We start from the raw sequence: 57,671 nt of genomic DNA, 5'->3' as shown, positions 1-57,671 counted from the left end.
CACTCGTCATGCAACTCTCCGGCTACCCCAGGGCCCGCAGCACACGCGTTCTCATCGTGGGGGACGCGGAGCGTCTTCCTCTAGCCGCCCGGTACCTGCCCGGCAGCACTCTCACCGCTTCCTCTCATGGCGCACGCAGAATTTTGGCGGAGGGCTTTGGTCCCGCCCATCAGCATGGTGTCCTCATCATGCTCGGAACTTCGAGTGCTCAGGACGACGACGCGGCATCCGCCATGGCGGCAGGGCTTGGCTGGCAGGTCCTTCAGTTCCTCCCTGCTGCCGGGGGAGGTGACCGAACTTGGGAGGTGGAAATTTCTGAGCGGACATCCATCCTTCGGGGCCCGGCAGGTGAGGTTGCCTTCGTCCCGGATCTCGCCCCGGAGTCAGTGTTCACCGATTTCTGCCGGAACCTCGCTGGGCAACCGGCCCCGCCGGACAAAGGACCCAAGACTGTCCCGGGCTCCTGCGCGCTCAGTGACCTCCTGCCGCTTTCCCCAGCCGGGGTCGCGGCCCAGTGGAATCAGAGCGCGCAGGCCGATGGATTGCCTGTGGCCATGGGAATCAGCGCCGCTGGAACGCATGGCTTGGACCTCGTCTCAGACGGCCCGCATCTGCTGGTCGCGGGAACCACGGGCTCGGGCAAGTCAGAACTGCTCCGCACGTTCGCCCTGGCATTGGCCCTCAGCCATCCGCCAGACCGCGTGAATTTCCTCTTTGTTGATTTCAAGGGCGGGTCCGGGCTTGGCCCTTTAACGGAACTCGTCCACTGCGTCGGGATGCTGACCGACCTGTCCACCTACGAGCTCGAACGGACCATGGCCTCGCTCAGGGCTGAGATCAGGTTGCGGGAGGAAGCTCTGGCTGCCGCCCAGGTGCCGGATCTCGCCTCGTACCGTTCCACCGGGGCTTCCCCCAGCTTTCCACTCCCCCACCTGGTGATTGTGATCGATGAATTCAGGATGCTGGTTGATGATGCGCCGGAGGTGCTGCGGGAATTGATGCGGATCGCAGCGATCGGGCGGTCGCTGGGGATCCACCTGGTAATGGCTACCCAGCGGCCGCAGGGAGCCGTCACAGCGGACATCCGGGCCAATGTCACCTCCAGCATCGCCCTTCGAGTGCAATCCGATATGGAGTCTTGCGACATCATCAACACCAAGGATGCAGCACGTATCAGCGTGGGTACGCCGGGACGGGCTTTTATGGCGCGGGGTACTGAAGCGCCGCAGGAATTCCAGACAGCGACAATCGGGACAGCCCGTGCCGGGCCTGGCTGGGCAGACGCTATCAAGGTGCAACACGCCGTGGACTGTTTCACACGGGATGGAACCAGTGATGCAGACGGAGAAAGCAGCGGGGACCAGCCGCCCGGGCAACAGACACCCGCCCAAGCTGCCCAACCGTTGGTGGCGATGGTGCAGGACCTGTGGCACGGCCGGAACGGACCGGCACCCCGGCTTCCGGTGGCCGCTCCCCTGCCTTCGAATCTGCCGGTTCCTGGCAGCAGACAGTCTGCAGGCCACCCCGGCAGCGGGAAAAACGCAGGATGGGCAATCGAACTCGGACTGATGGATCTGCCGGAAGACCAGAAGGTGGTTCCCCTCGTGTGGAAGCCCCCGGAGCACAGTCATCTGGCGCTGGTCGGCGGCCCGTCTTCAGGTGCGCTGGAGGCCCTTGAATTCGCCGTCTCCCAGATTGTCCTCCATCCGGTGGAAGCACACTGCTACCTGCTGGGCGCAGGCGGCGCTTTCCGTGGCCTTGCCGGCTCCGGTCGAATTGGAGCGCACGTAGGCCCGCACGAGCTCCGGCGGGCGGTCCGTGTGCTGGAGCGCCTGAAACAGGAGATGGCCCGGCGGTTAAGCGACGGTGGGATGAAGAGCGAGGTGCCATTGGTACTGGCTATTTCCGGATGGGGATCATGGATATCGGCCCTGCGGGCAGGACCCTTGGCCTGGGCCGAAGACCTCGTACAGGATCTGGCCCGGGACGGCAGCCGGGCGGACATTGTGGTGATGCTTGAGGGCGACAGGGAACTTGTCAGTTCCCGGACGTTCGCTTTGCTCGCGAACCGGCTATATTTCCCCACCGGATCCAATGCGGACAGCCGGATAGCGTGGCCACGCATGCCCGCTACAGCCGAGAATAAAGGACGGGCCGTGGCGTTCGGCGCCATCGCCGGCGGCGGCCCTGCAGTGAGCCAGCTGTACAACCCGGACCTGGAAACCTTGAGCAAGTGGGCCATGGCCCCAGGAAAGGCGCCCACAAAACGTCCCTTCCGCATCGAACCACTTCCTGCGCTGGTGCAGGCCACCAAGATCAGTTCCAGCGCAACGAGCAATCTGAGCAGCACCCCGGAGTCTCCAAAGCCGGCCAATAGTGCGACAGGCAACAACAACGGGGCAGGCAGCAAGGGCCAACCCTTGGTGATTGGTATCGGCGGGGATGAGCTCGAGCCAGCATCCATCAGCCTGCCGTACGGAGGCGTGCTCACAGTCCTAGGCGGACCCGGATCGGGGAAAACGAACCTCCTGCGCGCGCTGCCTCTGATGAATCCGGCACGCGGGCCATGGCTTTGCTGCGAGGCAGGTAGCGACGCCGCTGAGTACTGGCAGCAGTCGCTGGCGACGGCAGCAGCGGGCCGTGCACAACCAGGGACCTTGGCGCTGGTGGACGATGCCGATCTCTTATCCACCGAAACCCTGCAGTACCTGTCGGAACTGAACGCATTGGGCTGCGCGGTGGTGCTGACGGCCAACTACAGCCCCCTGCTCCTGCAGCGTGTGCCGCTGGTCATGAAGTCCCGCGCGTCCGGAACCGGCGTGCTATTGGCACCCCGTTCACTACTGGATGGTGACCTCTTTGGAACCAGGTTTGAAATGGAGGCCCACCCAGTACCCGGCAGAGGAGTGCTGATCTCCCGCGACGGGGCACGGAACGTCCAAGTCGGCTGGTCCGGCTGGAACCAGACCCATGTGTAGTGCCGAACGCCAGCGCACGAACGCGGCATTCAGCCCACATAAGGAGTCGAGCCAGTCAGAGGGCCGGCGTGGAACCGCCCGTGCGGGAAGCGAAGGTGATGAGCTTGTTCTGGAACAACAGCACAACGGCAGTGACGGCCGGAATCAGCATCGCCAGTCCAGCCACGGGAAGGCCGGCGCTCATTGTTGGGAAGCCGATGGTGAGGACAAACAACTGGGCCACCAGGGCAGCAGCCCTGGTCCACCGGTATCCGCGGTAGAGAAAAAGTGCCACCGCGTACAGCCAGGCCGAGAACGCCAGCAACAGCCCCAGCGTAAAGACGGCACCCCAGAACGACAGCACGGGACTGCCCGCTGCAAGCTGGTAGCCGTACCAGGCGGCCGCAGCCAACAGGGCGGTTGCTTCGGCAGCGACAATCACGGCCACCACGAGCACCGCAGGCGGACGGGCCCGGCCACTTGGCTGTTCTGGCCCGGACCCCCCTGTGGGCGCCTGCGGGTCTACGGGGTTTTCCGGAGGTCTTGACACATTGGCACCCTACCGGACATAGTCGGACAGTGGTGAGGCCCAGTACCGCCACTGTGATGTATCGCTCAGCGTTCCGGGGATTTCAAGCCTTATTACCCCTTGTTTACACAGCGTTAACATGACAGGCTTGATTCAGATGACCAACGGGGCCCTGCCGGGCCCCTTTCCTTTGTAGCTACTAGTGAATAATTTCACAAAGGGCACTTCCCAGAAATGGAGCAACTGATCAGCATGGATTGGCGTAACCGCGCAGCGTGCCTCGAAAAGGACCCGGAACTGTTTTTCCCCGTTGGAAACACAGGCCCGGCACTCCTGCAGATCGAGGAAGCCAAGAGCGTCTGCCGCCGGTGTCCCGTAGTGGACACATGCCTGCAGTGGGCTCTCGAGTCGGGCCAGGATGCCGGTGTATGGGGCGGCATGAGCGAAGACGAGCGCCGGGCCCTGAAGCGCCGTGCAGCACGCGCCCGCCGCGCCTCCTGATCCCTCCAGGCACAACGGCTGGCTGAAAAAGCTTAACGAGAAGGCCCTGGCCGCAACCCGCAAAGGTTGCCGCCAGGGCCTTCTGCTGTCTCCTGCTACTTGGCCGGAAGGATCAGCCGGATCTGCACGGCGGTGCCGCCGCCTTCACGGGGAAGCCACTGGATGCTCCCGCCCAGCTCGCTGGTGACCAGCGTCCGCACGATCTGCAAACCGAGGCCCTCAACATGAGGAGTATCAGGAAGTCCCACCCCGTCGTCGGCAATGGTCACGGTGAGTTCCTCGCCGTCGTCGCCTTCGGAACGGTCGGCCAGCAGCCAGACAGTCCCGGTCCGCCCCTCCAGGCCATGCTCCACAGCATTGGTGACGAGTTCATTGATCACCAGCGCCAGCGGCGTGGCAAAATCACTCGGCAGTTCACCGAACATGCCCGAACGCTCGGTCCGGACCTGCTGGGACGGCGACGCCACTTCCGCGGAAAGCCTGAACTGCCGCCCGATCAGCTCGTCAAAGTCGACACTCTGCGTCAGGCCCTGGGACAGGGTTTCGTGAACCAGGGCGATAGTTGCTACCCGGCGCATCGCCTGTTCGAGCCCCTGCTTCGCCTCATCGCTCACCATCCGGCGGGACTGCATGCGCAACAGCGCGGCCACCGTCTGCAGGTTGTTCTTGACCCGGTGGTGGATTTCGCGGATGGTGGCGTCCTTTGTCACCAGCTCCATCTCGCGCCGCCGAAGCTCGGAAACGTCGCGGCAGAGGACCAGCGCGCCGAAGCGCTGCTGCTCATCACGCAGCGGGATGGCCCGCAGTGACAGGCTTACGCCGCGGGACTCGATCTCGCTGCGCCACGGCATCCGTCCGGTTACTACCAGGGGCAAGGTTTCGTCCACCATGCGGCGGTCCTTCAGCAGGCTGGCGGTGACCTCGGCCAGGGAGCGCCCCTCCAGGGACTCCCCGTCACCGAGACGCCGGAAAGCGGACACGCCGTTCGGGCTGGCGTACTGCACCATGCCCTCGGCGTCCAGCCTGATGAGCCCGTCTCCAACCCGTGGTGCGCCGCGGCGGGAACCCGTGGGCGAGGCGAAGTCCGGCCACAGCCCCAAGGTCCCCATCCGCAGCAGGTCGTAGGCGCACTGCCTGTAGGTCAGTTCAAGCCTGGAGGGCATGCGCGAACTGGAAAGGTCCATGTGCGTGGTGACAACGGCCAGGGTCCGCCCGTTCCGGACCATGGGGACGGCTTCCACCCGGAGCGCCATTTCGCTGCTCCAGTTGGTTTCGCTGGAGCGCTCGATGGAGCGGCTGTTCCATGCCTTGTCCACCAGCGGCTGGAGGTCCGAGCGGATGGGTTCGCCCACGAAGTCGCCATGGAACACCGTATGTGTGGTGGAAGGCCGGACGTGAGCCAGCGCCACATACCCGTGGTCAGGGTGGGGGAACCAGAGCGCCAGGTCGGCGAACGCCAGGTCCGCGACCATCTGCCAGTCCCCCACCAGGAGGTGCAGCCATTCGGCATCGCCCGGCCCGAAATCAGCATGTTCCCTGATAGGGTCCGTAAAGATTGCCACTGCACCTCCATTTGCGACGCAGCACCGGCTAGCGTCGGACGATTGACCTCAAGAGCCTCAATGCTACCGACAGTGAGGCCATATCGTCGGCCTCGAGGGCATTGACCTCATCGAACATGCTCTTCGCGCGGCCCAACTGCTCGGCGTTCTGCGCCTCCCAGTCCTTGAGCCGCGCCTCCGGTGAATCGGCCGCAGCGGTGGCGTCCAGCACCGCCGTCGTAATGTCCGAGACTGTGGAATACAAATCATCGCGCAAGGCAGCCCTGGCCAGCGCCTGCCACCGGTCCTGCCGCGGCAGGCTGCTGATCCGCTCCAGGAGCGAGTCAGCGTGGAACCGGTTGAAAACGGTGTAGTAGACCGCCGCGATCTCCTCCACAGGATTCCTGCGAACCCTCGCGATCTTCGCGATGTCCAGCAGCACAAAGCTCTCGAACAGCTCCGCCCAGCGCAGTGCCAGCCCCTCGGGAAGCTCCCACTCGCGGGCCGTGGAAAGCCAGCCGGCCACCCTGTCCCGGTCGTCCCCGCGCAGGTAATCCAGCAGGCGGGCCCGCATCGGGTCGACAAGGGGCTTGAATTCCTCCACAACGTCGGCGATAGGCCTGGACACGCTGCCCTGTCCCAGCAACCACCGCACTGCCCGGTCCAGCAGCCGCCGGATGTCCAGGTGGACTGCGCTCCAGTGCTCGGTGGGGAACGACGCCGGCAGGCTGTTCAGCTCCTCCACCATCGCATCGAGCTCGTAGACCTCACGCAGGGCAACGAAGGCCTTGGCTACCGCAACTTCAGAGGCCGATGTTTCTTCCATGGTCCGGAACGCGAACGTGATGCCGCCAAGGTTGATCATGTCGTTGGCCACTATCGTGGCGATGATCTCGCGGCGCAGCGGATGGGTATCCAGCTCCGCATCGAAGCGGTCCCGCAGCTGCTCCGGGAAGTAGGCCCGCAGCGTCTTCCGGAACCACGGGTCGTCGGCCAGGTCGCTGTCCCGCAGCGCTGAGGCCAGCTCGATTTTGGCGTACGCGGCCAGCACCGACAGTTCCGGAGAGGTCAGGCCCTGGCCCTGCTGCAGCCGTTCATGCAGCTCCGCTGTGGTGGGCAGCGCCTCCAGTTCCCGGTTCAGGTCGGCCTTCTTCTCCAGCCAGTCCATCAGGCGCTCGTAGCTCGGGCTCCACTCGGCCACCCGGGTACGGTCGTTCAGCAGCAGGATGTTCTGGTCGATGTTGTCCTCAAGGACGAGGCGGCCCACCTCATCGGTCATCGATGCAAGGAAACCGGCGCGCTCTTCGGCGGACAGCTTCCCTGCAGCGACCATGCGGTCCACGAAGATCTTGATGTTGACCTCGTGGTCCGAGCAGTCAACGCCGGCGGAGTTGTCGATGGCATCGGTGTTGAGGATAACTCCCTGCAGTGCGGCCTCAATTCGGCCGCGCTGCGTCATGCCGAGGTTTCCGCCTTCACCCACCACCTTGACGCGCAGGTCCTTGCCGTCCACCCGGATGGCGTCGTTGGCTTTGTCCCCCACCGCGGCGTTGGATTCGGTGCTCGCCTTGACGTAGGTTCCGATTCCGCCGTTGTACAGCAGGTCGGCAGGTGCCAGCAGGATGGCGCGGAGGAGTTCGGGCGGGCTGAGTTCAGTGGTGTCCGCGGGAAGTCCCAGGGCAGCCCGCACCTGCGCCGACACCGGAATCGACTTCGCCTGGCGCGGGAACACCCCGCCGCCTTCGCTGATGAGGGACTTGTTGTAGTCATCCCACGAAGACCTGGGCAGCTCGAACAACCGCTGCCGCTCCACGAACGAGGTCTCCTCATCCGGATTGGGGTCGAGGAAGACGTGGCGGTGGTCAAATGCCGCGATGAGCCTGATGTGCCTTGAGAGGAGCATGCCGTTACCGAACACGTCACCGGACATATCTCCTACACCCACCACGCTGAACGGCTGGGTCTGCGTGTCCAGGTCCAGCTCGCTGAAGTGGCGCTTCACTGATTCCCAGGCCCCGCGGGCGGTAATGCCCATAGCCTTGTGGTCGTAGCCCACCGAGCCGCCGGAGGCAAAAGCGTCTCCGAGCCAGAAGCCGTATTCGGCGGCCAGCCCGTTCGCGATGTCCGAGAAGGTCGCGGTTCCCTTGTCCGCCGCCACCACGAGGTAGGAATCGTCGCCGTCGTGCCGTACAAGGTCCGACGGCGGCACGAGCCGCTCGTCGCCGCCCTCCGTCAGGAGGTTGTCAGTGAGGTCGAGCAGGCCGCGGATGAACGTCTTGTAGCTTTCGATGCCTTCGGCCATCCACGCGGAGCGGTCCACCGTGGGATCCGGGAGCTGTTTGGCGAAGAAGCCGCCCTTGGCCCCGGTAGGCACGATGACGGCGTTCTTGACCGTCTGCGCTTTCACCAGGCCAAGGACTTCGGTGCGGAAGTCCTCGCGCCGGTCGGACCAGCGCAGGCCGCCGCGGGCCACCTTGCCGAATCGAAGGTGGACGCCCTCGACGCGGGGGGCGTAGACCCAGATTTCGAACATGGGGCGCGGGAAGGGCAGCCCCTTGATCTGTGAGGGATCAAGCTTGAAGCTCAGGTGCGGCTTGTACTGGTAGAAGTTGGTCCGGAGCGTCGATTCGATCAGGTTGAGGAAGGTCCGCAGGACGCGGTCCGCATCCAGCGTGGCCACCTTTTCGATGGCCTCCGCCAGTTCTGTACGCACGGATGCCTGGGCCTCAACCCGCTGCTCTTCGCTTAGCGATGGATCGAAGCGGGCGGCGAAGAGCGCGCTGAGGCCCCTGGTGACGTCCGGGTTGGCGAGCAGCGTGTCAGCCATGAATCCGAAGGAATTGCTGTTGCCCATCTGGCGCATGTACCGGGCGTAAGCGCGCAGCACAGTGATCTGGCGCCACTGCAGTCCCTCCCGGAGGACCAGCCTGTCAAACGCGTCAGACTCGGCAGCGCCGGTCACCGCGGCACCGAAGGAATCGGCAAGAAGCTCATTGGTGGCCACCGGATCCACACCCGCCGGGTATTTCAGGCCGAGGTCGTACAGGAAGAAGTCCCGCCGGTCCGCGGTTTCGATCTCGAACGGGCGCTCGTCGAGCACCTCCAGGCCAAGGTTGTGGAAGAAGGGCAGGATCTGGCTCAAACTCTTTGGCTCCAGCATGTAGAGCTTGACCCGGGCGTCCTCCTCAAGCGTTGCCCCTGCCCCTTCGGGAAGGTAGACATGGACGCCGGGGCGTTCCTGCTTGGCGCCTGCCGTACGTTCCGCGGCCGCACCGTATTTTTCGAAACGGGCGATGTCCTCGAGGGCGTCCTCAACTTCATAGTCCACCCGGTAGCTCGCAGGAAAGGCTTCCGACCAGATGGCCGCCAGCTCCTTGGCCTCACCGACGTCCCGGCCTTCGCGCAGGACTTCAGCGATGCCTTCGCTCCAGGAGCGGGCGGCCAGCACGAGCCGCTTTTCCAGTTCCTCCGTGTTGACATGGCTGACGTCGGCACCCTTGGGCAGGCGGATGCGGAAGAAGAGCCGGGCGAGGGCGGACTCCGTCATGCGCGCCTCGTAGTCGATGGAGACGGCCTGGAAGGTTTCGCGCAGTTCCTGCTCGATCCGGAGCCGGACGTTGGTGGTGTACCTGTCCCGGGGAAGGTAGACGACCGCGGACATAAAGCGGCCATAGATGTCGGGACGCAGGAAGAGCCGGGTGCGCCGGCGTTCCTGCAGTTTCTGGATGCCCAGGGCCGTGGCAGCGAGGTCCGGAACTTCGATCTGGAAGAGTTCGTCCCTCGGGTATGTTTCCAGGATGCCCAGGAGGTCTTTGCCGGAGTGCGAGTCCGGCGGGAAGCCGGCACTGCTTAGGACGTCGTCGACCTTTTCCCGGACGATGGGAATGTTGCGGACGGACCCCGTGTAGGCACTGGTAGCGAAGAGGCCGATGAAGCGCTGCTCCCCATTAACATTGCCTGCGGCATCAAAACTCTTTATTCCGATGTAGTCAAGGTATGCCGACCGGTGGACGGTGGAACGCGAATTGGCCTTTGTGATGACAAGGGCACGCTTTTCACGTGCCTTTTTCCTGCCGGTGTCGGTCAGGTGCTGGATGTGCGGTGAGTCAGCGGATGCGCGCAACAGCCCCAGGCCGCTGTCTTCGCGCAGTTCCAGCACATCTTCCCCGTCCACGTTGACGAGGTCGTATTCCCGGTAGCCGAGGAAAGTAAAGTTGCCGTCATCGAGCCAGTGCAGGAGGTCCTGAGCCTGGCGCAGCTCGGCGATCTGGGCCGGGTTGGCCACCTTGTCCAGGTTCTCTGCGATCTCCAGCGCCTTCTGGCGCATCTTGGGCCAGTCTTCAACCGCGGCCCGGACGTCGTTCAGTACACGCTGCAAGCCTTCCAGGAGTGAGGCTTTGACTTCATCGGAGACACGGTTGATCTCGACGGCGATCCACGACTCCATATAAGAGGCGCTCTCACCCTGTGCAATGAGATGGGACAGGCTGGGCATGGCGGCGGTGTCACCGCTGGAAATGCCGATATGGGAGGGGACTTTGTTGACCTTCACCAGCGCGCCGGTTTCCCTGTTGCGGGCCGCAACGAACAGCGGGTGTACCACCAGCCTGATGGCCGCGTGCTGGCGGACGAGTTCCGCGTTGACGGAATCGACGAGGAACGGCATGTCATCGGTGACTACGAAGACCACGCTGCTGTCTTCCTCATCATGGATGGCGATGTTCGCCTGGCCCGGCTTCCTGATGGAAGCCACGTTGCGGTGCCCCTCCGCCCTGGCGGTCAGCAGATCCACGGTGTAGCTCCGGGCGTCCTCGTCAGCCAGGTGCTCATAGTAGTCCCCGAGAAAGCCTTCATGGCCTTCAATGGAAAGGGGCTGATCCTCCACGCTGGATCCAGACGACATCGACAAACGCCTCCATCACAAGTCTTCGCTGCATCGTCGCAGCTCTTACGGCGAGCCTAGTCCTTTAGTTTCCGCCGTGCTGTGGAAGAAAATACAGAGGTTCTCGTTTTTTGCTGGACAGGTGCACAAACGAGTTCGGCGATGGCGCGACGAAGCGGAGAATCCGGCGCCACCTCCAGCAACAGCGAACCACCAAGCAGCGCGGAATCGGCCGCCGCGGCGTCGTGGGGCAGGAAGGCCTTGAGTTCCGACGCCGGGCCGTAGCGTGCCCAGGCGTCCCGCAGTTGGCGCTCAGGGCCCCGACCCACCGAGGAGGATCGGACTTTATTCATCACGACGACGGGCGCGGCCTGCGGCACCGCCTCCTCAAGCTCGGCAAGGCCGCGCACAAGCCGTGGCACACCCACAGGATCCGCTGCACCGACCGCATAGACGGTGTCCGCGAGCTCAAGCGAACGCAGGGTGGCTGCGTTCCGCCGGGGAGCCATGGTGTCGAAACTCAATTCCTCATCGGCTTCCAGGCAGAAGCCAGTGTCCACCACAACAACCTCTGCGATCTGCCTGGCACGCTCCAGCACCAAGGCAAGGGCCGGTGCCCGGAGCTCCGTCCATCGGTCCGCGCGGGTAATGCCGGTCAGTACGCGAAAAGAGCCCAGTTTCGTGGCAACGGGAGTGGCCACCTTCTTCAAGGCCTGGCTGTCCAGCAAGCCTTGGTCGGCCAGCCGGCAGGCCTGGGCCAGGCCGGCCGATTCGTCCATCAGGCCCAGCACCGCAGCAACGCTCGCCCCATAACTGTCAGCGTCCACGAGGAGGACCGATTTTCCCTCAGCGGCCAGTTCACCGGCAATGTTGGCGGCAAGGGTTGTCCGGCCCGGCGATCCTGCCGGGCCCCAGACCGCGATGATCTCGCCGGGCCCCGGCTCATCGGGACTCCTTTGCGTGTCCAGCTCAACGGGGGCGAGGGCAGCACCAGGATCGGCAGCGGCGCTGCGGTAGGCTCCAACGCGCCCGCCCCCGGTCAGCAGCGCCACCGCCTCGGCGATCCTTTCCGACAGCACCGCCGATTCCACCCCGGTCAGGGCTGAGGCCACTCCTATCCCCCGCAGCCTGGCGGCTTCCTCGGCCGAGTCGGTCAGGGCGATGACGGCTACGCCCACAGCGCCCAGCCGGTCCACGAGAGAGGCGGTGAGATCCTCCGAGCCGTCCGCTACTACCGCAGCGCGCGCCAGTCCGCTCTGGCACGCTGCCAGCAGTTCGGTGAGTTCAGTACACCTGCGCACTACCGTCACGGGTCCATGCAGGCGTTCCAGCCCGCCGACCAGGTCCTCGCGGCTCTGGCCAACAGTGACGACGGGAATGCTCATCGAGTGCCGCCCCCTGGATTCCAGACAACGGAAATTTTCGCTTCGTTGGCTTGCGCACCGAGCAGGGCGGGCATCTGGGTGTCTTCGACGAGAACCATCAACACCATGGTCCGGGAGGATCCCAGGGTTGTAGTGCCCTCCGTGACCTCAGCAATCTCAGCGCCAGGCAACAAAAGCTTCGGCTCACTGAACCCATTCCGCGCATCAGGCTGGGCCACCCAGACATCCACCCTGGCGCCCGGGACCGCCTGGGCGGGCAACGTTTCTTCAATGGTGAGGGCAACCGGCTTGCGGTCAAGCTCATCCACTGCGCCCAGGCTGGCCCTGGGCACAAGTTGGTCCTTGCCGATCCGTTGGACGGCAACAACGCCTTCCGGCAACCCCGACTCGGCGGTGATGTACTGGGATTCAGTCTCACCCAGCCTCACCTTGGCCCGGACGACATTCTCCGACGTCAGCTTTTCACCCACGGCAATGCCGTCCCTGGCAGCGTAGACCTCCGTGGTCCGGTCCGCGCTGTCCACGAGAAAAACGACGCCTGCCACGGACGCCAGCACCAGGAGGACACCTGCCAGCAGGCGGGGGTCCTTCCAGGAAGGTCGTTTCAGCCTGGCAGCCGCAGCAGATGACTCAGGAACCATTACCTTTTCTCCCCCCAATGTGCACCGGGACTGCGCGGTGTGCCCGGACTCCCCATTGTTACCGCAGGGGCCCGGGAACGAAAGTCATAAATTCAAACAAGATCAAATTGTGGATAACGCCAGCAAAATGCACCTTGCGGTGGCAAAATAGGTCCATGCCCAGGTTTCTTACGCTCGCAGATGTCGCGGAACAGCTCCAGATCAATTCCCCGGCTGCGTACGCCCTGGTGCGCAGCGGCGAGCTCAAAGCCATCCAGGTGGGCGGCCGCGGCCAGTGGCGCGTCGAGGAAAAAATGCTTGAGCAGTACATCGAGGAACGCTATGCCGAGGCGAGCCGCATGATCCAGGAGTCCAAGTCCAAGTCGGTTTGACGTGGCCGGCGGCCGTTGCCGTCCGGGACATCTGGCACTCAGTCGGCTGTACGAGGCGACGTAATGGCTGCCAGGGCAGCAAAGGGAATGGTGTCAACGTGGCTGACCTGATGGCTGCGCCGCACCTCACCGGGGTTAACAACGGCAAGGTCGAGATAGTCCTTGCCGACACGGTCGATAACCCCAGCCAGCCGCGCAGACCCTGAAGTACTCCCGACAAGGACCGAGAGTACCGCACGGTCCCTGGCCATGCTGCGCAGGGCATGGGAAAGCCCCAATTTTCGCCGGACCGATGACGTCTCCGTGGTCGAGAACCTGCCCAGCCCCATGTACCGTGCAGCCGCTGCATACGGAATAAGAGTTTGGTGCTGTCCTTCATTAAGAACCAGGGCATCGCCGCCAGCGTGCACGAGCATGCCTGAAAAAGACTCCCCTGACGCAAGATAAACCGTAAGCCGGCAACCCAACACCCCGCGCAGACGGTCCGCGAGTTCCAGGCTGACCATCTCTGCCCTGGCCCGCTCATTAATTTCCGCGTCGAGCGCCAGCCTGTCCGCCTCGGTGAATTGGCTTTCCAGGTCATTGAAGAGTGCATCCCAGCGCATTCGGCAAGCGTAGGGCCGCTCCACCGCCCGGTCAACGCAGGAACTTTTTTCTCTCCAACGTCTGGACAAAGGAAGAATAACCGAGGCAAACTAAGGCTTGTTGCATCAAACAACACCAAACTGCATCAAACAAGGACAGATATGCCAAAGCAAGCAGAAGCTACTACCTGGACGGATACCCTTTGCGCGGCAGCAATACTCCTGCTGGGTGGCCTGCTGTGCTTGGTGGGGGCCGGCCTGCTGGAGCACTGGCAGGATTCCTCGGCACAGCGCCAGGAACTCCACGCGGAGGACCTGCTGGGCGCGGCGGCAGCTGCGGGCGGAGCCATTCTGGTGGGTTGGTGGATTCTGTCCCTGCTCCTGGCCGGAGCCACCGCGGTCCTTGACCGGGGCGGAAAAATCCGCGCTGCTGCGGTCACGCGCCGGCTGTCGCCTGCGTTTATGCAACGGCTTGTACTTGCTGCGCTGTCCGTCCAGCTGGTGGCCGGCCCATCGGCGAACGCGGCTGCGACGGTTCCGGGACCGGAATGGGCTCCCACACAGGACCTCGTTTCGTCCGCTCCGGCGGGTCCCGGAAACGTCACCGACCCGTCAACCTTTGCCGGAAGCGGAGCCGACGGGGCTCTGGAGCTTCCGCCGCTTGAAGAAGCTGTGAGGGACAAGGCATTTCCTCCATCCGATTTCGAGCCGGGCTGGCAGCCTGCAGCCCCTGTGGTCAGCCCAGGGTTGCTGGCGGCGCCGGCTGCGCGCAACTCCAGTGATGCCGGCACGGAGACCGTGACAGTGCTGGCCGGCGACACCCTGTGGGACATCACCGCATTCGCGATGGGGCCGGAGGCAACCGACGTGGAGATCGCCATGGCATGGCCCCGATGGTACGAGGCCAACCGTTCAGTTATCGGCCTGAATCCGGATGTGCTGCTTCCGGGACAAATCCTTCAGCCGCCAACCGCGGCATAACTACGGGCTGGGCTCTGAAGGATCCCGGCCGCCAATTAAGGGGAAAGCAATGACTGCAGTGACTCCGATCAGAGCCGGCCAGCAATCTGGAAGGGCTGAGAATATCCCGGGCCGCACCCGGGACTTAACGCCAAACCAAGCCGGGGCTCCTTCCGGATTGCGGGCCGTTGATGACCTGTCCGAGGTCCGCGCAGTCACCCGCGGGACGGTGCAGGCAGCCATGGAAGTGCTGGCGGGAATCCGCCCCATACACCAGCTGGCCCGTCGCCTCGATCCGCGGTGCCTGTCAGCGCTGCAACACCGTGCCTGCCTGATAAGACGCGAAGTCGCCCGGACGAACAATCCTGCGTTGGCGCGGCTGCACAGAAATTCCGTGGTCCGTTCGGTACGCGTTTGCGAAGTGGCTGAGGGGATTTATGAAGCGAGCGCCGTGGTGGTGGACGACGTCCGTGCCCGGGCTGTCGCTGTCCGCCTGGAACGGAGCAAGCAGGTATGGCGGGTCACTGAGCTTGTCATTGGCTGAGGGCATCATGCCTCTGAGCGAAACCGAACTGGGCTGGAACTGGAGCAGGGCCGGGAATCGCATTCCCGGCCCTGCTCCGTATTTCTCATTGCCCGCCGGCTCACTCAGCCCGCGGCTAACGCTTCTTCTTCTTTGCGGGACGCTTGGCTGCATCCTGCGCAGCTGCCTTGGCCGGGTTTCCAGAACGGCCGGACTGCCGCGTCTCCACGCGGGTCTGCGTTCCGCCGCTTTCGCTCGGTGCGGTGTACTGCAGCTGGGCCGGCTGCGCCGGCGCTTCCAGGCCGGCGGCGCGCACCTGCGGCTCGACGTGCTCGGTGTGCCCGCCCTCGGCGTCGGCAACCACCACATCCTGGGCGGGGGTGACTTCCACTTCCAGGTTGAACAGGAAACCCACGCTTTCCTCGCGGATGGCCTCCATCATGCTCTGGAACATGGCGAAGCCCTCACGCTGGTACTCAACGAGCGGATCGCGCTGGGCCATGGCCCGCAGTCCGATTCCCTCCTTGAGGTAGTCCATCTCATAAAGGTGTTCCTGCCACTTACGGCCGATAACTGACAGCACAACCCGGCGCTCCAGCTCGCGCATGCTTTCGGAGCCAATCGCCTCTTCCCGGGCCTGGTAGACCAGGCGAGCGTCGGACAGCAGCTCTTCCTTCAGCATCTCAACAGTAAGCCTGGACTTTCCGCCGGCTTCCTCGATGATCTCCTCCGGGGTGACACTGACCGGGTAAAGCGTCTTGAGGTTGGTCCAGAGCTGGTGGAAATCCCAGTCGTCGCCGTTGCCTTCGGCAGTCGCAGCGTCAATGAGCGCCGTGATGGTGTCCTCCACGAAGTACTGCACCTTTTCGTGCAGATCATCGCCTTCAAGGATGCGGCGGCGGTCGCCGTAGATGGCTTCGCGCTGGCGGTTGAGGACGTCGTCGTACTTTAGGACGTTTTTGCGCTGCTCAGCATTGCGGCCCTCCACCTGGCCCTGCGCGGAGGCGATGGCCCGCGAGACAAGCTTGGATTCCAGGGCGACGTCGTCCGGCACCGAGCTGTTCATCAGCCGTTCCGCAGCGCCGGAGTTGAACAGGCGCATCAGGTCGTCCGTCAGCGAGAGGTAGAACCTGGACTCGCCGGGGTCACCCTGGCGGCCGGAACGGCCGCGGAGCTGGTTGTCGATGCGGCGTGATTCGTGCCGCTCGGTACCCAGAACGTACAGGCCGCCGAGGTTCAGCACTTCCTCGTGTTCGTCCTTGACGGACTGCTTTGCAGCTTCCAATGCCTCTGGCCAGGCGGACTCGTAGTCCTCAGAGTTCTCTTCCGGATCAAGCCCGCGCTTCGCCAACTCGGCCACCGCAGTGAATTCGGCGTTGCCGCCGAGCATGATGTCGGTACCGCGGCCGGCCATGTTGGTTGCCACGGTGACGGCGCCTTTGCGTCCGGCCTGGGCCACGATGGCAGCTTCGCGTGCGTGGTTCTTCGCGTTCAGGACCTCGTGGCGGATGCCTTCCTTGCCGAGGAGCCGGGACAGATATTCGCTCTTCTCGACGCTGGTGGTTCCCACGAGCACAGGCTGTCCCTTTTCGTGCCGCTCCGCGATGTCCTTAACGACGGCGTCGAACTTGACGGTCTCGTTCTTGAATACCAGGTCCGGCTGGTCGATCCGCTGCATGTCCCGGTTGGTGGGGATGGGCACCACGCCAAGCTTGTAGGTGCCCATGAATTCCGCGGCCTCGGTCTCGGCAGTACCGGTCATGCCCGAGAGCTTGTGGTACATGCGGAAGTAGTTCTGCAGCGTCACCGTGGCCAGGGTCTGGTTTTCGGCCTTGATCTCGACGCCTTCTTTGGCCTCGATGGCCTGGTGCATGCCCTCGTTGTAGCGGCGGCCGGCAAGGATACGGCCGGTGTGCTCGTCCACGATCAGGACCTCGCCGTCGAGGATGACGTAGTCCTTGTCCCGCTTGAACAGTTCCTTGGCCTTGATGGCGTTGTTGAGGAACCCGATCAGGGGCGTGTTGGCGGACTCGTAGAGGTTCTCGACCCCGAGGTAGTCCTCGACTTTCTCGATGCCGCTTTCCAGGACGCCGACCGTGCGCTTCTTTTCGTCGACCTCGTAGTCCTTCTCCGGCTGCAGCCGCAGGACCACCTTGGCGAATTCGCTGTACCAGCGGTTGGTGTCGCCCTGCGCCGGACCGGAGATGATCAGCGGTGTCCTGGCCTCGTCAATGAGGATGGAGTCCACTTCGTCAACGATGGCGAAATGGTGCCCGCGCTGGACCAGTTCGGCTTTGTCCCACGCCATGTTGTCGCGGAGGTAGTCGAAGCCGAATTCGTTGTTGGTGCCGTACGTGATGTCGGCGGCGTACTGCTGGCGCCGGACCGAGGGATCCTGGTTCGACAGGATGCAGCCGCTGGTGAGGCCAAGGAAACGGTACACGCGGCCCATAAGGTCGGACTGGTATTCGGCCAGGTAGTCGTTCACAGTGACCACGTGGACACCCTTGCCGGTGAGCGCATTGAGGTAGGCGGGAGCAGTTGCCACCAGGGTCTTGCCTTCACCGGTTTTCATTTCCGCGATGTTGCCAAGGTGCAGCGCGGCGCCGCCCATCAGCTGGACATCGAAGTGGCGCATGCCTAAGGTTCGTGAGGACGCTTCCCGGACCGCGGCGAAGGCCTCCGGAAGCAGGTCGTCAAGCTTCTCGCCGTCCTGGTGGCGTTCGCGCAGGCGGTCCGTTTCCTCGCGGAGTTCGGCATCCGTGAACGTCTTGAATGAGTCTTCCAGGGCATTGATGGAGTCGGCATAGTTCCGCAGTTGCCGCAGGGTTTTTTTGTCACCCGTGCGGAGAAGTTTTTCGATAAGTGATGCCACGTGAAGATGCTCCCAGTCGTTGCCGCCGAATTCTGGCGTTTTTAGTCTACGGGAGAGACACCGGACCGCTGGGTGTTTTCCCTCAGAGCGGAGCAACCAATCCGCCTGCCACCGCGTCGGCGAGTTCGCCGGCAAGGTCGCCCCGCGGGCAGATCTCCATGCCCGGCAGTCCCAGCCAGTCCGCCATCAAGCGAAGCTCTGCAGCGAGTTCGACGGCGGTATCCGGCGGGGCACCAGGCTCGGCATAAGCGGATCGAACCAGCAGCTTCCCGCCTGCGCGGTCAGCCTTGAGGTCCACCCGTGCCACAATCCTGTCGCGCAGGAGGAAGGGCAGGACGTAGTATCCATACCGCCTTTTGGGTTCGGGAGTGTAGATCTCTATGCGGTAGTGGAAGCCGAACAGCTCCTCGAGCCGGCGCCGTTCAAAAACCAGGGAATCGAACGGGCTCAACAGTGCCCGGCCTGTCGCACGCCGCGGCAGCCTGGCTTCGGTGTGAAGGAACACTTCACGGTTCCAGCCGGCCACCGTCACAGGCACCAGCCTGCCCGAGTCCACGAGATGGTTTACTGCTGCCGCTGCGGCCTTGACCGGCGTGCGGAAATAATCAGCGAAACACCGCACGGTGCCGATGCCGTGGGCTTGCGCGGCGGCATCGATCAGCCGGTGCAGGGCCGGCTCGAGGTCGCGTTCCCCCGGTTCCCTGCCAGGAAGTTCCGGCAGCACCTTCGCAGTGAGCGTGTACCTCCGCTCGAATTGCTCCGTCCTGGAGGCGGCTGAAACAACGCCCTCCTCAAACAGATGCTCCAGTACCCTCTTGACCGCGCTCCAGTTCCAGCCCCAGTTGGCGTTCTGTTTTTCCTCCACGTGGCCGATGCGGTCGGCGATCTGGGCGGCAGTCAGCGGCCTCGCCGTTGCGAGCGTTTCCAGGATCCTGCCGGAGATAGTGGCGAGCAGGGCCGGATCCATGCTGTGGGCCCCCACCCAGGAACGTTTCTGCCACAGTCGCAGGTCGGCGAAGTGCTCCGGCCGGATGTAGCTGGCTTCGTGTGCCCAGTACTCCACCATGCGCCGCGGATGTGTGGCTGACATCCGCTGGAGGATGGTGCGGTCGTAATTCCCCAGTCGGGAGAAGAAAGGAAGGAAGTGGCTCCGGGCAAGGACATTGACGGAATCGATCTGGACCAGCTGGAGCCGGGCAAAAGTCCGGCCCACCGTCCGTGATGTCACGGGGCCGGCGGGCCGTCCTTTGTCGAGTCCCTGTGCTGCCAATGCGATCCGCCGGGCCTGGTCCAGGCTCAGCGTCGGCACATCAGTCCTCTCTGTGGATGGTGATTACCACCCTAGGCGTTGGCTGCAGCGTCGTCAGAACGGTACGCGAGGATTTTTTCTTCAACCACGGTGTCGCCCGGTTCGCATTCGTGGTCCAGGGTGATAACCCCGTAAGTCCAGCCGCGGCGCCGGTACACAACAGAGGGTGTATTCGTGGCCTTATCCACGAAAAGGTAGAAATCGTGGCCGACAAGTTCCATGTTGTCCACGGCATCATCGAGCGAAAGCGACGCGGCAGGGAAAACCTTGCGCCTGATCAGGACCGGGGAATCGCCGGCCGGAATGTCGTTATCGACATCGTAGGGAGATTTCTCTGCGGGGGCCGGCGCGGTTTCGGTCCGGTGGCTCGCCTCGACATAAATCGGTTCGTGGGCGCTGGCGGGTTCCAGCGTGGCGGTGGCTTCACGGACTGCTTTGGGGGTGTGGCGTCCGTGGTGGACCTTCTTGCGGTCCTTGGCGCGGCGGAGCCGCTCGAGCAGCTTGTTGTATGCGAGGTCGAATGCAGCGAATTTATCAGCGGCACTTGCTTCGGCACGGATCACCGGCCCCCTGCCCAATACTGTCACTTCAACAGTCAGCTGGTCGCCGGTCTGCCGTGAGCTGGTCTCCTTTGAAACTTTTGCATCAACCCGCTGGACCTTGTCACCCAGCGACTCGATCTTTGAGATCTTCTCTCCGGCATATTCGCGGAACCGGTCTGAGACTGTCAGATTTCGTCCGCTGATCATAAACTCCATGGTGCCCTCCAAATGACTTCGGTGACACGACGGCAGCACTTCGCTGGGCCGATCTGATTGACAGTCGAGCCCCTTTCCGAGCCGCCATCGACAGGTACATTCTGTTCTTGGTACCCACCACCGACGTTAGTTCATAGCCATCGGTTATTCATCCTTTCGTGGTTTATTTTTTTCTAAGTCATGCCCCTCCCTGCGGGGTTCAGCGGATGCGGCGCCAGGTGCTGCGGAGTCCGGCGGGCGTGTCGCGGCGAGGACCACCGCGCCTGCCACGACGGCGCCTGCAGAGTGCAGTGCCCGCGCAGCTTCCGAAAGGGTTGCACCTGTGGTCAGGACGTCGTCGACAATGATGCAGCGGCGTCCGGCCAGCTGCGCCGGGGCGCGCCGGCGGACACGCATGGACCCCCGCACCCGCCTGGCACGGCCGCCGCGGTCCAGGCCTTTTTGGCCTCCGGGCAGCTGAAAAATTCCGGCACCGCTTTTTTCCAGCACGTTCAGCACGGGAAGCTCCGGGAGCTGCCGTGGCACCCTCCGCAGGAGCAGGTGGACCGGGCTGAAGCCACGCTTCATGAAGGCTGCGTTGCTGGTGGGCACTGGCACCAGGCAGGTCTCCTGCATACCAGCCGCAGCTGTCCGGACAGCCCCGCCGAGCGCCCGGCCCAGGCTTTTCCCAAGCCCATGCTGGCCGTGCCGTTTGAAAGACAGGAGAGCCTGCGCCAGCTCCTCCCTGTACACGCCGGCAGCCACCACCGGCAGCAGCACCGTCCCGCCGACGTCCATCAGGGCGGGAGCTCCTTGTTCAGCGCGGAAAGGCTGGCGCGTCAGCCGGCGGATGTTGCGGTCGCACGGAACACACAGCGCACGGTCTTCGGCTCCGCAGCACACACAGTCCACCGGAACCAACAGCGCCAGGAGATCGCCAAAAGCGCCTTCAGCCTGGTCCACCAGGCGCAGCAACGCGCTCCGGTGGTCCGACCGGTGCCTGGCGGGCCGCTCGGCGGACGGCATGAGGTCCGGATCGAGCCGGACGTTCCATGGTGCGCAGGCTGGGCCCGTGACTTTGCGACTCACCCGCTAAGCATCTGACGTCAGGCCCTGCAGCACCACACGGTTAACAGGCTATGTGGACAGGCCCGGAAGGAACCCGGGGATCAGCCGGGGAACGCCGGATCCACCGGGCCCTTGATCTGCGGCGACCAGCCGTTGCCCAGCCGCTGGAAAACGCCCTCTGCGGACTGGGCGTAGATTTCCTCCGGGCCGTTTCCGGCGCCGAGGGCCACCAGCCCCGGCCATGGGGCCAGCTGCTGCGGCAGCCCCGACGTCAGCGAGAGCAGTTCCGGCGTAACGTTCGAGCCGGCAGCCCCCTTCATCACGGCAACGGTGGTATCGGTGACCCAGACGCCCTGGTCCGGCCGGCTTTCGGTGGCCAAAGTAACAGGTGGCGTCAGCTCCCGGGGCGCCCCGTCACCGCCCCGGATGATGCCGGCAACCTGCACCCGGGTCTTGCCGTTCTGTTCGGAAATCACCAGCGCCCGGACCCCCTCGCGCGAAATCCGGACGTCCTTGACCGTCCGTCCTGCCAGCCAGGCCGGCGTCAGCGTGACTGAGGGCACGCTGGCGCCCTCAGCCACTCCTGTAGGCCGGAACACCACAATTTCCGTTTCCCCCGAGGCGCCCGGTCCTGCCGACCACAGCCAGTCGTTCAGCCCGAAGGAGGGCCGGGTCAGTGTGCTTCGCGTGGTCAGCGCCCTTGCAGGCTGGCCGGGACTGATGCTGTACAGGGTGGTGCGGCTCTCGTTGAGGAAGGCCGCCATCTGCGATGCGGGCGACTCGGCGGGGAACCGCGGAGTAAGGGAGGACACCGGCTGGATATCCGGCAGCGGCGATATTCTGTTGTTTTCGTAGCGGACCAGCTCGTTACCGCTGACCGCAATCTGGCGTGACGGCACACTCTTATCCACTACCGGCGGCAGGACCGAGCCGTTGTCCTCCACGCGGACCAGGTCCTGGTTTGCGCGGAGCTCAACGTTGACTACGTCCGGCTGGCTGCGGAAGGTCAATGTCAGTTGCATCTGCATCCGCAGCCGGTCCTCGGGCGAGGTTTCCGTCAGTTCCTTGGCCGTCAGGTCCACCTGGGCTGCACCGGAGACAACGGGTACTGACTCCCGGGCCAGCTTGATCCCTGAGGGGAACGCGCTGGCCACGGCGCCCCGCAGGTACGGCGCCGGCCCCGCGAGCAGCGCACTGGTCATCGCTTTGACGGTCTTGTTCTTGATAAACCAGCGCACGTCCGGTACCGCATACGTGAACGTGGGGTCATAGAAGTAGATGGGATACGCGCCGTAGATCACTTTAAAGGTTTCTTCGGCGATGGCTGTCCCGTCCGGCAGTGCCGAAATCCGCCACTGCCCGTCCACCTGGGTGACGGTGACGGGGATTTTTTCGATGGTTCCTTCCGGTGACTGCGTTGCTATCCCATCGGAATCCACGGTGTAAGCGACATCCAGCTCGTAGTTGTAGACGTTTTCCGCCTCACCCGGCACTACCTTCGCTTCCCGGTAAACGAGGGCGCGCTGGTCCGGCTTCCACGAGACGGAGGAAGCCTGGGTCAGATACTGGCGCGCGACGGCGTAGTCGTCCTCGTAGCCGCTGCCGGCACGGTAAAAGTAGTCAATGATGGTCTCCGGTGACGCGCCGGGTTGCGGCGCTGCCGGCAGGAACACCGGTGCGCTAAGGTTCCCGGCGCTGCCCTCGCTGCTTTTGCCCACCGGGCCGGACGTGGGAATCCGCGCGCAACCGGCCAACAGTGCCAGCAGGACCACCAGCAGCGAAGCAGCCAGCCTGGCCCTGGGCGGGGTACGGCCCGTCATGGAGTGTCCTTTGAGGCCGCCGGAGCAAGCGGGGTGCCGGCCTCAAGGACCAGCATGTTCCTGTTGTCTGTTTCGCCAGGGATGGTGATGTCCTCCGGTTCCAGCTGCACGGGCGACTTGTCGATTTCTTCCCCCTGGCGCAGCGGCAGTGTCAGCCTGAAGTTCGCACCGCTCCCCTTCTTGCCCCATGCCTGCAGCCACCCGTTATGGAGCTTGGTGTCCTCCATCGCGATGGAAAGCCCGAGGCCGCTGCCGCCGGTGGTGCGGGCACGGGCAGGGTCTGCGCGCCAGAACCTGTCAAAGACACGCGCGGCTTCCGCGGGCGCCATGCCGATCCCGTGGTCGCGGACGGCAATGCCGACGGCGGTCTGGCTGGCTCCCACTGAGACCGTCACCGGCTTCCCTTCTCCGTGTTCCACGGCGTTGAGTATGAGGTTTCGCAGGATGCGGTCGATCCGGCGGGCGTCCATTTCGACGATGATGGCGCCTGCCGGGGCGCTGAGGATGATCTTGGAGCCATATTCGGCCGCGACGGGGGTTGCACCTTCAATCACGTGGGCCACCACCTGCAGGATGTCTTCCGGCTCGGCATCGAGCATGGCCACGCCGGCGTCGAAGCGGGAAATTTCCAGCAGGTCCGAAAGGAGGGACTGGAACCGCTCCACCTGGTTGTACAGGAGTTCCGCCGAGCGCTTGTTGATGGGGTCGAAATCGTCCCGTGCGTCGTAGAGCACTTCCGCGGCCATCCGGACAGTGGTCAACGGTGTCCTCAGTTCATGCGAAACGTCGGAGACGAAGCGCTGCTGCATCTGGGACAGGGTAGCCAGCTGGGTGATCTGTTCCTGGAGGCTGGCAGCCATGTGGTTGAAGGAGGCACCAAGGCGTGCCACCTCGTCCTCGCCCCGGACCACCATCCGTTCCTGCAGCTGGCCGGCGGCGAGTTTTTCGGAGACCATCGCGGCATGGCTGACCGGGCTGACCACATTGCGTGTCACATACCAGGCGATGGCGCCGATCATCAGGACCAGCACCGCCCCGCCGGCCCATAGTACGCTCTGGATTTCGTTCAGGGTCTGCTGGGCGGTGTTGAGGTCGTAGATCAGGTACAGCTCGTAAACGGTGCCATTAAAGGTCACCTTGTTTCCCACGGCGATGCCGGGGCGGTCCTCGGTGCCTACCGGGATAACGGTTGAGGCCCAGTACTGGTCTTTCCCGGATTCCTGGACGGCCTTGCGCAGTTCCGGCGGGATGACGCTGACGGTCAGCTGGTCCGATGCCCGTGATTCCACCCAGCGGTTCCGCGGCTTGGTCTGTTCAGGCATGGCCTCAAACACGTACCTCCGCTGGATCACCGAGCCCCGGCCCTCCACGGCGTTCAGTGTGTCGTACACCAGGGTGATCACGCTGGACTGGTCGGTGACCTGGGCGCCGTCGAACGTGTCCTGCACCTGCTTGACGTTGTAACGCGTCTCGGACTCCGCCTGGGTCAGCCGCTCCTGGAAGAGGTTGTTGGCGATCTGGTTCGAAAGATAAGCGCCCACCACGGCAAAGGACGTGATGGCCAGGAGCAGGGTGGTCAGGACCGTGCGGAACTGCAGCGACCGGCGCCAGCGCCGGTGCAGTGCGCGCCCCATATACCGCAGGGCCGGGAGGAACTTCCGGAATCCGGTCCGCACCAGCCGCGCGACGCGCAGGCTGACAATCAGGGCACGGCGTTGCCAGATCCTGGCCAGGAAGGACAGACGCTGGAAGCCTGCGGTGCGGGCATCGGTGTGTTCCGGAGCGTTGTGGTGCTCAGGCCGGTGGTGCCCGCCAGGCTGTTCGGGAAAACTTTCCGTGGCGGGTTCGTGTGCAGGTCCCCCGGGGGGAACTGCGGGGTCAGGCCCCTGCTTTGTAGCCGACACCACGCACCGTTAACACAACTTCCGGAGCTTCCGGATCCTGCTCGATTTTGGACCGGAGGCGCTGGACATGGACATTGACCAGCCGCGTGTCGGCGGCGTGGCGGTAGCCCCAGACCTGCTCAAGCAGCAGCTCGCGGGTGAACACCTGCCACGGTTTGCGGGCGAGGGCCACCAGGAGGTCGAACTCCAGGGGCGTCAGGGAAATCCGCTCATTGCCCCGGCTGACGGTGTGACCTGCGACGTCGATGGTGATGTCGGCGATTTTGAGGGTTTCCGGGGCCTTCTGGTCACCTGGACGCAGCCGGGCGCGGACGCGCGCCACGAGCTCGGCCGGTTTGAAGGGCTTGGGCACGTAGTCGTCGGCGCCTGATTCAAGCCCGCGGACGACGTCGGAGGTGTCCGATTTGGCGGTCAGCATCACGATGGGCACGTCCGACTCCGAGCGGATCTGCCGGCAGACCTCGATACCGTCGACGCCGGGAAGCATCAGGTCCAGAAGGACAAGGTCAGGCCTGGATGAACGGAAAACGTCGAGTGCTTTGGCCCCGTCAGCGCAGAAGACTGGTTCGAAGCCGTCATTGCGAAGAACAATTCCAATCATCTCGGCCAGTGCTTCGTCGTCGTCTACCACCAGAATGCGTGCCTTCATAGTTATATATTCCCTTATCAGACAGGCTTTGTCCTGTTCAGGGCGTTGCGGCATGGCGGAATGCTAGGTAGCCGTGCCCACGGAACTATAGGCTGGGAGCATTGCCGGAGGTTCCCGGTGCCCACCGTTCTGTCGCGGACCGGGCCTGGCGCTTCAGGCACTGCTGCAGGGGGAAGGAACACGGGTGTCAGAACAGGATCCGGGCGCGGAGCGGCCGCAGGGCTCCGGCGGGCAGCAGCCCGCATGGGGGCAGCCGCCCGAACAGGGTCAGCAGCCCCAGTGGGGCCAGCAACCGGGCTGGGGCGCGCCGCCGGCCTGGGGACAGCCGCAGGGGCAGCAGCACTGGGGTTCGCCCCGGCCGCCATACCCTGGCTCCGCCTACGGCCAGCCTGCTTATGGCCAGGCCCCTTACGGCCAATCTGCTTTCAGCCAGCCTCCCGCCAACCCCTACGGCCAGCCCCGCTACGTGGCGCCGCCCAAACCGGGGATCGTCCCGCTCCGCCCCCTGATGTTCGGTGAGATCCTGGATGGCTCATTCCAGACGATCAGACGGAACGCCAAGGCCATGCTCGGCGCTTCCCTCATTGCCCAGTCGTTCGCTGCGATCCTTGCCGCGGTGATTACTGCCGTCACCGCAACGTCCATGGTGTCCATCGAAGCATGGGCGGAGAGCGCCAGCCCCGCCGACTTCGCCTCGTTGGGCCTGGGGTTCCTGGCCGCCGTCCTGCTGGTGTCTGTCCTGACCATGTTTATCTCGGCTGTCCTCCAGGGGGCCATGGTGGTGCCGGTGGCACGGTCCATCCTTAACCGCCCCACTGGGTTCCGGCAAATGTGGGTCCTGGCACGTTCGCGGGCCTGGGCGCTGATCCGCCTCGCGGCACTGATGATGCTCGCCGGCATGCTGGCGCTGCTGCTGCCCGCAGCCCTAATGGTGGCGGTGATCGCCAGCGGGGAACGGGCCGGGATTTTCCTCCTCATTCCCATGATCCCTGCTGTTTTTGCCTTGCTTCTGTGGATCTATATCAAGCTGATGGTGGCGCCCGCCGCCGTCGTCATCGAAGAGCTGGGCGCGCTGGACGCCCTGCGGCGTTCGTGGTCGCTGACCCGCGCCAACTGGTGGCGGATTCTGGGTATCACCCTGGTGGTGGGCATCATGGTGGGCGTCATCGGGCAGGTGGTCATGATCCCGGTGAGCCTGCTGCCCTCGATGCTCTCCGGTTTCCTGTCCCCGCATGCCGGCAGCGAGCAGGAGATTACTGTTGCAGTCGCCGTAGGGGTGGCCACCGCCGTCGTGGGCGCCCTGGTGGGGGCTGTGGGGTATGCCTTCCAGACGTCGGTGATGGCCTTGCTCTACATGGATCTGCGGATGCGCAAGGACGGCCTGGACATCGCGCTGCTCCGGCAGCTGGAAACCGGAGCAGATCCGGACGGCATACCGGGCCGCGGAATCCATGCCATCAGGCCGGGACCGGTTCCCGGAACCGGACAGTCCGGGGTTTGGCCGGATGTCCGCTGAACCTCCTGTCCTGCCCTCGGCGGAGGAAGCCCGCCGCTGGGCCGCGGAGGAACTGGCCAAATCCGAATACCGGGAAGCCGAGCCCGGCTGGCTCGACTCGCTGTGGCGCAGCTTCCTGGACTGGTTGCAGTCCCTGGACGGACCGGCGGGAGCCGATGCACCCGTGCCCAGCCCCGTTATTGGGATTGTGATCGCCGCGGTCATCCCCGCCGCAGTGATCCTCGCCCGGCCCCGCCTGAACCCCAAGGCCCGGCAGGCCAAGGAAGTCTTCGAGCCGGACAGCGCACTCACTGCCGCGGACTACCGGCAGCGCGCTGACGCCGCGGCCGCGGCAGGAAACTGGGGGGACGCCGTCGTCGACCGCTTCCGTGCAGTGGTCCGCTCAGCGGAAGACCGCGTGCTGCTGGAACCCCAGCCGGGCCGGACCGCGGATGAAGCCGCCTTCGCCCTGTCCCGGCCCTTCCCGGCGGAGGCCGCGCGCCTGGACCAGGCCGCCAGGATCTTCGACGCAGTCCGCTACGGAAACTGGACACCGGGCAGTCCTGATTACGAGGCAATGGCAAGACTGGACACAGATCTCGAGGCGGCCCGGCCCGCACGCGACGCAGCGCAGGACACGGCGGCGCTGCCATGACCGAAGCGCTGCAGGACGTCGGCGGACAACAACACGCTGTAGATCGAAGCACCAGCCAGGATTCCCGGTCCGCGGTGCGCAGGAACCCATTCCGCTGGCTCCGGCAGCACCGCGGCCTGGCCGCCCTGGCAGCCGTTGTGGCTGCTGCACTGGGCATGGTGATCTGGGGGCAGCTTGCGCCAAAGGGGGACGGTGTTTCCCTCTCCGTCCATAACCCGGGACCGTCGGGGGCGCGTGCCGTCAGCGAGATCCTCGGCCGGCACGGCGTGAACGTCAACGACGTCGACCGCTTCGAAGAGGCCATGGCGGCGTTGGAGGACAGCGACTTCCCCACCCTCCTGCTCTACGACAGGAACGGGTACCTGGATGACCAGCGGCTCTCTGAGCTGACCGGCGCCGCCCGGCTTGTGGTAGTGATTTCACCCCGCCTCCAGACGCTGGGCGCGCTGGACAGCGGCATCAGGCAGGCCGGTGTTGTGCCCGAATCGGCACCGGTACTCGAGCCTGATTGTTCAATCCCTGATGCCGGGGCGGCCGGCCAGGTCACCGGAGCATCGGGCTTCGTGTACGACGGCGGGACCTCCTGTTACCGGCCCGCCGGCACCAGCGCCGGGCTACTGGCGGTCAGCGGCGATGGCCGCGTCACCGTCCTGGGCAGTACGGCTATCCTCAGCAACGAGAAGCTCGACGAACTGGGCAACGCCGCCCTGGCTCTCCGCACGCTCGGCAACTCCGCGGACCTGGTGTGGTATCTCCCGTCCCTTGAGGATCTGGACACCACGGGTTCGCCGCAGACACTCAGTGAACTCGCTCCGGACTGGTCGCGCTTTATCGGGCTGTGGCTTGCCCTGGTGGCACTGGCGGCCATCGTGTGGCGGGGCCGGCGGCACGGACCACTGGTATTCGAACCGCTGCCCGTGGTGGTCAAGGCAGTGGAAACAGCCGAAGGAAGGGCCCGGCTTTACCAGGATGCACGCGCCATCGAGCAGGCCAGGGACAACCTCCGCGCCGGCACACTGGTGCGGTTGGCCAGGAAACTCCGCCTGGGTCCGGAAGCCACCGCTGATGAGGCCGCGGAGGCGCTGGCCCGGTTCCTGTCCCGGCCCTCCCCCGGCATCAAGCAGCTCCTGAATGAACGTCCGCGCACCGAGGCACGGCTTGTGGCCTGGGCGCAGGAACTGAACACCCTAGAGAAAGAGGTCAGTAGCCGATGAGCGAACAAGGCATCGGGCCCCGGGTCCTTGATTCCACCGGGCAGGATTCTGCTGGAAACGGTTCAGCCCGGCATGCTTCAGCCGGACATGCCTCGGCTGGGCAGGATCCAGCGCGGCAGGCCCTCCTAGACGTACGCCATGAGGTGGCAAAGGCCGTGGTGGGGCAGGACGCCACCGTGACGGGCCTGCTGATCGCCCTGCTGTCACAGGGGCACGTGCTGCTGGAGGGTGTGCCGGGCGTGGCCAAGACCCTGCTGGTCCGTGCATTGTCCGCAGCCCTGAGCCTGGACACCAAGAGGGTACAGTTCACCCCCGATCTCATGCCCGGCGACGTCACCGGGTCCCTGGTCTACGACTCGCACACCTCAGAGTTCTCGTTCCGCGAGGGTCCCGTGTTCACCAACCTCCTGCTCGCCGACGAAATCAACCGTACGCCGCCTAAAACGCAGGCGTCACTGCTCGAGGCCATGGAGGAGCGGCAGGTCTCCGTGGACGGTGCCGCCCGCCCGTTGCCCGCACCGTTCCTGGTGGCAGCCACCCAAAATCCGGTGGAATACGAGGGAACCTATCCGCTCCCCGAGGCCCAACTGGACCGGTTCCTGCTCAAGCTCACCATGCCGCTTCCGGAGCGCCGCGACGAGATGGAGGTCATCCGGCGGCATGCGGCGGGCTTTGATCCCCGCGACCTGGCGGCCGCCGGCGTCCGTGCCGTGGCGGGCGCCGCGGATCTGGAGCGGGCCCGGCAGGCGGTGGCCACCGTGGCAGTGGAACCCGAAATCATCGGCTATATCGTGGACCTGGTCCGGGCCACCCGTTCCGCGCCCTCGTTCCAGCTTGGTGTTTCGCCCCGGGGTGCCACGGCGCTGCTGAACACCTCCCGCGCCTGGGCCTGGCTCTCCGGACGGAGCTACGTCACCCCGGATGACGTCAAGGCCCTGGCCTTGCCCTGCCTGCGCCACCGGGTGGCACTGCAGCCGGAAGCGCAGATGGACGGCGTCCGCGTGGACGACGTGCTGGGCAGCATCCTGGCTTCCGTTCCCGTCCCCCGCTGATGGCCATCTCCGGACGCTTTGTCCTCCTGGTGCTGGTGGGACTGGTGCCGGTCCTGCTGCTTCCCGGCTGGGGAACGTTTCTACTAGTGGCCGGCAGCCTTTTAGCCCTGGCCGCCGTAGACCTGGTCCTGGCCGGTTCGCCGCGCCGGACCCGCATTGTTCGCCGGGACCCTGGCAATGTGACGTTGCATGGGACGGCAGACTCGGTACTTACTGTCTCGAACGACGGCGGGCGCCGGCTGCGCGGGAGCCTCCGGGATGCCTGGCAGCCATCGGCAGGCGCCCAAAATCCATTGCAGGATATTGATGTTCCGGCGGGTGAGAGCCGACGGGTTACGGTACGCCTGCGGCCCGTACGCCGCGGAGACCTCAAAGCCCCACATGTCACCGTCCGCAGCTTCGGGCCGCTGCTGCTCGCAGCCCGCCAGCGGACCATCGAATGCCCGGGTCTGTTGCGGGTCCTGCCGCCCTTCCATTCACGGCGGCACCTGCCCTCCAAGCTGCGGAAGTTGCGCGAACTGGACGGCAAGGCTGCCGTGCAGATCAGGGGCGCGGGCACGGAGTTCGATTCCCTCCGCGATTATGTGCACGGCGATGATGTGCGGTCCATCGACTGGCGTGCAACAGCCCGCCGGTCTGCCGTGGTGGTGCGCACTTGGCGGCCTGAACGCGACCGCCGCGTGGTGATGGTGCTGGATACCTCCCGGACGTCGGCGGCCCGAATCGGCGACGAGCCCCGGCTGGACACCGGCATGGAAGCAGCCCTCCTGCTGGGTGTCCTCGCCGAGCGGGGCGGAGACCGCGTGGACTTCCTGGCCTTCGACCGGCGGACCCGGGCACGGGCCGGATCAGCGGGGCAGGGGAACCTCCTGGGCCAACTGGTCCAGGCCATGGCCCCGCTGGAGGCTGAGCTCATCGAGCTGGACTGGCAGGCAATCCCGGCGCAGGTCCGGGCCGTGTCAGCGCACCGGTGCCTGGTGGTGCTGCTGACGTCGCTGGAAGGCGGCGCACCTGAAGAAGGCCTGATCCCCACCGCGATGCAACTCTCCCGTCAGCATGTGGTGGTGGTGGCAGCGGTGCGGGACCCGCAGCTCGGCCTGATGCTGCAGGAGCGTGACAATGCCGCCGGTGTCTTCCGGGCGGCCGCCGCCGAACGGTCGCTCCTGCAGCGGGCAGCAGTCACGGCCGAGCTTCGCCAGCACGGCGTGGAGGTGGTGGACGCAGAGCCGCTGGAGCTGCCGCCCCGGCTGGCCGACATGTACATCAGGCTTAAGGCGGCAGGTAGATTGTGAAAATCCAGCAGGCCGCTGTCCGGCCACATCACGAGGAGGTCCCTCTATGAACGTTCCCATTTACCAGCAGGCCCTCGGTGCGGACTACGGCCGGCTGCAGCCCGAACTCCAGGAGTACTTTGCGCTCGCGCCGGGCTCCGGCCGGTACGGCGTGGGCGAAGGGATTTTCGATGTGGTGGGCTGCCGGCAGGACTGGCTGCGCCCGTTGCTTCGGCTCACCGGCAGTGAGGAAGCATTCTTTCCGGAGTACGGAGAGGGCATCCCCTTCAGGATCGAGAACCACGCCCATCAGGATCCCTTTGGCCGCTCCAGCCTGACGGCCCGCCGGGAAATCCGGTTTCCCGGGCGCAAGCGGATCTTCCAGGACACCACCAGCGTGACCCGCCGGGCCGGCGCGCCCCAGCTGGTTGACTATGTGGGCCGGCTCCGGCGCCTGGTGACCGACCTGAACCTGAGCGTCACGCCGGAGGGACGGCTGCGGGGTGTGTCGGAATCCTCGCGGCTGTTTCTTGGCCCCCTGCGCATTCCCCTTCCCGCTGCACTGGATGCCAAGGCCTACGCGGAGCAGTGGTGGGACCCGGCAGAAGGCAGCAGCGGCAAGCACCGCATCCAGGTCAAGGTGATCCAGCCACAGATCGGACTGGTCCTGGTCTACGCCGGCAGCTTCGACTACAGGCTTCGCCCCTACACGGGCGGAAGCTCAGCGCAAAGCTTCCTGCCGCGCTATGCACAGCCGGACCGGTGGGAAAACCGGGTCTGACGCCCTAGCCCTGCGCCCGCTGGTTCAGACCGTCCGCCACCTGGGTCAGCCGGCCGAGGACCGATGTCGCGTCGGCCGGACTCCGGCTGGCAAGTCCGGACGAGGGTGTGACGCGGAGGGTGCTGATCCCCGCAGGGGACAGACCGAGCTGCCGCCACGGGCGCCACACTGCATCAACACAGTCAGCCACCCGGGGCAGCGACTTCCCCGAGACGTCCAATGCCCCGATCCACAAACGCTTGCCTGCTTCTGCCGCTCCGGCCAGCTGCTCCCACTGGCGCGACGTCAGTGCCCTTAGCGGAACGGCGATGCCGTCTGCTCCGGAGGCCAGAATCTGTTCGAACGGGGCCTCGACCTCGGGCACGGATATCACCACCTCCGCGGCGCCGGCATCCCGCAACGAGTCCAGCACCACGCGCCATGATTCCCGGGCCTCGGAGGACGGAACCGCCCGCAATGTGCGGTAGCCGCTGGAGGTGGGGATGGTGCCGGCCAGTACCGCCGCAATATCCGGCTCATCGATCTGGACCACCATCCGGGCACCGGGAACAGCCGCCGCCACGCGGGAGAGGTATTGTCCAACGCCGGCCGCAAGTGAGGCGGCAAGATCACGCCGGGCACCATAGTCGATGAGGGCGCGCTCGCCGTTATGCAGGTGAAGTCCGGCCGCCAGGCTGAGCGGCCCTACCACCTGCACTTTGATCTCGGCAGCCGCCTTGTCCTCAGCACCGGCCACATCGGCGAGGACGTTGATATCGGTAGCGAGGGCAGAAGCAGCGCGGCGGAAGTCCTTGCCGGGCCGGTCCACGAGGCGCCAACCGTAGGGCTGGACGTCGACGGCGAGTTCTTCCAGCAGGGTGGCCGTCCGCCCCAGGGCATCTGAACCGACACCCCGGTCCGGGAGTTCGGCGAGGAATGGAAGGTGCGGGCTGCCCAGTTCACCGCGGATGATCCTGGCTGCTTCCACCGGGTCCTCGCCCGGCCAAGGGCCCAGCCCGGTGGCCGTCACCTCCCGCGGCGGTGCCGCATCCGTTCCGGTCAACGTGCCGGATTCGTGCCGTTGCCCTTTCACGCGAGCGCTGATGCCTGCGGGTGCTGTCCGGAGGCGGCCTCGTGGTCTTCGGCGATCGCCTCGTGATGCCGGATGACCTCACCGATGATGAAGTTCAGGAACTTTTCCGCAAACGCGGGGTCCAGGTGCGCGTCTTCGGCCAGCCTGCGCAGCCTGGCGATCTGCGCGGCCTCGCGGCCGGGATCACCGGCGGGCAGCCGGTGGGCAGCCTTCAGGAAACCCACCTTCTGGGTTGCCTTGAAGCGCTCGGCCAGCAGGTAGACCAGCGTGGCGTCGATATTGTCGATGCTGGAACGGATGGACAGCAGTTCAGCCATCACCGACTTATCCACCTGGCCGGCCAACGAACTGGCTGAGGGATCGTAGTCGTCGGAGTCAGGAACGTGAGGGTTGTGCTGCGTCATGGTTCAAGTCTATGGGCAGCCGAAGCAATCAACCGGGTGGTGCCGGTGCCGGCATTGCGCCGGCACCGGCACTTTCAGCCGATGAGGTCTCAGATGCCGAGCAGCGCCCTGTTTTCTTCGCGCCGCTTCGCCTGTTCCTGGGGGTCGGGAACCGGCAGGGATGCGATGAGCCGCCGCGTGTAGTCGTGCTGCGGGTTCCCCATCACCTGGCTGCCGATGCCCTGTTCCACCAGCCTGCCCTTGTACAGCACACCCACCCACTGGGACAGAATGTCCACTACCGCAAGGTCGTGGCTGATGAACAGACAGGCAAAGCCGAACTCCTGCTGGATGTCCCGGAACAGCTCCAGAACCTTCGCCTGCACCGAAACGTCCAGGGCCGACGTCGGCTCATCAGCGATGAGCAGCCGCGGGTTGAGGCTCAGCGCCCGCGCCAGTGACGCCCGCTGGCGCTGGCCGCCCGAGAGTTCGTGCGGATACCGTCCCGCGTACGACGCCGGCAACTGGACTGATTCCAGCAGCTCGCCAACGCGTTTGCGCGCCTGCGCCGGGCTTGGCCTGGTGTGGATGACCATTGGTTCTGCGATGCATTCGCCGATAGTCAGTTGCGGGTTGAAAGATGCGGCGGGGTCCTGGAACACGAAGCCGATGTCCTTGCGGAGCGGTTTGAAGGTCCGCTCCCGGAGGTTGAGCATTTCGTATCCGAGAACTTTCAGGCTGCCGCCCGTGGTCCGGTTCAGCCCGGCAATGGCCCGGCCGATGGTGGTTTTTCCGGAGCCGGATTCCCCCACCAGCCCGAAAACCTCGCCCCGGGACAGGGTGAAGCTGACACCATCCACGGCCTTGAATGCCGGTGTTCCCAACCGGCCCGGGTATTCGATGGTCAGGTCGGTGGCCTCCACGAGGATTTCCTCATCCTGGTGGGCCCGGGTGGCCAGTCCCTCCGACGCCGAATTGTGCCCCAGGTGCGGCACCGCCGCCAGGAGCTTCCGCGTGTAATCCTCCCGGGGTTTGGCAAACAGGGTGCGGGCCGGAGCTTCCTCAACCACGTCACCCTGGTACATGACCACCACACGGTCGGCCAGGTCCGCCACCACTCCCATGTTGTGCGTGATCAGCACGATGGATGTACCGTACTTGTCGCGCAGGTCCCGCAGGAGCTCCAGGATCTCGGCCTGGACCGTGACATCCAGGGCAGTGGTGGGTTCATCAGCCACGATCAGGCCAGGGTTCAATGCCAGTGCCGCCGCGATGACCACCCGCTGCTTCTGCCCACCGGAGAACTGGTGGGGGTAGTAGTTCACCCGGTGCTCGGGATCCGGGATACCCACCTTGCGCAGGGCGTCGATGGCGCGGGCCTTTGCTTCCTTGGCCGAAACCCGCTTTCCGCCGCCGCTGCCCGCATGGGCCCTGATGCCCTCGGCGATCTGCCAGCCCACGGTGAACACCGGGTTCAGTGCGGTGGACGGTTCCTGGAACACCATGGCAACGTCACGGCCGCGGATCTGGCGCAGGCGCGCCGCGCTGACGCTGATCACGTTGGCCCCATTGATGAGCACAGTGCCAGAGCTGGTGGCGGTTTCGGGGAGCAGGCCCAGGATGGTTTTGGCGGTGACCGTTTTGCCGGAGCCCGACTCCCCCACGATCGCCAGCACTTCGCCCTTCCTGACTTCGAGGCTGACGTCCTTGACTGCCTGGACATCGCCGGCATCGGTGGCGAAGGTAACTTTAAGGTGGTCGATGTCGAGAACGGGATGGCCGGCGCCGGCCTGATGGCCCGGGGACGGATCGATGTTGATGGTCATGAACTCCTCACTTCTGCCGCGAGGGCGGCATTCGCTCCGGTCACCGAAGAGGTGCCGCTGGCGCGTTTTCGGCCCCGGAGCCGCGGATCGTTCAGGTCGTTGATGCTCTCACCCACCAGGGTCAGTCCCACCACTGTCAGCACGATGGCCAGGCCCGGGAATACGCCCGTCCACCAGATACCCGAAGATGCATCGGCAAGTGCCTTGTTGAGGTCGAATCCCCATTCGGCAGCAGAGCTCGGCTCGATGCCAAAGCCCAGGAAGCCCAGGCCCGCCAGGGTGAGAATAGCCTCGGAGGCGTTGAGGGTGAAGATCAGGGGCAGGGTCCTGGTGGCATTGGCCAAAATGTGCCGGCCGATGATCCTGGCACTGGATGCACCCACCACCTGGGCCGATTCAACAAACGGTTCAGCCTTGAGCCGGATGGTTTCGGCACGGATCACCCGGAAATACTGCGGGACGAACACTGCCGTGATCGCTAACCCGCAGGCGAGGATTCCGCCCCAGAATCCGGACTGCCCCTTGTTGATCGCAATGGACATAACGATCGCCACAAGGAGGGTGGGGAAAGCGTAGATGGCGTCGGCGATGACCACCAGGACACGGTCCAGCCAGCCGCCGACGTAGCCGCTGACGAGTCCAAGAAACACTCCCAGGAAGATGGACATCAACACGGCAGCGACAAGTACTGCTGCTGCTGTCTGCGATCCCCAGATAACGCGGGACAGGACGTCGTAGCCGCCCACTGTTGTTCCCAGGAGATGCTTGCCGCCGGGTGCGGCCTGGGCCGGGAAAGAGCCGGCATCATCGGAAATCTGCGAGAATCCGAAGGGCGCCAGCAGCGGCGCAAAAACGGCCGTCAGCACAAAAGCGGCACAAAGCACCACGCCGATGAGCAGCATCGTTCGCTGCAGGCCAACACTTTGGCGGATGTGGGATGCAACGGGAATACGGTCAAGTATCGGTTTCTTGGGATGGGGCAAGCCGTCGATGCTCATCAGTACCTCACCCGCGGATCGATCAGGGCCGCGGCAATGTCCACCACAAAATTGGTGACCGCCACAATGACAGCCAGGAGCATAACGATGCCCTGGACGGCGACGAAATCACGCGCCGTAAGGTACTGCGCCAGCTGGTATCCGAGGCCCTTCCACTCAAAAGTTGTCTCCGTCAGCACTGCGCCGCCGAGCATCAGGGCGATCTGCAGACCCATGACTGTGATGATGGGAATCAGGGCCGGCTTGTAGGCGTGCTTCGTTACCAGCCGGTATTCGCTGACCCCACGGGAACGGCCCGCCTCAACATAATCCTTGCCGAGTGTGCCGATCACGTTGGTGCGGACCAGGCGGAGGAAGACGCCGGCTGTCAGCAGGCCCAGGGCGACGGCGGGCAGCACGGCGTGATGGACGATGTCGCCAAAAGCTGCCAGATCGCTGCTGCGCAGGGCGTCCAGCCAGTAGATGCCGGTGGGTGCTCCGAGCCTTCCCATCGCCAGCTCCGTTGTGGTGGAGGCACGGCCGGCAACCGGGAACCAGCCCAGGCCGACGGAAAAAACCAGCTTCAGCAGCAGGCCTGCGAAGAAGACCGGGGTGGCATAACAAAGGATGGCGAACAAACGCAGGAATGCGTCCGGGACCTTGTCGCGTTTGTGGGCGGCGAACATTCCCAGGGGAATCCCCACAAGCAAAGCCACCAGCAGGGCGTTGATGCTCAGTTCCAGCGTGGCGGCGCCGAAGGTGGTGAGCATCTCAATGACTGGCCGTCCATCTGAGATGGTCCGGCCGAAGTTGCCTGTGGCGATGTTGCCGAGGTACTCGATGTACTGGATAAAAAGGTTCCGGTCGTAACCGGCCTGGTGAATCAGCGCGTCAATCTGCTCCTGCGGCAGGCGCCCGCCCTGGGCTGCGGTGATGGGATCGCCGGTGATCCGCATCAAGAAGAAGACCAGGGTGACGAGAATAAAAATCGTCGGGAAGATGAGCAGGAAGCGGATCAGGATGTATCTCCCGAGGCCACCTCCCGCGGATTTGGATTTGGGCGGCGCAACCGTTGGCGGCGGCGCATCGATCATTGTGGCCATGCTGTCCCTGCTTGGTATAAAAAACGATGGGTGGGTGGGCCAACAGTTAGGAGGCAGGACCGCCAGGGCCCCGCCTCCTAAGCTGGCGTACCGGGAACTACTTGGAAACTTGTCCCAGCCGGAACTTGAACGATGCATCCAGGGTGGAATCCACGCCCTTGACACTCTTCCCGGAGACAGCTACCTGCGCGCCTTGCAGCAACGGCAGGGTGGAGATGTCCTTGGCCAGCTGGTTCTGGATGTCCTTGATGGTCTTCTCACGCTCCGACTTGTCCGCCGTCACCAGTTGCTTGGCAATCAAGGTTTCGACGTCCGTGTTCGAGTAGTGGTTGTTGAAGAAGCCGCCCTTGGGGAAGAACGGTGTGAGGTAGTTGTCCGGGTCGCTGAAGTCGGGGAACCAGCCAAGCTGGAAGACCGGGTAGCTGTCCTTCTTCGACGCCGAGTTGTATGTGACCCACTCGGTAGACTGCAGATCCACCGTGAACAGGCCGCTCTTTTCCAGCTGGTCCTTGACCATGGCGTACTCGTCACCGGAGGACTTGCCGTAGTGGTCCGGGTTGTACTGCAGCTTGATGTTCACTGGGCCGCTGATGCCGGCGTCGGACAAAGCCTTCTTGGCCTTATCCAGGCTGGGCTTGCCCGAGCCATCGCCGTAGGCCTCTTTGAAGGATTCGTTGGCGCCGAGGAAGCCGGACGGAACGTTGGACCACATGGGCAGGTAGGTGCCCTTGTAGACCTGGTCAGAAATGGCCTGGCGGTCTATCAGGTTGGCAGCGGCCTGGCGGACCGCCAGCGCCTTCTTCGGATCCGCTTCCGGGGTCTTCGCGCCAAACGGCATGGTGTCGAAGTTGAAAACGATGTACCGCATCTCACCGCCGGGTCCAACATTGACCGTGACGTTGGAGTCCTTCTTGAGGTCGTCGATGTCCGTGGCGCTCAGGCTGCGGTTGGCCACGTCAATCTGCCCGCCCTTGACTTCCAGCTTCATGTTGGTCTGGTCGGTGTAGTACTTGATGGTGGCCCCGCCGTTTGCCGGCTTGCCCAGGACACCTTTGTAGTCGGGCCAGGCCGTTAGGCTGATGAGCGTGTTCTTGTTGTAGGAATCGATCACGTACTGGCCGTAGAACGGCTTGGCCTTGACGATTTCCTCGTCGCTGAGGAGTTTGTCCGCCGGGAAGACCTCATCGTCAACGATGGGGGCCGCCGGGCTTTGGAGGATCTGCGCGAAGGTTTGGTCGTTGGCCTGCTTGAGCGTGAAGACCACTGTGGTGGCATCCGGCGTGGCAATGGACTCGATGTTGGTCAACAGCGACGCAGGGCCGTTGGGATCGGCAATCTTGGTCTGGCGGTCAAACGAGAACTTCACGTCCTTGGAGTCCAGCACGTGCCCATTGGCCCATTTGAGATCGCTCTTCATCTTGACCGTGAACTCGGTGGGTTTGGTGAACGATGCCGATTCAGCGAGGTCCGGGGCGGGTTCCGCCCCGCCGGGCTTGGAGTTCATCAGGAAGGAGTAGATCTGGTTCATCACCATGAACGAGCCGTTGTCGTACGAGCCCGCGGGGTCAAGAGCGGTCACCTTGTCAGTGGTGCCGTATGCGATAGTGCTTCCTGCATTCCCGGATGCCGTGCTGCCTCCGCCACCGCCCGACGGGCCCGTGCAGGCAGTCAGTGCGAGCGCGGATATGCCTGCCAGCGCGATAGCGCCGTGCAGTGCTTTGTTGCTCTTGGTCATCTGTGAACTTTCTGTTCGATGAGTACGTGCCCGCCGGCCGTTGCTGGATATCTGTGGACAGGCGGGAGCACGCTGTGCTGATGCCTAGATTCAATCAGAGAGTGAACCCTCACGGCGGACCATTTAGTGAGTTGAGACACAAAATTTACCTGATCGCTGAGGGACTCCCCTGCACCGGCGGCAGCACAAACAAAACCGCCCCGGCAGGACCGGGGCGGTGATGGAAATTCGGGAGGTTTAGAGCGCGGCGCGCTGCAGGGAACGGGCGGCGTCGATGGTTGCCTGGCCCAGCACTCTGCTGCCCTGGTAGAGGACAACAGTCTGCCCGGGCGCAACGCCGCGCAGCGGGTTGGTCAAGGTGACCACCAGCTGGGCTGCGTCATCGGATTCGCCGCGTTCCATCCGGGCAGTGGCAGGAACGGGGTCGCCGTGTGCACGGACCTGCGCGTAGCAATCGAACTCCTCGCCGGTATCCACTTCGGCGATGGGCAGGCCCGCCCAGGACACCTTGATGCCGCGGATTTCATCAATCGCGAGCAGGGCTTCTGGCCCTACCACCACTTTGTTTTCCTTGGGCCGGATTTCCAGGACAAAACGCGGCTTCCCGTCGGCGGCCGGCGTGCCGAGCTTCAGCCCGCGCCGCTGCCCCACTGTGAACGCGTTGGCGCCGGGATGCTCGCCCACTTTCGCTCCGGTCTCATCCACGATGTCGCCGGTGGCCATATCAATTTTCTCGGCGAGCCAGCCGGCGGTGTCGCCGTCGGGGATGAAGCAGATGTCGTGGCTGTCGGGCTTGTTGGCCACGGAGAGGCCGCGCCGCTCAGCTTCTGCCCGCACTTCGGCTTTGGAGGGCGTGTCAGCCAGCGGGAACATGGAGTGCTTGAGCTGCTCGTGGGTCAGGACGCCCAGGACGTAGCTTTGGTCCTTCGCCCAGTCAGCGGCCCGGTGGAGTTCGCGGTTGCCGTCTGCGTCCTCGATGACCTTGGCATAGTGCCCCGTGCAGACGGCGTCGAAGCCCAGCGCAATGGCCTTTTCCAGCAGTGCGGCAAACTTGATCCGCTCATTGCAGCGCATGCAGGGGTTGGGTGTCCGGCCGGCGGCATATTCGTCGATGAAGTCCTGGACGACGTCTTCCTTGAAGCGCTCGGAGAAGTCCCACACGTAGTAGGGAATGCCCAGGACGTCGCAGGCGCGCCAGGCATCGCGGGAGTCCTCGATGGTGCAGCAGCCCCTGCTTCCGGTGCGGAGGGTGCCGGGCATGCGGGACAGCGCCAGGTGGACGCCGACGACGTCGTGACCCGCCTCGACGGCGCGGGCGGCGGCAACGGCGGAATCAACGCCGCCGCTCATGGCTGCAAGAACTCGCATGGTTGCTTTCTGTTGGGTGGTTCCGGCTTGTGGCCGATGCTGGGTGCCGGTGCTGGCTGAAGGTGCCTCGCTGAAGACAGGGTGCCTCCGTCGAAACGATCTTCGCCTATCTATTCTACGCACCTGCCGCAAAGGCAGTCTTAGCGGCCGCCCAAGCCCTGCCGCGCTACCGTACCGGCAGTCTGGATGGAGGACTCGTGGCCGGCCATGCCGGCCTGCCGGGCCCGGGCGTAAGCATCCGGAAGGGCAGCGAGCAAAGCGTCGACGTCCGCATCCTTGGAGGAGTGCCCCAGGGTGAAGCGCTGGGCTCCGCGCGCAGTTTCCTCGTCCAGGCCCATGGCGAGCAGCACATGCGAAGGCCGCGGAACACCAGCCGTACACGCTGATCCAGTGGATGATTCGACACCGGCCAGATCCAGCAGGAACAGCAGGGAGTCCCCCTCGCAGCCGGGGAAGGTGAAGTGCGCGTTGCCCGGAAGCCGGCCGTTCCCTGGCGCCCCGCGCAGGACGGCTTCGGGCACCCGGTCCCGGACGCCGTCGATCAACCGGTCGCGGAGGGCAGCGATCCGGGCAGACTCCGTGCCCAGGTGGACTGCGGCATTCTCTGCCGCCGCAGCAAACGCGGCAATCGAAGCGGTATCCAGGGTGCCTGAGCGGACGTCGCGCTCCTGCCCGCCACCGTGCTGGACCGGAGTAAGTTTTACCGACCTGCCCAACAGCAGGGCACCCACTCCCACGGGCCCGCCGATCTTGTGGCCGGAAATTGACATGGCGTCAAGACCGGACGCTTTGAAGTCCACCGGCAGCGAACCGAAGGCCTGCACGGCGTCGGAGTGGACCGGGACACCAGCCGCGTGCGCGAGTTCCACAACGCGGTGGATGGGCTGGATGGTCCCCACCTCATTATTGGCCCACATCACGGTGACCAGCGCGATGGAGTCCGGATCGCGGGCAAGTTCCGCTTCCAGGACCGCGAGGTCCACCGACCCGTCACTGTCCACCGGCAGCCAGGTGACATCGGCCCCTTCGTGGCGTTCCAGCCACTCCACAGTGTCCATCACTGCATGATGCTCGACGGCGGAGCACAGGATGCGCCGCCGCTCCGGCTTTTCGCCCGCGCGGGCCCAGTACAGTCCCTTGACCGCGAGGTTGTCCGACTCAGTGCCGCCGGAGGTAAAGATCACTTCCGAAGGATGCGCCCCTGCCGCTGCGGCGAGTGCCTCGCGGGCGTCTTCCACCGCCCGCCGGGCGCGCCGGCCCGAACCATGCAGGGATGACGGGTTGCCGGTGCGGGCGAGTTCACGCGTCAGGGCAGCCAGCGCCTCGGGAGAAAGAGGGGTGGTGGCGGCATGGTCAAGGTAAACGGGCACCCTGTAATTCTAGCCGTCATGCCCAGGCGGTTCAGGGGGCGGGCGTGATCCTGGCGCAGCAGTGGCCGGGCAGATCGGAGGGCACCACCCTGCCGCCGGATTCTTCCAGGCAGGCCGCCGCCCCCTGCAGGAACGCCCCGTTCATGGCGCACACCACCCCCGGATGTTTGTCCGAGAGTCGGTGGAAAGGGCAGTTGGGCAGGACGAAGCCGCCGTCGCCGTCCGGTTGGGGCCGGTAGCCCGCCTGGACCAGGAATTCCTGGAGGGTCGCGGATGCCTCCGCCATCGCATTGCCCCTGCGGTACGACTCCGCAGGCAGGGTCTGTTCGATGGGCTCCCCCGCGGTGGTGGATTTTTCAATGGCCGCGGCCATTAGTTCCCCCGCGAGATCGTAGTTCCGGTCCGGCACGGAGGCACCGATTTCGCCGGCCACAGGACGGTACATCTTCGCCGGACGGCCCGAGCCGGGGCCCGTTTTCCCGGCCGGCTTGTGGAACTCGACCGCCAGCAGGCCGTCCTGCACCAGGCGGTCCAGATGGAAGGACACCGTACTGCGGGGAATTCCCGTCCGCTGCGCGACGTCGTCGCGGCCCAGTGCGCCGGGGGACGACGCCACGAGCTCAAAAAGCTGGCGCCGCTTTTCATCACCGAGGGAAGCGAGCGCAGCCATGCGGTTCGCCCAGGGAAGTCTGGCCATTGCTCCACCAATCCAAAGTCAAGATGTATTGATTATAGACCCTCACCGTTTCTAAAATAGGAGAACCTACTTTTAGAAGGAGTCAGTTGTGAAAACCACATCAGCATTGCGTGCCAACACCAGCACCACGATGGATCCCGCCCGGCAGGCCTTCCTGTTGCTGAGGACTGTTTTTACGGTTGCGCCCATCATTTTCGGGCTCGATAAGTTCACAAACATCCTCGCCGACTGGACCGTCTACCTTGCGCCGCAGGCCACGGCGCTGGTGCCCTTGCCTGCCCAGACCATCATGTACGTGGTGGGAGTCGTGGAGATCCTCGCGGGCATTGCGGTTGCCGTCCGTCCCAGGTTCGGCTCGCTCCTGGTGGCTGCGTGGCTGGCCGGAATCATCGTCAACCTGCTGTTGCTCGGAAGCTTCTTCGATGTGGCACTGCGGGACTTTGGATTGCTCGTTGCCGCCCTCGCGCTGAACCGGCTCTCCCAGCGGGCTGCCCGGCAGTCCGGGATTTAGGCCGACGGAGGCAGGACCGGCAGGAACCGGACGGCGTCTGCCCTGGCCGCGGCCAGGGCAGACGCATCCGGGCATGCAACAGAAAGGTAGACCGACGATCCGGATGTGCCGAAGAGCCTGGCCAGGACCGCTGTGGCTTTGCCGCCTTGCGGCGCCGCCTCTTCCAGGGCCAGCACTTCAAGCGTGTGGCCAGGATGGGACTCGTCACCACCCCACCGCAGTGTGGCGGGTTTCAGGTACCCGGGCAGGATGGTGGGATCAAGATATTGAAAGAGTGCGACCGTCGATTCCCGGTCATCACCGCGTGCCAGCACCGCCTGGTTGGTCCGGACTTTGGCAGCAACAACGCACCCGTCGGCCTTGAGGTACTGGCTTTCGCCCGCCACGCTGTCCTTCACCATCTTCCAGCCAGGGGCGTCCTTCAGCCCGTCCGAAATGCCCACGGGCACTCCCGGTGCAAGGATGCCGCCGGACGCGAAAGGCAAATCCTGCGCGGCCACCGCCTCAGCGTCGTGGCCCGGCGTGATGGTGGGGGTGGCAAGTACTGAGGCAGTTTCCACTGGCCGCGGGGCCGAGGGGTCCGGAATGCCAACGCTGCAGCCGGCCGTCGTGATGCAGGCGAGGACTGCTGCCGCCAGCGTCAACCGTCCGGGCCCGGGCATGCCGGCCGGTGCCGCCGTCGTCGGCTTTTCCATGTCTGCCCCCACTGTGTTTCCTGACCTGCAGCTGCTGCCTGCATTCCTTGCCTGCTGCCGTGGCAGCCATCCTTGTCGAGTCTAAACTCCGCCGGATCCCGCCGGTGCCGGGAACCCGAAGCCCAGGCACGGACGTTGACAGATCAGGGGCCGATAAGCTGGCCCCACAGGGCTGCCCGCCGCGGACCGGCCGTATCAACACGAAGGATGAGTGCTTGACCGAGAGCAGCTCCCACTACCAGGTGCTTCGCGTGGCAGTTACCGCCACCGAAAAGGAAATTAAGGTTGCGTACCGCCGTGCCGCCCGCAAGGCCCACCCCGACCACGGCGGGGATCCTGCCGCTTTCCGCCGGGTCACCAGCGCCTACGAAACGTTGATCGACCCACAGCGCAGGAAAGCGTACGACCGCTCCTACGCAGCAGGTACCGCCAACAAAGCCGACGCCGAACCCCACTTTGATGCACCGGCGGCGGGCAGCAGGGCCTCGGCCACCGTGCACAAGCCCGGCGGCGCCCGGAACACCGCGGGTGATCCGCCGGTTTACGTCCCGCCCTACGGCCCGGGAGTGGAGGACGTGCCCCTGGTTCCGTTGGCACAGGCCAGCCAGCAGGTCCATGGCATGCCTCGGAAGCGCGGGATTTTTGGGGCCGAAGCGCGGATCCAGCGGGAGATGCGTACGGTCCAGCTCCTGACCCGGCAGGTACTGCCGGCCATTCCGGCGGCGCGCCTGATCAACGGGCTCCAGTCCCCGGCCGACAACAGCCACATCGACCACGCAGTGCTGTCCGGATACCGCCTGGCGCTCATCGGCTCCATGCTGCTGCCCAAGGGCGCCTACGCCTGGGACGGCAGGACCCTGAACCACGGCGGCCGTTCGATTGCCCCTCCGCAGCTGGCGCACGTAGTCCGGGCCATGCAGGACATCTTCCCCGAGCTGAACGTCACGGGCTGGACGGTGGTGCTGAGCCCGGGCGGCAACCTGCATGAACCGGTGATCGACAACCACCGCCGGTCTCCGGGCGAACTCGAGCCGGTCCGGATCGTCAACGCTGCCGGGATGGTCCGGGGCGTCAAGGAGTTCCTGGCGGCAGGACCGGCTCCCAACACTGTCAATGTCCCGATACTGGCCCGGCTGCTGCGGGGCATGCACTGACCCGCATGCACTGAGCGGCATTGCACTGAGCGGCATTGCACTGACGAGTGGTGACTAGGATGGGATGGTGTTCCGCATCCTCTTCCATGAACCCGAGATCCCCGGCAATACCGGCAACGCCATCAGGCTGGCGGCCATTACGGGCGCTGAACTGCATCTGGTGGAACCCCTGGGGTTCGACTTCTCGGACGCGAAGCTCCGCCGCGCCGGCCTGGATTACCATGACCTCGCCGTCGTCACCGTGCACCGCAACATCGAGGACGCCTGGCAGCATCTGCAGCCCGAGCGGGTCTACGCCTTCACCTCCGACGGGGCAGCAAGTTACACGGACATCGCCTACCAGCCCGGTGACGTCCTCATGTTCGGACGGGAATCGGTGGGCCTGCCGCCGGAAATGAAGACGGATCCGCACGTGACCGCCACCGTACGGCTGCCCATGCTGCCGGCACTGCGCTCGCTTAACCTGGCCAATGCGGCCTCCATCGCCGTCTACGAGGCCTGGCGGCAACAGGGTTTTGCCGGCGCCCGCATCTAAGGCCCGCCCGTCAGCGGTGCAATCCGCCGGCAACCGCCCGGGGCCTCGAAACCCGCGCGGCCCTCAAGCTGACGAAACAATTTCCCGCCCTGCCCCATCCGCACGCGGCCGTGCACCGAATCCCTCCTGAGAACAGTCCATTAGCGATCAAGGAGCGGCAGGTGACACTTCTCCGGGCAGGTTCCAGAACCAGCCGGGGCATCCCCGGCACCACTGACCAGGATTCACCACCTGGAGACTTATGCTTGGTAGTGATGGATACTCCCGATGCTCCCGCGGTCACGGACACGCCGGCCGAGCTCAGCCAACGGCTCACAGTCCTGCTGGGACAGATCTCCCAGGGTGACCGCGCTGCCTTTGCGGAGTTCTACCGGCTGACCTCGCGCCGGGTTTACGGTATGGCGCGCAGGGTCCTGATTGATGCCGAGCTCAGCGAGGACACCACCCAGGAGGTCTTCCTCCAGGTCTGGCAAAACGCGGGCAGATTCGATCCCGCCGCAGGCAGCCCGCTCTCCTGGCTTATGACGATTTCCCACCGGCGTGCCGTGGACAGGGTCAGATCCGCGCAGTCCGCCACGGACCGCGAGGCCCGTTACGGTGCCAGCAGCCAGGACATAGACCACGACACCGTGTCGGACGAAGTGGGCAGCAGACTCGAAGCCGAAGCCGTGGTGCGGTGCCTGGGAACGCTGACCGAAACGCAACAGGAATCTGTCCGCCTTGCCTACTACGGCGGCCTGACCTACCGGGAAGTCGCCGAGCGGCTGAACGCTGCAGTTCCCACCATAAAGTCCCGCATCCGCGACGGACTGATCCGCTTGAAGACCTGTTTGGGGGTGAGTTGAAATGACAGAAATGAACCATGGACCAGCCGGCCGTTCAGGCGGCTTCGGTGATACCGTCGCAGCTGACCTCGCCTCGGGCCGCGTCATTGACCTGGCCGAGCTGTATGCCCTCGATGCCGTAACGGACGATGAACGCCGCGCGATCGAGGAGTACATTTCAGCCGCTCCTGCTGCCGAGCGGACGTCATTCTTCGAACGGGTCCGCCAGTCCCGGGAAACCCTCACCCGCACGTTTAAGGCGGAGGAAGAGCCGCCCGCAGATCTCTTCGACCGGATCGTCGCCCAACTTCCGGCCCAGCTGCCCGCGCAGTTGCCGACTCCGGGGCCGTCCCCGGCGCCAGAGCAGGAGGGCAACGGCCCTGAAGGTCCCACCGATGAGCTCGCCAAAGCCCGGCAACGCCGGGAGGAACGGCGGCGTCCGGCCGGAACCCGCCGCTGGCTGGCGGGCATTGCGGCCGCGGCGGCCATTGCCCTGGGCGGCGTCGGCGTCGGGTCCTATATCGCGGACCAGAACGACCCCCTGAACCAGGTGGTCCGGGCTGATGACGTCCGCGAAGCCTCTGTACCCGTGGCCGCGGGTGGAACCGCAACGGTTCTGGTCTCGTCTTCCAAAGACGCCTTGGTGGTCAAGATGAATGGTGTTCCTGCCCCGCCAGAAGGCAAGGTCTACCAGATGTGGCTGATTCCAAAGGACGGGTCGGCGCCGGTGTCCCAGGGCCTGATGGATGAGGCCGCCTTGTCCAAGCCCGCTGTAGTGGAGGGCATCGCCTCCGCCGCGGCGCTCGGAATCACGGTTGAGCCCGTCGGTGGATCCAAGTCCCCCACGCTGCCCACGGTGGCTGCGGCTCCGCTCGGCGCGTAGCAGCTTCGCCCACGCTGAACATGGGAACGCCCAGTGATCATCCTGAAGGATGGTCACGGGGCGATTCTATGCCGTCCGGCTTAAAAACCGGCGATGGTTCCCGGTCCATTGACGGCTACTACGTGGAACGCTTCGGCGCTGTGTCCTGCCGCCAGCCCGGCGCGTTCGGCATTGACGTGCATGCCCTGGCGGACCGCGGCTTCCATGGCCTCCACGTCGGGATGCTGGCTGACGTGGACGTGGATGGCCTGCAGTTTGGCCTCCACATGCTCAGTCACGTCAACAAAATGGTTTTCCCGCTCTTCAGGGCCTGCATACAGCCATAGCCACGGAAGCTTGTAAGCCGCCAGCCCGGCTTCTGCCAGTTCCGGGTAGGCGAAAGGATTTTCCACCGCAGGGTAGACGGCCCGTGTGACAGCCTCCCCCACTGCGAGATGGTCCGGATGGCTCTTCTGGATCCGCCGCCAGTTCCGTTCCGGATGCATGGCCAGTACGACGTCGGGACGCAGTTCGCGGATGAGCTTCACCACCCCGCGCATCACCTCATGCGAGGGCTCGAGGTAGCCGTCGCGCTGATGGAGGTAGTGGATGTCCGAGACCCCGACCAGTTCGGCAGCGCGGCGCTGTTCGGCGTCGCGCATGGCGATGATGTTGGCCCGGTGGGCGGGATCGAAGCCGCCGGCATCGCCGTCGGTCATGATGCAGTAGCTGACCTGGACACCGGCCGCCGTCCAGGCGGCAATGGTTCCTGCAGCGCCGAAGTCGATGTCGTCAGGGTGGGCCGCAAAACAGAGCACCCGCCCAATCCGGTGCGTGGCCGGGTTGAACGGGCTCTGTGCCTGGCTGGCTGAGGCAGTCAATAATCAGCCTTTGCGCTTCTTGATCTCGGCCGTGGCCTGCGGCAGGACGTCGAAGAGGTCCCCGACGATGCCGAAGTCCGCAATCTCGAAGACGGGCGATTCGGCATCCTTGTTGACCGCCACGATGACCTTTGCGGTCTGCATGCCGGCCTTTTGCTGGATGGCGCCGGAAATGCCGGCAGAGATGTAGAGCTGTGGGGACACGGTCTTGCCCGTCTGGCCCACCTGGGCATCGTGGCTGATCCAGCCGGCGTCGGTAGCCGCACGTGATGCTCCCACCGCCGCTCCGAGGGCGTCGGCAAGCTCCTCCACAGGTCCGAAGTCGCCGTCCACGCCGCGGCCGCCGGCTACCACGATGCGGGCGTCGGTAAGGTCCGGGCGGCCGCTGGCCACCTTCTGCTCGCGGGCCGTGATCCGTGCCGCCGCCGCAGTGCTGCCGGCGGGAACCTCCACCGTGACGGTTTCGGGTGTGCCGGCTGCGGCAGCCGGCTCGGGCACCACGTTGTTGGCTTTGACCGTCAGCACCGAGACGGGGGTGCTGGCCTTGCAGGCTGTGTTGTAGGAACCGGCGAGTACGGACTTGTGTGCCGTGCCGTCCGCTTCCACGGCCACAACGTCGGTGATGACGCCGGCGTTGAGGCGGATACCGAGGCGGGCAGCGATTTCCTTGCCCTCGGGTGAGTTGTCGAGCAGGACGATGGCCGCCCCTGTGTTCTCTGCTGCAGCGGCGAGGTAGGCAGCCTTGGGCGCCACCAGGTAGTCGTCCAGGTCCTGTGCCGAGGGGCGCAGGATGGTGCTGACGCCGTACTCCACGAAAGTGGAGGAGACGTCGCTGTGCAGTTCGCCGTTGAGGGCCACCACGCTCTCACCGAGGGTGCGGGCCAGGGTCAGCAGCTCGAGGCTGCTCTTCTTCAGCGCGGCGCCGGGGTTGTCAATAAAAACGAGTACTTTTGCCATGTCGGTGATCCCTCTTAGAGCAGCTTCTGGGCGGCCAGGAAGTCAACCAGCTGGATGCCGGCGTCGCCTTCGTCGGTGATGATGGTGCCGGCGGTGCGCGGCGGCCGCTCTTCAGCGTTGGCCACGGTGGTCCAGGAACCGGAGTGTCCCACCTGGGCAGCATCCACCCCGATGTCCGCAAGGGACAAGGTGGTGATGCTCTTGCGCTTGGCGGCAATGATGCCCTTGAAGTTGGGGTACCGGGGCTCGTTGATCTGGTCGGTCACAGACACCACTGCCGGAAGGGTGGCTTCCACCGTTTCGGAGGTGGTGTCCGCATCCCGGCGTGCCACAAGCCGTCCGCCCTCCACGTCCAGGGAGGACGCGAACGTGACCTGGGGAAGGCCAAGGCGCTCGGCCAGCTGCGCCGGCACCAGGGAGGTTTCGCCGTCGGTGGAGGCCATGCCGGTGATGATGAGGTCCACGGGGCCGTCCTGGCCGAGCCGCTGGACGGCAGCCGCCAGAGCAAGGGAAGTGGCCGCGGCGTCCGAGCCCGCCAGAGCCTCGTCCGTCAGGTGTACGCCTTCGGTGGCACCCATCTGGAGGGATTTCTTCACGGCGTTGACGGCACCGGCAGGCCCCATGCTCAGGGCGATGACCTGGTTGCCTGCCTTGCTGCCGCCCCGCGCCTCGGAAAGCTGCAGTGCAGCCTCCAGCGCGTACTCGTCCAGCTCGGACAGGATGCTTTCGTCACGGTCCGTCGTGTAGCGCTCCCCGTTGAGGTGACGGTCGAACTGGGCGTCCGGTACATGCTTGACCAGGACGATGATCTTCAATGTCTTCTCCACTGTATCGACAGCAGCCTTCCATGCTTGTGGACAGCCAGCCGGGTAAGGTCATGGCCGCGGGATGCCCGGCGTACGGGTAGCTCCTAGCTAACCATATCGACGTTGGGCGCCGCCCTCTTCCATTACGCCAGTGTCAGCACTTTTACGACGACGGCGGGAATGGCCGACGGCGGCGCCCCCACCTGGGGTGGGAATCACCGCCGTCGAACATTCCTAAAGGTGCCGCCGCACCGTATGGCCGGTGCCGGGGTGCCGCTCCTAGCTTGCGGTGCCGAGGGCGACGTCGAGGGTTTGTTCTGACCCGTTGCGCAGCACAGTGATCTTTACGCTGGAACCCGCGGGCTGTTCCCGGACCGCGGCCGTCAGCTGCTCGGGCTCACCGATGGCGAGGTCGTTGAATTTGGTGATGACGTCGCCCACCTTGATCCCTGCCTTGCCGGCAGCCGAGCTTGCTTCCACTGTGGCGACCTCCGCTCCCACCGAGAATTCGGAGGCGGCGCTGGAGGCGGCCTTCTTCTTGACGCTGACACCGAGCTGGCCATGCGAGGCCTTGCCCGTGTCGATGATTTCCTTGGCCACCCGCTTGGCGTGGTTGATGGGGATGCTGAAGCCCACACCGATGTTGCCGCTGGACGAGGACGAGGACCCTGATCCGGCAGAGGCAATCGCCACGTTGACCCCGATGATCTCACCGCTGCTGTTCACCAGGGCGCCGCCGGAGTTGCCGGGGTTGATGGCGGCATCGGTCTGGATGACGTTGATGGAAATCTCGCCCTGCCCGGTGGTCTGCTGGCTCTGTCCGCCACCCGGTGGGGCGAACTGGAATCCGCCTCCGTCATTACCCTCTGCGTTGTCGCCCTCTTTCGGGGCCGCCGCGGAGGCCACGCTGATGGTCCTGTTCAGCGTGGAGACGATGCCATCCGTGACGGTGCCGGTGAGGCCGAGGGGGGAGCCGATGGCAATCGCGGTATCGCCTACGTTGAGCTTGCCGGAGTCGCCCAGCGTGGCCGGCGTGAGGCCGGACGTGTTGTCCACTTTGATGACTGCGAGATCGGACAACGGATCCGTGCCCACGAGCTTGGCACTGAGCACCTTGCCCTCGCTGGTCCGGACTTCAAGGGACGCATTGGCTGTCTGGCCGTCCAGCGTGACCACGTGGGTGTTGGTCAGGATGTGCCCCTGGTCGTCAAGGACGATGCCGGAACCCGTCCCGCCGGAGCCGCCGCTCGTGGCGCTGATGGTCACCACGCTGGGCGAGGCTTTGACGGCAGCTGCGGTGATTGCGTTGACGTTGTCCTTGTTGTTGACGATGACCGTGCCGGGCTGGCTGTTGCTGCTGGTGATGGCGGTGGAGCCGTCGTTGTTCAATCCCGTGGAACCAACGGTGGCCACTCCCCCGCCCACCAGGCCGGCGGCGAGGATGCTGGCTACCAGGGTGCCGACGCCGAACGAGGCCTTCTTGCGCGGGGCGTCCTTAGGGTTCGGGGCCGGCCCCACAGGAGCGCCGGCCGCTGCGTGCTGGCTGTTCTGCTGTCCTTGGCCGTAGTAGCCATAGTGGCCCTGGGCGGCGTTCGGTCCGGCATATCCCTGCGACTGGCCATGGCCCGGCTCGCCTCCCTGGCCCTCCGGGGCGCTTTGTCCATAGAACGGCTGGCGCTGCGGATAGGGCTGGCGCTGCGGGTACGCCGGGTGTGCTCCGGGCAGTTCCCGGGTTGGGGTCTCCGGGTCAAGCCGTTCAGTGTCCTGCTGACGTGGCGCCGCAGCTTCGTTGGCCGCCACAGGGTTCGAGGCTCCCATGCCCTCACCGTCCTGATGATCCGGGTTGTTACCGGGCTGTGCGGACTGCTGCTGCCACGGATCCTGCCGGCCCGGACCGCGGTTCCCGGAAGGGTCACCGGGGATTTGGTTCTCAGTCATGGGACTTCCTTTCATCCTTGTCTGCATTAACTATGGACTCCCTGCCTGTAACAAGTTCGGATGTTTGCTGAGAGCTTGCTGAATCCGGTCATGGACTGGATTTCGCTGGCCATGCATCGTTTCGCTGGTGGCATATTCACCTCAATGGACGGGCTGTGGGGTGCACCATAGAATCAAGATGATTGCCACAGCGACCTGCGGCTTTACACCATGCGTGGGGGCGCTGCTGCATTCTGAGACGACCGGTTCGTCCCGAATCGGTGTCAGGCGTGCTGAAGGGTTGCACATGCGGTCAAAGTTCAAACGTATTCTCGCCGTGATCGGCCTTACCGGGCTGCTGGCGGTACCCGCCGGTGCGGCCTGGGCGGAGGATCCGGTCACTCTGAATCCCTCAACCAAGGTTGTGGATTCAGCCGGGGTCCTGGGCGGAAAAACGGCTGAGGTGCAGGAAGCCATCAAGAAGCTGGGCACCGACCACGCCATGGTGCTTCACGTCGTCACCGTCAAGAAATTCGAAAACCCTGCCGACCGGGAGGCCTGGACAGACGAGGTGGCCAAAAAGGCAAACCTTGGTTCGAATGCCCTGATCCTCGCGGTGGCTACCGATACCCGGCAGTACATCCTGAACAAGGGCGGCAGCAAGATCACCAACGCCCAGGTCGAGAACATCAAGAGCAAGGCCATCGGGCCCCAGCTGGCAAACGACAACTATGCCCAGGCTGCCATTAACGCTGCAGGCGCCATCGGTGACGCTGCGGGAGGGGGAAGCGGCAACGTCCCTTCTGATGGAAGTGCCGGCGCCGCTGTTTTGGTGGGGACCGGCGTAGTGGCCGCCGGTGGTGCAGGTGCCTACCTCTACTTCCGGAACCGGCGGAAGAAGGCTGCCGAAGCCCAGTCGTCCAGCGCAAGCTACGGTCCGCAGGGTGGCCAGGTGGACCCGCTGGCGTCCCTCAGCGTGGAGGAACTGCGCCGCAAGAGCGGTTCGCTGCTCATCGAGGCGGACGACGCCATCAAGTCCAGCGAGCAGGAACTGATGTTCGCCCAGGCACAGTACGGCGATTCCGCCGTCGGCAACTTCACCAAGGCGCTGGATGAAGCCAAAGCCCACATGACGGAGTCGTTCAAGCTGCAGCAGCAGCTGGACGATCATATTCCCGATACTGAAGAGCAGCAGCGCACCTGGCTGGGCGAAATCATCCGCCGCTCGGAGGCTGCGCTGGCATCCCTGCAGGAGCAGAAGGCCGACTTCGATTCCCTGCGTGAACTGGAGAAGAACGCACCGCAGGCCCTGGCACGAGTCAACGCCGGCGCGCGCGAAGCAGACGCCAAGATCTCCAGCGCGGAACAGTCCCTCACCGCCCTGCGGGCCAAGTATGCCGAGAGCGCGCTTGCGCAGGTCTCGGACAACATCCTGCAGGCCAAGGAGCGCCTTGCTTTCGTCCAGAACGCAACAGCGACTGCCGAGCAGAAACTGGGTGAGGGTGAAGGAAGCATGGCTGCAGTGGCCGTCCGGGCAGCCGAGGAGAGCCTCCACCAGACGAACGTGCTCCTGGACGCCATCTCCAAGGTTTCGTCGAGCCTTGACGAGGCCCGGAACGGCCTGGAGTCAGCGGTAGTGGACACCTCGCAGGACCTTGCCCAGGCACGTGCAATCATCCAGTCCGGCGCCCATCCGGAGCTGGCTGGCCCCGTCGCTGGCGTGGAAGCGACGCTGGCCCAGGTCAAATCAGACATCCAGGGCGGGAAGATCGATCCGATCGCTACCCTGCAAAGGGTGGAGACCGCCCACCAGTCCCTGGACCAGGCGTTAAGCGGAATCCGCGACCAGCAGGAGCAGGCACGCCGGGCGCAAGCATCACTGCAGCAGACCATCATGTCTGCCCAGGCCCAAATCAGTGCCACCTCCGACTACATCACCGCCCGGCGCGGCGGCGTGGGAACCGAGGCCCGTACCCGCCTGGCGGAGTCGCAGCGGAACCTGGACTACGCGCTGTCCATTGCACGGACCGATCCCGTTACCGCCCTGACTTACGCGCAGCAGGCACACGCTCTCGCCGCCCAGGCAGCCCAGCTGGCCCAGGCTGACGTTGACCACTTCGACGGCTACGCCAACCAGGGCTACGGCCGCGGTGGGATGTTCGGCGGAGGTGGCGGCGGCGGACTCGGCGGTGCCATCCTTGGCGGCATCCTGATCAACTCCATCCTTAACGGCGGCGGTGGCGGCGGCTGGGGCGGCGGCCACGGCGACGGCGGCGGTTGGGGCGGCGGCGGCGACTTCGGGGGCGGAGACATGGGCGGCGGCTGGGGTGGAGACTCCGGCGGCGGCGGAGACTTCTAATCCGCTGAAGCTCTCCCCTGGCTTTGCCCGGCCGAACCACAACGGCTTGAGAACGACAGATGCAACACACAACTGTTCACTGATTTCAGTGGTCATCAAAGAGCAGGACGAAAGGTAGCACCATGGTTAAGCAGTCCATTTTCGGCCGTATCGCGCAACTGGCAAAGGCGAACATCAACACCTTGCTGGACAACGCTGAGGACCCGCAGAAAATGCTGGACCAGATGGTCCGGGACTACACCAACAACATCGCCGAAGCGGAGTCCGCCGTGGCACAGACCATCGGCAACCTCCGGATGCTCGAGGACGACTACAACGAGGACGTCAAGAATTCCCGCGACTGGGGCAACAAGGCCCTGGCCGCATCCCGCAAGGCGGACGAATACCGCGCCAGCGGCAACGTGTCCGACGCCGAGAAGTTTGACAACCTGGCCAAGGTGGCACTGCAGCGCCAGATGTCGGCCGAGAACGAAGCCAAGGGTGCCGAGCCTTCCATCGCCTCCCAGCGCGAAGTGGTGGACAAGCTGAAGACCGGCCTGGACCAGATGAAGGGCAAGCTGAACCAGCTGACCAGCAAGCGCAACGAACTGGTGGCCCGTTCCAAGACCGCCGCGGCACAGTCACAGGTGCACGATGCCATCAAGAGCATCGACATCATGGACCCCACCAGCGAGGTGGGCCGCTTCGAAGAAAAGATCCGCCGCGAAGAGGCCCGGGTCCGTGGCCAGCAGGAACTGACCGAGTCCAGCCTGGACGCGCAGTTCAACCAGCTGGAGGACCTCGGCGAGCAGGTGGAGATCGAGGCACGCCTTGCGGCCCTCAAATCCGGCGGCACCTCAAAGCCGGCCATCGGCTCAGGCAACGCTGCAGGCGCTGAATCCACTGTGAACGAAGCCGATTTCGACAAGCTCTAATAGTCCTAGTGAGCGTCCTCGCTGAGGATAGCCGGGACGCTGTGGGCTGAAGAAAGGCCGGGGCCGCCGCCCCGGCCTTTCTGTTGCCCGTATGTGTAGCGTGGGGTCATGGCTTCCTCCCACCCCACCTCCCTCGTCTGGCTGCGCGACGACCTCCGCCTGGACGACAACCCCGCACTGTCCGAGGCGGCATCGCTTGGCCTGCCCCTGACGGTGGTCTATGTCCTGGACGAGGAGTCTGACGGCATCCGGCCGCTCGGTGGAGCAACACGCTGGTGGCTGCACTATTCCCTGGAAGGACTGGCCGCAGCGTTGGAAGCCAAGGGCTCCCGCCTGCTCCTTCGCCGGGGACCTGCGGCAGATGTCATTCAGGGCCTTGCGGGCGAGACCGGTGCGGCCCATCTGTTCTGGAACCGGCGTTACGGACTGCCGGAGCGGACGGTGGATGCCGCGATCAAGGAGTGGGCCGGCAAGAACGGCGTGGAAGCTTCCAGCTTCCAGGCGAATCTTCTGTTCGAGCCCTGGACGGTGCGCACCGGAGCCGGCGGCCCCTACAAGGTCTTCACGCCCTTCTGGCGTGCCTGCCTTGCGGGCGTCGATGTCCGCGAGCCCCTCGAACCGCCCCGGCAGCTGCCGCCGCCTGCCACTGCGACGGGCGGGGCGCTGCCAATCAGCGAAGACCTGCACAACTGGAACCTCCTGCCGCACTCCCCCGACTGGAGCAGCGGCCTGGCCGAAACCTGGGAGCCCGGAGAGAAAGGTGCCAGGCACCGCCTCGAGGACTTCCTGGAAGGGCCGGCCGAGGACTATGGGACGAGCCGCAACGTGCCGGGTGTGGAGGGAACCAGCCGCCTGTCGCCGCACCTGCGCTTCGGCGAAGTCAGTCCCTTTCGGGTGTGGCGGGAGATCAGGCGCATGTTCCCGAACAAAGTACCGGCCGACGTCGGGATCTTCCGTTCCGAGCTCGGCTGGCGGGAATTCTGCTGGCACCTCCTGTACACCAACCCCGAACTGGCCACCCGCAACTACCGCCCCGAGTTTGACCGGTTTGAATGGCAATCACTCAACGTAAGCGAGCTGCGGGCCTGGCAGCAGGGCCGCACCGGATACCCGTTCGTTGATGCCGGGATGCGCCAGCTATGGCAAACGGGCTGGATGCACAACCGGGTGCGGATGGCAGCTGCGTCATTCCTGGTCAAGAATCTCCTGGCTGACTGGCGCATCGGCGAGGAGTGGTTCTGGGACACGCTCGTGGACGCGGACGCGGCCAGCAACCCGGCAAACTGGCAGTGGGTGGCGGGATCGGGAGCGGACGCCTCGCCCTACTACCGGATCTTTAACCCGGTGACGCAGAGCAAGAAGTTTGATTCCGCGGGCCACTACCTGCGCCGCTTCATTCCGGAACTGGCAGACCTCGACGCGAAGGCCATTCACGAACCGTGGAAAGCCGGAGACGCGCCTGGCTACCCCGGACCGTTGGTGGGGCTGCCGGAGTCCCGGGAGCGGGCGCTGGAAGCCTACGCCAAGCTCAAGGACTGAGCGGTCCGGCTGCATAGACTGGGCGGCCGGGCCCGGCCCGTGACCGCCTTAGCGGCTGACCTTGCCCATCAGGGACGCAATGGGACGCAGGAAGATGGGGCGGGCCAGGAACCACGCGGCTGCCATGACCACCACCGAGGCGAGGAAGACCCAGAACCCAAACCAGCCGTCGCCGTCCTGGACGCCGTACATGTGGTTCAGGTTGCGCAGGGCACCGGTGGCCAGCACCAGGAAGACGTGCACCACGATAAAGGCCACGAAGTAGATCATCACCGGGAAGTGGACCGCCCGCGCCCATTCGATCGGGAAAGCCTTGTTGAGGCCGGCCGCCTTCTTGGGCCACGCCGAGGACATCCGCAGGCCGGTGATGAAGGACAGCGGCGCGGCGATGAACACCGTAACGAAGTACGCCAGCAGCTGGAGGGCGTTGTAGTTGATCCAGCCGTTCTCCGTGGGCCAGTCCAGCGACGCGTACTGCAGGGCCGCGGAGAGCGCGTTGGGGAACACGTCCCAGCTGGTGGGTACGATCCGCATCCACTGACCGGTGGCGAACAGCAGGACGGCGAAGACCAGTCCGTTCAGGATCCACAGTGCGTCCAGGGTGAGGTGGAACCACAGCTCAAGGCTGATCTTGGTAGGCGGGTTCTTGGTCTTGATGAGGCCCTTGTTGTTCCGGGTCCAGTGGCCGCTGGGGCGCGTGGTGGTCCGCACCTGCCAGCCGGTCCGGATGATGAGCAGCAGGAAGAACGCGTTCAGGAAGTGCTGCCACGCCAACCAGGCGGGGAATCCTTCCGGCGCCCCTGCCGGAAGTTCCGAATGCCCGGGGTAATCGGTGACGAAGGAGGCGACGGCGGGCAGCCCCACCAGCCACTTGGCGATCAGCACCACCAGGACCAGCGCCACGAGGACGGCGGGCACACCCCAGTAGAGACGGGACCGCTTGCCCGCGACAGTGCCGGGCTTCTTCGTGGGTGTGGACATCGAGCAACATTCCTCTCGAGAATGACGTGGTGCTCACGATCTGTGAGGCTCTGCGAAAGAGAATACTAGGAACTGCCGGCTTTCAAGGAAAAAAGAAGACCCCGTCCGGCTTGTCTGCCGGTCGGGGTCTTCACATAAGTTGCGGGGACAGGATTTGAACCTGTGACCTCTGGGTTATGAGCCCAGCGAGCTACCGAACTGCTCCACCCCGCGTCGCAGAATCAACACTACCCTACTTTTGCGGCGGGTTTTGCCACCGGCCTTTTCAGGGCCCCATCCCGACGCGCCATCACCTTCTGCCGCCTTCCGGACAACGCTCCATCAGCTCCTGCGGCTCCCCGCGCATCGGCCCATTACTCCATCATGATGTCCGTCCGCCGGTCCTGCGGCGTGAAGGTTAAAACAAAAGGTCCGGACACTGTTTCCAGTGTCCGGACCTTTTCTCCAGTTGCGGGGACAGGATTTGAACCTGTGACCTCTGGGTTATGAGCCCAGCGAGCT

General features: G+C 64.9%; 47 protein-coding genes and 1 tRNA gene (1 of these 48 running past the window's edge). 19 read left to right on the top strand and 29 right to left on the bottom strand.

Annotated features, from left to right (window positions below; all coding sequences use genetic code 11):
- Positions 1 to 2,978 carry the 3' portion of a type VII secretion EssC family protein gene (locus tag QRN11_RS14765; RefSeq protein WP_285313356.1) on the top strand. Its footprint begins 1,147 nt before the window's first position, so the window shows 2,978 of its 4,125 coding nt (coding positions 1,148-4,125); its start codon lies off the left edge, out of view; it ends in the stop codon at positions 2,976 to 2,978.
- Positions 2,979 to 3,033: 55 nt separating this feature from the next.
- Here the strand turns inward: QRN11_RS14765 and QRN11_RS14760 are convergent, their stop codons facing one another.
- The gene (locus QRN11_RS14760) at positions 3,034 to 3,414 is read right to left on the bottom strand and encodes a hypothetical protein (protein ID WP_142058626.1); all 381 of its coding nucleotides are present in this window, start codon (positions 3,412 to 3,414) and stop codon (positions 3,034 to 3,036) included.
- Positions 3,415 to 3,738: 324 nt separating this feature from the next.
- On the opposite strand from QRN11_RS14760, the gene QRN11_RS14755 reads away from it, so the two are divergent.
- Positions 3,739 to 3,987 (top strand): WhiB family transcriptional regulator, encoded by a 249-nt coding sequence (locus QRN11_RS14755; RefSeq protein WP_015937605.1) that lies wholly within the window; start codon positions 3,739 to 3,741, stop codon positions 3,985 to 3,987.
- A 95-nt stretch (positions 3,988 to 4,082) separates the two neighbouring features.
- Here the strand turns inward: QRN11_RS14755 and QRN11_RS14750 are convergent, their stop codons facing one another.
- From QRN11_RS14750 to QRN11_RS14735, 4 genes are read right to left on the bottom strand one after another with little or no spacing between them, the layout of a single operon-like run.
- On the bottom strand, positions 4,083 to 5,549 hold the full coding sequence (locus QRN11_RS14750) for a sensor histidine kinase (RefSeq protein ID WP_091415555.1): 1,467 nt from the start codon (positions 5,547 to 5,549) through the stop codon (positions 4,083 to 4,085).
- Between the two features lie 28 nt (positions 5,550 to 5,577).
- Positions 5,578 to 10,431 carry an NAD-glutamate dehydrogenase gene (locus QRN11_RS14745; protein ID WP_285313355.1) on the bottom strand — a complete coding sequence of 1,618 codons (4,854 nt, stop codon included), beginning with the start codon at positions 10,429 to 10,431 and terminating at the stop codon, positions 5,578 to 5,580.
- A 56-nt stretch (positions 10,432 to 10,487) separates the two neighbouring features.
- A complete protein-coding gene (locus QRN11_RS14740) occupies positions 10,488 to 11,795 on the bottom strand; it encodes a CpaE/TadZ family protein (RefSeq protein WP_285313354.1) in 1,308 nt (435 codons plus the stop codon).
- The gene (locus QRN11_RS14735) at positions 11,792 to 12,436 is read right to left on the bottom strand and encodes a hypothetical protein (RefSeq protein WP_285313353.1); all 645 of its coding nucleotides are present in this window, start codon (positions 12,434 to 12,436) and stop codon (positions 11,792 to 11,794) included. Before QRN11_RS14735 ends, QRN11_RS14740 begins: the two co-directional genes overlap by 4 nt.
- 155 nt (positions 12,437 to 12,591) lie before the next feature.
- Here QRN11_RS14735 and QRN11_RS14730 point away from each other — a divergent pair, with 155 nt between their 5' ends.
- Positions 12,592 to 12,807: a helix-turn-helix domain-containing protein gene (locus tag QRN11_RS14730; RefSeq protein WP_045729765.1), complete on the top strand. Its 216-nt coding sequence runs from the start codon at positions 12,592 to 12,594 to the stop codon at positions 12,805 to 12,807.
- Positions 12,808 to 12,845: 38 nt separating this feature from the next.
- On the opposite strand, the gene QRN11_RS14725 is transcribed toward QRN11_RS14730, so the two are convergent.
- Positions 12,846 to 13,412 carry a hypothetical protein gene (locus QRN11_RS14725; RefSeq protein WP_285313352.1) on the bottom strand — a complete coding sequence of 189 codons (567 nt, stop codon included), beginning with the start codon at positions 13,410 to 13,412 and terminating at the stop codon, positions 12,846 to 12,848.
- Between the two features lie 141 nt (positions 13,413 to 13,553).
- On the opposite strand from QRN11_RS14725, the gene QRN11_RS14720 reads away from it, so the two are divergent.
- A complete protein-coding gene (locus QRN11_RS14720; RefSeq protein ID WP_285313351.1) occupies positions 13,554 to 14,372 on the top strand; it encodes a LysM peptidoglycan-binding domain-containing protein in 819 nt (272 codons plus the stop codon).
- 157 nt (positions 14,373 to 14,529) lie between these two features.
- Positions 14,530 to 14,895 carry an Rv3235 family protein gene (locus QRN11_RS14715; protein ID WP_220126153.1) on the top strand — a complete coding sequence of 122 codons (366 nt, stop codon included), beginning with the start codon at positions 14,530 to 14,532 and terminating at the stop codon, positions 14,893 to 14,895.
- A gap of 115 nt (positions 14,896 to 15,010) precedes the next feature.
- Here QRN11_RS14715 and secA read toward each other — a convergent pair whose 3' ends face one another.
- The 7 genes from secA to mtrA all read right to left on the bottom strand — a co-directional run bounded on the left by secA (position 15,011) and on the right by mtrA (position 25,236).
- The gene (gene secA / locus QRN11_RS14710; RefSeq protein WP_091415537.1) at positions 15,011 to 17,749 is read right to left on the bottom strand and encodes a preprotein translocase subunit SecA; all 2,739 of its coding nucleotides are present in this window, start codon (positions 17,747 to 17,749) and stop codon (positions 15,011 to 15,013) included.
- Between the two features lie 82 nt (positions 17,750 to 17,831).
- A complete protein-coding gene (locus QRN11_RS14705; protein ID WP_285313350.1) occupies positions 17,832 to 19,058 on the bottom strand; it encodes a winged helix-turn-helix domain-containing protein in 1,227 nt (408 codons plus the stop codon).
- Positions 19,059 to 19,090: 32 nt separating this feature from the next.
- Positions 19,091 to 19,816: a ribosome hibernation-promoting factor, HPF/YfiA family gene (gene hpf, locus QRN11_RS14700; RefSeq protein WP_091415531.1), complete on the bottom strand. Its 726-nt coding sequence runs from the start codon at positions 19,814 to 19,816 to the stop codon at positions 19,091 to 19,093.
- Positions 19,817 to 19,960: 144 nt separating this feature from the next.
- Positions 19,961 to 20,821, bottom strand: coding sequence for a ComF family protein (locus QRN11_RS14695; protein WP_285313408.1), 861 nt, complete (start codon positions 20,819 to 20,821; stop codon positions 19,961 to 19,963).
- 143 nt (positions 20,822 to 20,964) lie between these two features.
- Positions 20,965 to 22,683: an LpqB family beta-propeller domain-containing protein gene (locus QRN11_RS14690; RefSeq protein ID WP_285313349.1), complete on the bottom strand. Its 1,719-nt coding sequence runs from the start codon at positions 22,681 to 22,683 to the stop codon at positions 20,965 to 20,967.
- Positions 22,680 to 24,317 carry an MtrAB system histidine kinase MtrB gene (mtrB, locus tag QRN11_RS14685; RefSeq protein WP_370455805.1) on the bottom strand — a complete coding sequence of 546 codons (1,638 nt, stop codon included), beginning with the start codon at positions 24,315 to 24,317 and terminating at the stop codon, positions 22,680 to 22,682. The genes QRN11_RS14690 and mtrB overlap by 4 nt, the downstream gene beginning before the upstream one ends.
- Before the next feature lie 244 nt (positions 24,318 to 24,561).
- Complete coding sequence (mtrA, locus tag QRN11_RS14680) at positions 24,562 to 25,236, bottom strand: MtrAB system response regulator MtrA (protein WP_091415523.1); 675 nt, start codon at positions 25,234 to 25,236, stop codon at positions 24,562 to 24,564.
- 184 nt (positions 25,237 to 25,420) lie between these two features.
- On the opposite strand from mtrA, the gene QRN11_RS14675 reads away from it, so the two are divergent.
- The 6 genes from QRN11_RS14675 to QRN11_RS14650 are packed head-to-tail and all read left to right on the top strand — an operon-like array spanning position 25,421 to position 31,704.
- The gene (locus tag QRN11_RS14675; protein ID WP_285313347.1) at positions 25,421 to 26,752 is read left to right on the top strand and encodes a DUF7847 domain-containing protein; all 1,332 of its coding nucleotides are present in this window, start codon (positions 25,421 to 25,423) and stop codon (positions 26,750 to 26,752) included.
- Complete coding sequence (locus QRN11_RS14670) at positions 26,742 to 27,386, top strand: DUF4129 domain-containing protein (RefSeq protein ID WP_285313346.1); 645 nt, start codon at positions 26,742 to 26,744, stop codon at positions 27,384 to 27,386. The genes QRN11_RS14675 and QRN11_RS14670 overlap by 11 nt, the downstream gene beginning before the upstream one ends.
- Positions 27,383 to 28,600 (top strand): DUF4350 domain-containing protein, encoded by a 1,218-nt coding sequence (locus QRN11_RS14665; RefSeq protein ID WP_285313345.1) that lies wholly within the window; start codon positions 27,383 to 27,385, stop codon positions 28,598 to 28,600. The genes QRN11_RS14670 and QRN11_RS14665 overlap by 4 nt, the downstream gene beginning before the upstream one ends.
- On the top strand, positions 28,597 to 29,652 hold the full coding sequence (locus QRN11_RS14660) for an AAA family ATPase (RefSeq protein ID WP_285313344.1): 1,056 nt from the start codon (positions 28,597 to 28,599) through the stop codon (positions 29,650 to 29,652). Before QRN11_RS14665 ends, QRN11_RS14660 begins: the two co-directional genes overlap by 4 nt.
- The gene (locus QRN11_RS14655) at positions 29,652 to 30,944 is read left to right on the top strand and encodes a DUF58 domain-containing protein (protein WP_285313343.1); all 1,293 of its coding nucleotides are present in this window, start codon (positions 29,652 to 29,654) and stop codon (positions 30,942 to 30,944) included. Before QRN11_RS14660 ends, QRN11_RS14655 begins: the two co-directional genes overlap by 1 nt.
- Positions 30,945 to 30,990: 46 nt before the next feature.
- Positions 30,991 to 31,704, top strand: a complete 714-nt coding sequence (locus tag QRN11_RS14650; protein ID WP_285313342.1) for a DUF4166 domain-containing protein — start codon at positions 30,991 to 30,993, stop codon at positions 31,702 to 31,704.
- A 4-nt stretch (positions 31,705 to 31,708) separates the two neighbouring features.
- Here QRN11_RS14650 and QRN11_RS14645 read toward each other — a convergent pair whose 3' ends face one another.
- From QRN11_RS14645 to QRN11_RS14605, 9 genes are all read right to left on the bottom strand, one after another.
- The gene (locus QRN11_RS14645) at positions 31,709 to 32,713 is read right to left on the bottom strand and encodes a uroporphyrinogen decarboxylase/cobalamine-independent methonine synthase family protein (protein ID WP_502935038.1); all 1,005 of its coding nucleotides are present in this window, start codon (positions 32,711 to 32,713) and stop codon (positions 31,709 to 31,711) included.
- Between the two features lie 59 nt (positions 32,714 to 32,772).
- A complete protein-coding gene (locus QRN11_RS14640; RefSeq protein ID WP_285313341.1) occupies positions 32,773 to 33,180 on the bottom strand; it encodes a chorismate mutase in 408 nt (135 codons plus the stop codon).
- An 89-nt stretch (positions 33,181 to 33,269) separates the two neighbouring features.
- The gene (locus QRN11_RS14635; protein WP_285313340.1) at positions 33,270 to 34,985 is read right to left on the bottom strand and encodes an ABC transporter ATP-binding protein; all 1,716 of its coding nucleotides are present in this window, start codon (positions 34,983 to 34,985) and stop codon (positions 33,270 to 33,272) included.
- Positions 34,982 to 35,983 (bottom strand): ABC transporter permease, encoded by a 1,002-nt coding sequence (locus tag QRN11_RS14630; protein ID WP_091415504.1) that lies wholly within the window; start codon positions 35,981 to 35,983, stop codon positions 34,982 to 34,984. The genes QRN11_RS14635 and QRN11_RS14630 overlap by 4 nt, the downstream gene beginning before the upstream one ends.
- Positions 35,983 to 37,065, bottom strand: coding sequence for an ABC transporter permease (locus tag QRN11_RS14625; protein WP_091415501.1), 1,083 nt, complete (start codon positions 37,063 to 37,065; stop codon positions 35,983 to 35,985). The genes QRN11_RS14630 and QRN11_RS14625 overlap by 1 nt, the downstream gene beginning before the upstream one ends.
- 97 nt (positions 37,066 to 37,162) lie before the next feature.
- Positions 37,163 to 38,800, bottom strand: coding sequence for an ABC transporter substrate-binding protein (locus QRN11_RS14620; protein ID WP_285313339.1), 1,638 nt, complete (start codon positions 38,798 to 38,800; stop codon positions 37,163 to 37,165).
- A gap of 237 nt (positions 38,801 to 39,037) precedes the next feature.
- Positions 39,038 to 40,168, bottom strand: coding sequence for a tRNA 2-thiouridine(34) synthase MnmA (mnmA, locus tag QRN11_RS14615; RefSeq protein WP_285313338.1), 1,131 nt, complete (start codon positions 40,166 to 40,168; stop codon positions 39,038 to 39,040).
- Positions 40,169 to 40,308: 140 nt separating this feature from the next.
- Complete coding sequence (locus QRN11_RS14610) at positions 40,309 to 41,538, bottom strand: cysteine desulfurase family protein (RefSeq protein WP_285313337.1); 1,230 nt, start codon at positions 41,536 to 41,538, stop codon at positions 40,309 to 40,311.
- 31 nt (positions 41,539 to 41,569) lie between these two features.
- On the bottom strand, positions 41,570 to 42,208 hold the full coding sequence (locus tag QRN11_RS14605) for a helix-turn-helix transcriptional regulator (RefSeq protein ID WP_285313336.1): 639 nt from the start codon (positions 42,206 to 42,208) through the stop codon (positions 41,570 to 41,572).
- A gap of 157 nt (positions 42,209 to 42,365) precedes the next feature.
- On the opposite strand from QRN11_RS14605, the gene QRN11_RS14600 reads away from it, so the two are divergent.
- Entirely contained in the window at positions 42,366 to 42,746 is a 381-nt protein-coding gene (locus QRN11_RS14600) for a hypothetical protein (protein ID WP_502935037.1), read from the top strand.
- On the opposite strand, the gene QRN11_RS14595 is transcribed toward QRN11_RS14600, so the two are convergent.
- A complete protein-coding gene (locus QRN11_RS14595; RefSeq protein ID WP_350223993.1) occupies positions 42,743 to 43,453 on the bottom strand; it encodes a hypothetical protein in 711 nt (236 codons plus the stop codon). The genes QRN11_RS14600 and QRN11_RS14595 overlap by 4 nt on opposite strands.
- A 203-nt stretch (positions 43,454 to 43,656) precedes the next feature.
- On the opposite strand from QRN11_RS14595, the gene QRN11_RS14590 reads away from it, so the two are divergent.
- The 4 genes from QRN11_RS14590 to QRN11_RS14575 all read left to right on the top strand — a co-directional run bounded on the left by QRN11_RS14590 (position 43,657) and on the right by QRN11_RS14575 (position 46,837).
- Positions 43,657 to 44,595: a J domain-containing protein gene (locus tag QRN11_RS14590; protein WP_285313334.1), complete on the top strand. Its 939-nt coding sequence runs from the start codon at positions 43,657 to 43,659 to the stop codon at positions 44,593 to 44,595.
- A gap of 67 nt (positions 44,596 to 44,662) precedes the next feature.
- Positions 44,663 to 45,130 (top strand): tRNA (cytidine(34)-2'-O)-methyltransferase, encoded by a 468-nt coding sequence (locus QRN11_RS14585; protein ID WP_091416013.1) that lies wholly within the window; start codon positions 44,663 to 44,665, stop codon positions 45,128 to 45,130.
- A 254-nt stretch (positions 45,131 to 45,384) separates the two neighbouring features.
- Complete coding sequence (sigK, locus tag QRN11_RS14580) at positions 45,385 to 45,975, top strand: ECF RNA polymerase sigma factor SigK (protein WP_091415486.1); 591 nt, start codon at positions 45,385 to 45,387, stop codon at positions 45,973 to 45,975.
- Between the two features lie 10 nt (positions 45,976 to 45,985).
- Positions 45,986 to 46,837 (top strand): anti-sigma factor, encoded by an 852-nt coding sequence (locus tag QRN11_RS14575; RefSeq protein WP_285313333.1) that lies wholly within the window; start codon positions 45,986 to 45,988, stop codon positions 46,835 to 46,837.
- Between the two features lie 80 nt (positions 46,838 to 46,917).
- Here the strand turns inward: QRN11_RS14575 and QRN11_RS14570 are convergent, their stop codons facing one another.
- From QRN11_RS14570 to QRN11_RS14555, 4 genes are all read right to left on the bottom strand, one after another.
- Positions 46,918 to 47,697 carry a PIG-L deacetylase family protein gene (locus QRN11_RS14570; protein WP_091415484.1) on the bottom strand — a complete coding sequence of 260 codons (780 nt, stop codon included), beginning with the start codon at positions 47,695 to 47,697 and terminating at the stop codon, positions 46,918 to 46,920.
- Positions 47,698 to 47,700: 3 nt separating this feature from the next.
- A complete protein-coding gene (locus QRN11_RS14565; RefSeq protein WP_285313332.1) occupies positions 47,701 to 48,654 on the bottom strand; it encodes an electron transfer flavoprotein subunit alpha/FixB family protein in 954 nt (317 codons plus the stop codon).
- Positions 48,655 to 48,668: 14 nt separating this feature from the next.
- Positions 48,669 to 49,469, bottom strand: a complete 801-nt coding sequence (locus QRN11_RS14560) for an electron transfer flavoprotein subunit beta/FixA family protein (protein ID WP_285313405.1) — start codon at positions 49,467 to 49,469, stop codon at positions 48,669 to 48,671.
- A 270-nt stretch (positions 49,470 to 49,739) separates the two neighbouring features.
- On the bottom strand, positions 49,740 to 51,398 hold the full coding sequence (locus tag QRN11_RS14555) for a S1C family serine protease (protein ID WP_285313331.1): 1,659 nt from the start codon (positions 51,396 to 51,398) through the stop codon (positions 49,740 to 49,742).
- A gap of 286 nt (positions 51,399 to 51,684) precedes the next feature.
- Between QRN11_RS14555 and QRN11_RS14550 the strand changes: the two genes are divergently transcribed.
- The 3 genes from QRN11_RS14550 to QRN11_RS14540 all read left to right on the top strand — a co-directional run bounded on the left by QRN11_RS14550 (position 51,685) and on the right by QRN11_RS14540 (position 56,189).
- Positions 51,685 to 53,736 carry a TPM domain-containing protein gene (locus tag QRN11_RS14550; RefSeq protein WP_285313330.1) on the top strand — a complete coding sequence of 684 codons (2,052 nt, stop codon included), beginning with the start codon at positions 51,685 to 51,687 and terminating at the stop codon, positions 53,734 to 53,736.
- A gap of 122 nt (positions 53,737 to 53,858) precedes the next feature.
- The gene (locus tag QRN11_RS14545; RefSeq protein WP_285313329.1) at positions 53,859 to 54,650 is read left to right on the top strand and encodes a PspA/IM30 family protein; all 792 of its coding nucleotides are present in this window, start codon (positions 53,859 to 53,861) and stop codon (positions 54,648 to 54,650) included.
- 108 nt (positions 54,651 to 54,758) lie between these two features.
- The gene (locus tag QRN11_RS14540) at positions 54,759 to 56,189 is read left to right on the top strand and encodes a cryptochrome/photolyase family protein (RefSeq protein WP_285313328.1); all 1,431 of its coding nucleotides are present in this window, start codon (positions 54,759 to 54,761) and stop codon (positions 56,187 to 56,189) included.
- A 48-nt stretch (positions 56,190 to 56,237) separates the two neighbouring features.
- Here the strand turns inward: QRN11_RS14540 and QRN11_RS14535 are convergent, their stop codons facing one another.
- Positions 56,238 to 57,170, bottom strand: coding sequence for a cytochrome b/b6 domain-containing protein (locus tag QRN11_RS14535; protein WP_285313327.1), 933 nt, complete (start codon positions 57,168 to 57,170; stop codon positions 56,238 to 56,240).
- A 139-nt stretch (positions 57,171 to 57,309) separates the two neighbouring features.
- Positions 57,310 to 57,383: transfer RNA gene (locus tag QRN11_RS14530), tRNA-Met, on the bottom strand.
- Between the last annotated feature and the right edge of the window lie 288 nt (positions 57,384 to 57,671).

Source organism: Pseudarthrobacter sp. fls2-241-R2A-168, assembly GCF_030209335.1.
GTDB lineage: Bacteria > Actinomycetota > Actinomycetes > Actinomycetales > Micrococcaceae > Arthrobacter.
Note: the sequence above shows the minus strand (reverse complement) of the source record. Positions and strands in the feature narration are given on the sequence as shown.

Coding starts and splice junctions, on each gene's coding strand:
- QRN11_RS14575 (WP_285313333.1), top strand. CDS start 45,986: ATGAACCATGGACCAGCCGGCCGTTCAGGCGGCTTCGGTGATACCGTC.
- mtrA (WP_091415523.1), bottom strand. CDS start 25,236: ATGAAGGCACGCATTCTGGTGGTAGACGACGACGAAGCACTGGCCGAG.
- QRN11_RS14690 (WP_285313349.1), bottom strand. CDS start 22,683: ATGACGGGCCGTACCCCGCCCAGGGCCAGGCTGGCTGCTTCGCTGCTG.
- sigK (WP_091415486.1), top strand. CDS start 45,385: ATGGATACTCCCGATGCTCCCGCGGTCACGGACACGCCGGCCGAGCTC.
- QRN11_RS14670 (WP_285313346.1), top strand. CDS start 26,742: ATGTCCGCTGAACCTCCTGTCCTGCCCTCGGCGGAGGAAGCCCGCCGC.
- QRN11_RS14635 (WP_285313340.1), bottom strand. CDS start 34,985: ATGACCATCAACATCGATCCGTCCCCGGGCCATCAGGCCGGCGCCGGC.
- QRN11_RS14545 (WP_285313329.1), top strand. CDS start 53,859: ATGGTTAAGCAGTCCATTTTCGGCCGTATCGCGCAACTGGCAAAGGCG.
- QRN11_RS14665 (WP_285313345.1), top strand. CDS start 27,383: ATGACCGAAGCGCTGCAGGACGTCGGCGGACAACAACACGCTGTAGAT.
- QRN11_RS14540 (WP_285313328.1), top strand. CDS start 54,759: ATGGCTTCCTCCCACCCCACCTCCCTCGTCTGGCTGCGCGACGACCTC.
- QRN11_RS14550 (WP_285313330.1), top strand. CDS start 51,685: ATGCGGTCAAAGTTCAAACGTATTCTCGCCGTGATCGGCCTTACCGGG.
- QRN11_RS14730 (WP_045729765.1), top strand. CDS start 12,592: ATGCCCAGGTTTCTTACGCTCGCAGATGTCGCGGAACAGCTCCAGATC.
- QRN11_RS14650 (WP_285313342.1), top strand. CDS start 30,991: ATGAACGTTCCCATTTACCAGCAGGCCCTCGGTGCGGACTACGGCCGG.
- QRN11_RS14555 (WP_285313331.1), bottom strand. CDS start 51,398: ATGACTGAGAACCAAATCCCCGGTGACCCTTCCGGGAACCGCGGTCCG.
- QRN11_RS14630 (WP_091415504.1), bottom strand. CDS start 35,983: ATGAGCATCGACGGCTTGCCCCATCCCAAGAAACCGATACTTGACCGT.
- QRN11_RS14600 (WP_502935037.1), top strand. CDS start 42,366: ATGGATCCCGCCCGGCAGGCCTTCCTGTTGCTGAGGACTGTTTTTACG.
- QRN11_RS14620 (WP_285313339.1), bottom strand. CDS start 38,800: ATGACCAAGAGCAACAAAGCACTGCACGGCGCTATCGCGCTGGCAGGC.
- QRN11_RS14745 (WP_285313355.1), bottom strand. CDS start 10,431: ATGTCGTCTGGATCCAGCGTGGAGGATCAGCCCCTTTCCATTGAAGGC.
- QRN11_RS14655 (WP_285313343.1), top strand. CDS start 29,652: ATGGCCATCTCCGGACGCTTTGTCCTCCTGGTGCTGGTGGGACTGGTG.
- QRN11_RS14740 (WP_285313354.1), bottom strand. CDS start 11,795: ATGAGCATTCCCGTCGTCACTGTTGGCCAGAGCCGCGAGGACCTGGTC.
- QRN11_RS14605 (WP_285313336.1), bottom strand. CDS start 42,208: ATGGCTGCGCTCGCTTCCCTCGGTGATGAAAAGCGGCGCCAGCTTTTT.
- mtrB (WP_370455805.1), bottom strand. CDS start 24,317: ATGGGGCGCGCACTGCACCGGCGCTGGCGCCGGTCGCTGCAGTTCCGC.
- QRN11_RS14695 (WP_285313408.1), bottom strand. CDS start 20,821: ATGCCGTCCGCCGAGCGGCCCGCCAGGCACCGGTCGGACCACCGGAGC.
- hpf (WP_091415531.1), bottom strand. CDS start 19,816: ATGGAGTTTATGATCAGCGGACGAAATCTGACAGTCTCAGACCGGTTC.
- QRN11_RS14735 (WP_285313353.1), bottom strand. CDS start 12,436: ATGGTTCCTGAGTCATCTGCTGCGGCTGCCAGGCTGAAACGACCTTCC.
- QRN11_RS14755 (WP_015937605.1), top strand. CDS start 3,739: ATGGATTGGCGTAACCGCGCAGCGTGCCTCGAAAAGGACCCGGAACTG.
- QRN11_RS14640 (WP_285313341.1), bottom strand. CDS start 33,180: ATGACGCAGCACAACCCTCACGTTCCTGACTCCGACGACTACGATCCC.
- QRN11_RS14720 (WP_285313351.1), top strand. CDS start 13,554: ATGCCAAAGCAAGCAGAAGCTACTACCTGGACGGATACCCTTTGCGCG.
- QRN11_RS14565 (WP_285313332.1), bottom strand. CDS start 48,654: ATGGCAAAAGTACTCGTTTTTATTGACAACCCCGGCGCCGCGCTGAAG.
- mnmA (WP_285313338.1), bottom strand. CDS start 40,168: ATGCGAGTTCTTGCAGCCATGAGCGGCGGCGTTGATTCCGCCGTTGCC.
- QRN11_RS14625 (WP_091415501.1), bottom strand. CDS start 37,065: ATGGCCACAATGATCGATGCGCCGCCGCCAACGGTTGCGCCGCCCAAA.
- QRN11_RS14725 (WP_285313352.1), bottom strand. CDS start 13,412: ATGCGCTGGGATGCACTCTTCAATGACCTGGAAAGCCAATTCACCGAG.
- QRN11_RS14660 (WP_285313344.1), top strand. CDS start 28,597: ATGAGCGAACAAGGCATCGGGCCCCGGGTCCTTGATTCCACCGGGCAG.
- QRN11_RS14535 (WP_285313327.1), bottom strand. CDS start 57,170: ATGTCCACACCCACGAAGAAGCCCGGCACTGTCGCGGGCAAGCGGTCC.